Consider the following 54150-nt stretch of genomic DNA (forward strand, 5'->3'; position numbering starts at 1 on the left):
CCCTCGCAGGTGTCGCTCGCGGGACCGCCGGATAGAATCGTTGTGCAGCGCAGCACAAGTGCGCGTTTCCCTCTCGCCGACCGATGGTTTCCCCCTCCGCCAAAGAAGTTTTCATCCAGGGCATCACCCAAGATGGCCGGACATTTCGCCCGAGCGACTGGGCGGAGCGACTGGCGGGCGTGATGTGTTCGTTCCGCCCGGGCGGGCCCCAGCCCGGGAGTCATCTGAACTACTCGCCCTGGTGCGTGCCGACGGTCATCAATGGCATCAAGTGCGTGGTGGTCAGCAGCGAACTGCGCGAGGCCGAGGTGATGGCCTGGGACTTCGTGATGAATTTCGCCAGGGACAACGGGCTGCAAGTGGTGGAGGCTTGCCTGGTGCCGGATGCCAAAACCGGTCGCCCATGAAGAACCGCCCGAAGGCGGCCGGACATGAAAAAACCGCCCGAAGGCGGTTTTGTCACTTTGCTGCAGCGCACCCCGATCAAACGGCGGACTGGCTGAAAACCGGTCCGGGCTTAATGCCTGATGACGTCAGGCGGCGGCCTTTTCAGGGGCGAGGGCCAGGGTCTTGACCTTGGCCGCGAGGCGGCTCTTGTCGCGAGCGGCCTTGTTCTTGTGGAAGATGCCCTTGTCGGCGACGGTGTCGACGATGCTCTGGGCCTTCGCGAAGAGTTCTGCCGCCTTGGTCTTGTCGCCGGCGAGCACCGCCTTTTCGACATTCTTCACGGCGGTACGGTATTTGGAGCGCAGCGAGGTGTTCGCGGCGTTGAGCTTGACGTCCTGGCGGACGCGTTTACGGCCCGACGCGAGGCGCGGGTTCTTTTTCTTGGGCTTGGCGGATGCCATGGATGTGTTCCTTAGGTGTCTGAGGATGATGCAGCAAAGCCCTCCATTATAGGCGAGGAGCCCGAGGCCGTCCTGCAGGCCCGGAAGAGCACGCGCGGCCACATACACTTCCGCCCGTGTCCCTGTTCAAATCCGCCTCCACCGTCTCCCTGCTGACGCTCGCCTCCCGGGTCACGGGGCTCGTCCGCGACGTGCTCATGACCTCGGTGTTCGGCGTCAGCGCGATGACCGACGCCTTCTACGTCGCCTTTCGCATCCCCAACCTGTTCCGGCGCGTGTTCGGCGAAGGCGCCTTCAGCCAGGCTTTCGTGCCGGTGCTGGCCGCCAGCAAGACGGAGCGCGGCGAAGAGGGCGCCAAGGAACTGGTGGATCACGTGGCGACGCTCCTGACCTGGACTTTGGTCGTCGTCTGCGCGGCCGGGGTGATTGCGGCGCCGCTGATGGTCTGGGCCATGGCCAGCGGCCTCAAACAGAATCCGCAGGGCTTCGATGCCGCGGTCGTCATGACGCGGTGGATGTTTCCCTACATCGGTTTCATGTCGCTGGTCGCGCTGGCCGGCGGCATTCTCAACACCTGGCGCAAGTTCGTGGTGCCGGCGGCGTCGCCGGTGTTGCTGAACGTGGCGCTGATCCTGTCGATCGTGCTCGGCGCGCCGTGGTTCCGGCGGCTCGGTATCGAGCCGATCTATGCCCAGTGCGTGGGCGTGATGGTGGGCGGGGTGCTGCAACTGGCGCTGCAGATACCGGCCCTGCGCGGGCTCGGCATGATGCCGCGCATCGGTGCCAGCATGACGGCGATCCGTGCGGCCTGGGCCGATCCGACGACGCGCAAGATCACCAAGCTGATGCTGCCGGCGCTGGTCGGCGTCAGCGTGGCGCAGATCTCGCTGCTCATCAACACACAGATCGCGTCTCATCTGGCGACCGGCAGTGTCAGCTGGGTCACCAACGCCGATCGCCTGATGGAATTCCCGACCGCCATGCTGGGCGTGGCGCTGGGCGTGGTGCTGATGCCGCAGCTCGCAGGCGCGCGTGCCGCCAAGGATGACGTGCGCTATTCGTCTATGCTCGACTGGGGCCTGCGCCTCGTGGTACTGCTCTCGGTGCCCTGCGCGTTGGCCCTGCTTGTTTTCTCCAAGCCTCTGGTCGCTGTGCTGTTCCACAACGGCGCCTTCAACGAGTTGCACGTGCAGCGAACCAGCATGGCGCTCATGGGCTACGGGGTCGGCCTGGTCGGCCTGGTGGCGATCAAGGTGCTGGCGCCGGGCTACTACGCCAAGCACGACACGCGCACGCCGATGCTGATCGCCGTGGTGGTGCTGGTGCTCACGCAACTGCTCAACATCGTCCTCGTGCCGGTGCTGCAGCATGCGGCGCTGACACTGACGATCGGCATCGGGGCGCTGATCAACGCGAGCTGGCTGCTGGTCGGCCTGATCCGGCGCGGCAACTACCAGCCCGAGCCGGGCTGGGGCAAGTTCGTGCTGCAGGTGATGGCCGGCGCCCTGGTGCTGGGTGCGCTGCTGGTCTGGGGCGCCCAGCACTTCGACTGGATCGGTTTGCAGGCCGAGCGCCTGCGCCGCATCGGCCTGCTGGCGGCGCTGATCGTGGGTGCCGCGCTCCTCTATTTCGCGGTGCTTGCGCTCGTCGGTGTCAAGTTGCGCAGTTTTGTGCGCCGTTGAAACGCGACGCATGCAGCCGCCTTGACGCTCTCCGCGCGCTCCTCTACAAAGACACATGACGTTCAGCTTCTCGGCGCCCACTGCTCTGGAGTACTTCGACTCGCTTGTCAAGAGCGACGATCACTTTCCCCTGCTCGAAGCGGCCGCCAGCCTGGCGCAGGACGAATATCCCGAACTCGACGTGCAACAGGTGCTGGGCGACGTCGACCAGCTGCTCGCGCGGCTCAGGCGCCGCCTGCCCGCCGACGCGGCGCCGCTGCAGCGCCTGCGGGCGCTCAACCAGTTCTTCTTTCATGACCTGAGCTTCGGCGGCAACGTCAACGACTACTACGATCCCGACAACAGCTACCTCAATGCCGTGCTGCGCACGCGCCGCGGCATCCCGATCTCGCTGGCCGTGCTGTGGATGGAGCTTGCGCAGGGCCTGGGCCTGCAGGCGCGGGGCGTGGGTTTTCCGGGCCACTTCATGCTCAAGGTCACGCTGCCGAAGGGACAGGTGGTGATCGACCCCTTCACCGGCAAGTCGCTCTCGCGCGAAGAGCTCAGCGAGCGGCTCGAGCCCTACAAGCGCAGCAACGGCCTGGTCGGCGACTTCGACGTGCCGCTGGGCCTGTACCTGCAGCCGGCCTCGCCGCGCGAAATCATCGGCCGGATGCTGCGCAACCTGAAAGAAATCCATCGCGCGCAGGAAGACTGGCAGCGTGCGATCGCAGTGCAGGACCGGCTGGTGGCGCTGTTTCCCGAAGCCTGGGGCGAGTACCGCGACCGCGGCCTGGCGCATGCGGAGCAGGGCAACAGTGCACTGGCGGTGCGCGACCTCGAAACCTATTTGATGCACGCCGAAGACGCGCTCGACATCGATGCGATCGCCGAGCGCGTCGCTGCGCTGCGCCGGACGGAGAACTGATGGACCAGGCCAAGGCCACGGGGGTCGACCTCGGCACGCGGCACGAGTTCCACGGCATCCAGCCGGTGCTGCCGGTGGCCGATGCGTCACGCGCCGCGCGCTACTTCTGCGACGTGCTGGGCTTCGAGCTCGACTTCATCGCCGGCGAGCCGCCGAGCTATGCGCGCGTGAAGAAAGGCGATCGCAGCTACGGCGACCCGGTCTACATCCGCCTTTGGCAATGCGGCCGGCGCGAAGCCGATCCCTGGCGCGGCGAGATCGTGATCCATGTCGGCCAGGATGTCGACGGACTGCATGCCGCCTACCTGAAGCGCGGCGTCAACGTGATCGAACCGGTGGCGTCGCAGCCCTGGGGCCTGCGGGAGTTCGCGATCCGCGAGCCCGACGGGCACGTGCTGCGCTTCTGCGGCTACCTGCCTTAGCTGCCCGTGCCGTGGCACGCATCATGCGTGACCACGGCAATGATTTCACTTGCAGGCTACACCTTTCGCCAGCGGCTTCGCGCATTCGCAGGCCGGGCGCAGCCGCTGCGGGTGCTGCTCACGTTGGGCAGCCTGGTGGCGCTGTGCGAGTTCACCGGGCATCCCGAGGCGTTGATCCCGCTGTTCCTGGGCGCCATCGCGAGCGCGCTGGCCGAAACCGATGACAGCTGGCGCGGCCGATTTCGCGCCCAGGTCGTGACGCTGGTTTGCTTTGCAGCGGCGGCGTTCGCGATCGAGGCCTTGATTGGCGAGCCCCTGCTGTTCATCACCGCTCTGGCGCTGGCGGCGTTCTGCCTGACGATGCTGGGCGCGGTCGAGGCGCGCTACAAGGCGATCGGCTTCGCGACGCTCATCCTGGCGGTGTACGCCATGCTCGGCATCGACAACCGGCCCGCGAGCGACGCCGCAGACTGGGCCGAGGCGGTGCTGCTGTTGGCCGGCGCGGCCTGGTACGGGGTGTTTTCGGTGCTCTGGTGCGCGGCCTTTCCGGCCCAGCCGGTGCAGGAGCGCCTGATCAGACTGTTCTCGGTGCTCGGCGACTACGTGCGCTTCAAGGCCTCGCTGTTCGAGCCGCTGCGCGGGATCGACATCGAGCGCAAGCGGCTCTCGCTCGCGCAGCTCAACGCCGAGGTGGTGGCCGAGCTGAATGCCGCCAAGGAAAGCATCTTCAGGCGGATCGGCGCCCGCGCACCGACCGGCCGCATCGCGCGTTATCGCGGGCTCTACCTGATCGCGCAGGACGTGCATGAGCGCGCGAGCTCGTCGCACGACGACTACAACGCGCTGGCCGACGCCTTCTTCCACAGTGACCTGCTGTACCGCTGCCAGCGCGTGCTCGGCCTGCAGGGACAGGCTTGCCAGCGCCTCGCCCGTTCGATCACCCGGCGCGAGCCCTTCGTCGCCGACGCCGGGACGGTGCAGGCGCTGGCGGAGCTGCGCAGTGCGATCGAGCAAGAGCGCGAGCGCGCGACCACGCCGGAACGACTGGCGCTGCTGGCCTCGATCGAGGCGCTTGCACGGAACCTCTTGCAGCTCGACGGGCAGCTTGCGGGTGCGAGTCAGCCGGCCGCCCAGGCGGGGCGCACCGACATGGGCTTGTTCGACCGCTCGCCGCGCTCTTGGCGCGAGGTGATGGAGCGCGTGCGGCGCCAACTCACGCCGCGCTCGGCGCTGTTCCGTCACGCGTTGCGGCTGGCGATCGCGCTTGCCGCCGGCTACGGCGTGATGCAGCTGATTCATCCGGCGCAGGGCTACTGGATCCTCCTGACCACGCTGTTCGTCTGCCAGCAGACCTACAGCGAGACCGTGGCGCGCATGGGCCAGCGCATCGCAGGCACCGCGCTCGGGGTGGTGGTCGGCTGGGCGCTGCTGCAGCTGTTTCCCCAGCCGCTGCTGCAGTCGCTGCTGGCCGTGGTGGCCGGCGTGCTGTTTTTTGCCACGCGCACCACCCGCTATCTGCTGGCCACGGCGGCCATCACGCTGCTGGTGCTGATGTGCTTCAACCAGGTGGGCGATGGCGATGGACTGATCGCGCCGCGGCTGGTCGACACGGCCATCGGCAGCGCCATTGCGGGGCTCGCCGTGCTGCTGGTGCTGCCGCACTGGCAGGCGCGGCGCATCGACGAGCTGGCCGCGACTGCGATGCGCAACCATGCCGGCTACCTGCGACAGATCGTCCAGCAGTACCGCTCGGGCGCGCGCGACGACCTGGCCTACCGGCTCGCGCGGCGCAACGCCCACAACGCCGACGCGGCGCTCTCGACTGCGGTGGCCGACATGTTCCGCGAGCCCGGCTACGTGCGGCCGCGCGCAGGCGTGGCGTTGCGATTCCTGATCCGGTCGCACACGCTGTTGAGCTATCTCTCGGCGCTCGGCGCGCACCGCGTTGCGCTGCCCGATGCGGAACGTGCAGCGGTGCTGCGGGAAGCGGCCGAAGATGCAGCGGCGGCGCTTGATGCCTTGGCCGCCGGGCTGGAGAGGGGGGAGCCCGATGCGGCGGGCGCAGGCCCGGAGTCCTCCGTCCGTGCGGCGCTCGCGACGGCGATCGACCCCAGCGACGGGGCAGACCAGGCCGCCCGCCTCGTTCGCACGGAGCTCACGCTGATCTGGCTGCAGATCGACGCGTTGCGCGACCATGCGCGCGAATGGCTGCAGCCTGAGGGCAAGGTGCCGGCAGAAGCGTCAAGGGCGGCCGAAACCCCGCAGGATGAGTGCACGCCGCTATCGTCTTGATAGCAGATGTGCTTCCGACGGCGAGCCCACCAGACCGAACTGGCGCCAGGCCCGGCGCAGTTGCGTGTCGGAGCCGAAGCCCGAGAGTTCGGCCGCGCGCGTGACGTTGGCGCCCGACTGCAGCGCGAGCTGCGCCGTCGCGAGTCGCAGGCGGCGCAGATAGGCCAGCGGCGCCACGCCCGCGTGCTCCACGAACAGGCGCGTGAGATGGCGCGCCGAGGTGTGGGCCACGTCGGCCATGCGCGGCACGCTCCAATCTGCCTGCGGCTCCTCGCTCACCGCATCCTGCACGCGATGCAGCGCGGGATGCAGATGGTTGCGGTAGGCCAGGAAGGGCGAGAGCTCGGGATCGTGCGGGCCGCGCCGCAGCGCCACCACCATGGTCTGCGCGACCTGCGCCGCGAGCGCTTCGCCGCAGCTTTCGGCGATCCGGTGCAGCGTCAGGTCGATGCCGGTCGTCACGCCGGCGCTGCTGTAGAGCGGCGGGTCGATCACGAACACGCGGTTGGCAACCACCTCGCAGCGCGGCTCCACCTGGCGCAATTCGTCCAGATGGTGATGGTGGGTGGTGGCGCGCCGGCCCGCGAGCGCACCCGCGTGGGCCGCGAGCAGGGCACCGGCGCAGATCGTGACGAGCTCGAGCCGGCCGCGCTCGAAGCGCAGGCCGCGCAACCACTGCAGCAAGGCCTGCGCCTGCGGGCCCGCCGTCGAGATCGTGTTGCCCGGCAGTCCCACGAGCACGATCCACGCCGGGCCGTCCCACTGCGCCGGCAGCGGCGACAGGCCGGCGAGGGTCACGCCGACCGAGCCGATCGCCGCCGGGTCCGGAGAGGCGAATTCGATCTTGAAGCGCTCCGGCTGGCCGCTGGCGCGCAATTGCTGGTTGGCGATGCGCAAGGCCTCGGCCGGGCCGGCCCAGTCCAGCACGAGGCTGTGGGGCAACAGCACGAAGACAACCCGGATCGAGGGCAAGCTCATCGTGCGCGCGGCCTCAGGCCACGGCCAGGGCGCCCGCGCGCTCCAGCGCCTGTTCGACGCTGCAGATCTTGGCAAAACGGCCTTCGAGCACGGTCGCCGTGCGTGCCTTGATGTCGGCTGCGGACAGCGGACGGCCGTCGGGCTGGGTCATGTCGAAAGTCAGCGTGGCATCGAGCACGTAGTCGACCGACCAGCCCAGGTCGGAGGCGTGGCGCGTCGTGGTCTCGCAGCATTGTTCGGTGCGGATGCCGCTCACGATCAGCCGGCCTATGCCTTTCTCGGTGAGCCAGACGTCGAGCCCGCTGTTGACCAGGGCGCTGTGGCGGTGCTTGGTGAAGGTCGCGGCGGCATCGAAGCCGGCCAGTTCCGTGAGCGGCCGCACATGGCCCGATTCGACCGCGAAGGGGTTGCCTGCGCTGGCCGGGCCGTCGACGTGGAAGATGCGAACGATCGGGATGCCGGCCGCCGTGCAGCCTTCGATCAACGCGTTCTGCGCCGCGACGTAGGGGACATAGTCGCGTTGCGCGAAGTAAGGGCGATGGCGAAACGATTCCTGGGCATCGATCACTATCAGACAGCTTTTCATGGCGGCAATCTCCTGGAGACGGGTGGATGATGCGCCTTATTCTTCTCCGCTGCCGACATTCCGTCCGCGCTGCGCCGGACAAGAATCGATCAAATCAGGACATGCGACTCAGACGAGCCGGGCGGCCTGCAATTCCTTCTTGAGGTAGGCATAGAACAGCGGCGCCGCCACCAGCCCCGCCGGGCCGAACACCGCCTCGGCCGCGAACATCACGGCCAGCAGTTCCCACACGCCCATCTGCGTGCGGGCGCCCACCACCTTGGCATTGATGAAGTACTCGGCCTTGTGGATCAGGATCAGGAAGGCCAGGCAGGCCAGCGCGGTGATCGGCGATACCGACAGACCGACCACGGTGATCACCGCGTTGCACAGCAGGTTGCCCACGATCGGCACCAGGCCGGCGACGAAGGTCAGCGTGATCAAGGCCGGCGTGTACGGCAGGCGCAGGTCCCATGTCGGCAGCACGAACAGGAGGAAGAGGGCGGTCAGGAAGGTGTTGAAGGCCGCGATCCAGAACTGCGCGGCCACGATCTGGCCGAAGGCCTCGCCGAAAAGAGTGATGCGCTGCCTCAACTGCTCGGCCAGCGGGCGCCGCGTGGGCGGATGGGCGGCAACGGCAGCCAGCGCGCCGACGATCAGGCCGACGTAGGCGAAGAGCAGCCCGCCCAGCCAGGCGCGGCCGGTCAGCGCGAGCGCGCCGGCCTGCGCGCGCAGGTAGCCGGCGACGACGCGCTGCACCTCCGCCGCGCCTTCCGGCAGGTAGGCGCCGATGTCGGGCGGCAGCTTGAGGCGCAGCTCCAGCACCGTGCGCGCGATGTAGTCGAGCAGTTCCTGGTACTGCTCCGGCGCGTTGAGGACAAAGTCGCGCGCCTCGGAGAAAGCCACGCTCAGCAGGCCGATCGGCGCCAGCATCACCAGCGTGGCGGCGATGACGCGCGACCACGAGGGAACGGCGGATGCCAGGCCCTGCGGCCGCAGGGGCACGAAGCGTCGCAGGCCGGCATCCAGCACGCGAGCGATCCAGCGCGTGCCCAGAAAACCGATGCACACGCACAGCAGGCCGGGCAGCAGGCCCTGCCACATGATCAGCAGCAATGCGCCCGCGATCAGCAGGTAGCTCGCCGTCAGCAGCGCGCGCGATGACGGCGTGGAGGGAATATCGCTCACGCGGTGCAGGCCGCTCAGGCCACGACCACGGCCGCGCCGGTACCACGCTCGGCAATGACGCCGATCTCGTGCACCGTCTCGCCCGCGGCGCGCAGCGTCGCCGCGCAGGCGGAGGCCTCGGCCGCATCGATCACGACCACCATGCCGATGCCGTTGTTGAAGGTGCGGTTCATCTCGATGTCGTCGATGCCGGCCACCTTCTGCAGCCAGGCGAAGAGCTCGGTCTGCGGCCAGCTGCCTTTCCTGAGGTGGGCCGCCGTGCCATCGGGCAGCACGCGCGGGATGTTCTCGAGCAGGCCGCCGCCGGTGATATGGGCCAGCGCTTTGATGCCCTGTGCTGAGCCTGTCGAAGCGGGATGCTTGGCCAGTGCCGCCAGCACCGGCTTCACGTACAGCCGCGTCGGCGCCATCACGGCTTCGCGGAAGGGCTGGCCGTCGAGCGTTGCGGGCAGATCGGTGCCTGCGCGCTCGATCACCTTGCGCACCAGGCTGAAGCCGTTGGAGTGCACGCCTGCCGACGCCAGGCCCAGCACCACGTCGCCGGGTTTCACGTTCTGGCCGGTGAGGATCAACGATTTCTCGACCGCCCCGACCGCGAAGCCTGCGAGATCGTATTCGCCGGCCGGGTACATGCCGGGCATCTCGGCGGTCTCGCCGCCGATCAGCGCACAGCCGCTCAGTTCGCATCCGCGGGCGATGCCGCCCACCACGGCGGCCGCGGTGTCGACGTCGAGCTTGCCGCAGGCGAAGTAGTCGAGGAAGAAGAGCGGCTCGGCACCCTGGACGAGCACGTCATTGACGCTCATGGCCACCAGGTCGATGCCGACGGTGTCGTGCATGTTCCATTCGAAGGCGAGCTTGAGCTTGGTGCCCACGCCGTCGGTGCCGCTCACCAGCACCGGCTCCTTGTAGCGCTTGGGCACTTCGAACAGCGCGCCGAAACCGCCGATGCCGGCCAGCACGCCCTCGCGCATCGTCTTTTTGGCCAGCGGCTTGATGCGGTCGACCAGCGCGTCGCCGGCATCGATGTCGACGCCGGCATCCTTGTAACTGAGCGGGGTGGGCGGGGTGGAGTTCATGGGCTGGCCGGACGAAGGAAGGGAGGGGGCGAAAGGAAGGAGGACAATGACGCCGGCAACCGAAGCAGTCGGGCCGATAGAATTCGCCACGATTTTAAGGGCCGCCATGCCCTGTCCCATGAACCCTTCTTTCGCGTCATCCGCGCCACCCCAGCCGCTCTCGGCGGCCATGGCATGAAGCAGCTCGCGCTCGACATCGGCATTGCGACCGGTCCGACGCTCGCGGGCTTCTTCGCCGGGCCGAACGAGCCGGCGCTGCGGCACCTGGCGCTGTGGGTCGGCGACGCGCGCTCGACCACGCTGCATTCTCCGGTGCCGACCTACCTGTGGGGCGAGGGCGGCTGCGGCAAGACGCATCTGCTCGAAGCCGTGCGCGGCGCCTTGCGCGAGCAGGGTGCGAGCGTGGGCTGGCTGCATCCGGGGCTGCTGGACCCGCCCGAGTTCGACGAACGCTGGGGTGCCGTGCTGTTCGACGACGTGCATCTCTACACCGCGGTCCAGCAGCACGCCGCCTTCAACTGGTTCGTCAATGCGCAGAGCCTGCAGCGGGGCGTGGTGGCGGCGGGCACCGTGCCGCCGGCCGATCTGCCGCTGCGCGAGGACCTCCGCACGCGCCTGGGTTGGGGCCATGTGTTCCACTTGCAGGTGCTCGGCGAGTCGGAGCGGCGCGCCGTGCTGCGCCAGGCCGCGGACAGCCGCGGCGTGATGCTGTCGGACGAAGTGCTCGACTACATGCTGCATCGTTTCAGCCGCGATCTCGGCAGCCTGATGGAACTGCTCGCGCAGCTCGACGGCTATGCCTTGCAGACCCAGCGCGCGATCACGATCCCGCTGATCCGGTCGATGCTCGAAAATGAATGAGGGCGCCAGAGGCGCCGAAGCTTTCCAATGATCAAGAAATTCATCGACAAACTCCTCGGCAAATCCGGCGATGCCGCACAGGGCGGCAAGGCCCGTTTCGGCAAGCGCCAGGAGGTGCCCGCCTCGGTGCACGGCATCGACCCGGCGCTGGTCGACGAGCGCGCCAAGAACGTCGTCACCACGCTGCAGGATGCCGGCTATGAGGCCTACGTCGTCGGCGGCGCGGTGCGCGACCTGCTGCTCGGCCTGCGCCCCAAGGACTTCGACGTCGCGACCAACGCGACGCCCGAGCAGGTGAAAAGCCTGTTTCGCCGCGCCTTCATCATCGGCCGGCGCTTTCGCATCGTGCACGTGGTGTACGGCCGCGGGCGCGAGCACGAGGTGATCGAGGTCTCGACCTTTCGTGCCTACATGGACAGCAACGGTGCCGAGCAGGTGGCTGGCAACGAACGCACCAGCAAGGGCGAGCTCGCGGGCATGAAGCACGCGGTCGATGCCAGCGGCCGCGTGCTGCGCGACAACGTCTGGGGCCCGCAGGAAGAAGACGCCGCGCGGCGCGACTTCACGGTCAATGCGATGTACTACGACCCGGCGAGCGAGATCGTGGTCGACTATCACAACGGCATCAAGGACTCGAAGAAGCTCACGCTGCGCATGATCGGCGACCCGATCACGCGCTACCGCGAAGACCCGGTGCGCATCATTCGCGCGATCCGCTTCTCGGCCAAGCTGGCTGCGCTCGGCTTCAAGCTCGAGCCCAAGACGGCAGCGCCGCTGGTCGAATCCAGCAAGCTCCTGGCCGACGTGCCGCAAAGCCGCCTGTTCGACGAGATGCTCAAGCTGCTGCAGACCGGCCATGCCGTCGCCACCGTCGCGCAGTTGCGCAAGCTCGAGCTGACGACCGGCATCTACCCCTTGCTCGACGTCGTGGTCGAGCGTGCCGATCTGCCCTTCGTGAAGGCTGCCCTGCAGGACACCGACCGCCGCGTCGGCGAAGGCAAGCCGGTGGCGCCGAGCTTCCTCTTGGCCTGCGTGCTGTGGGCCGATGTGCGCGACGGCTGGGCCCAGCGCGTCGAGGGCCGCCACGGCCAGCGCGCGCAAGCCGCGTTCCCGGCGCTGCAGGATGCGATCGACGACGTGTTCAATGCGCGCATCGGCGACGTCTCGGGCCGCGGCAAGCTGGCGGCCGACATGCGCGAAATCTGGATGATGCAGCCGCGCTTCGACAAGCGCACGGGCGCCACGCCCTACAGCCTGGTCGAGCAGGCGCGCTTTCGTGCGGCCTTCGACTTCATGCGCTTGCGCGCCGACGTCGGCGAGGTCAGCGAAGCGATCGCCGAGTGGTGGCAGGAGTTCAGCACGGCCGACGAGGTGCGCCGCCAAGACCTCTTGGACCAGGTGCGCGACGAGCAGCACAAGAGACCCCGCCAGCGCGTGCCTGCCGCGCGTGCGCCGGCGGCCGCCGCCGACGAGGCGCAGCTTCCGCCCGACGGTGAAGTCGCTGCCGCCGCGCCGCGCAAGCGCCGCCGCAGGCGCAAGCCGCGCAGCGGCGGCGAAGCCGGCAGCAGCGTCGCGGCCGAATGACGGCGAGCCGGGCCTACGTCGCAATCGGCGCCAACCTGGGCGACGCGCGCGCGACGGTGAGGCAGGCGATGGACGATCTGGCGGCGCTGCCCGGCACGCGCGTCGGGGCGCGCTCTTCGCTCTATCGCAGCGCGCCTGTCGATGCCCTGGGGCCCGATTTCATCAATGCGGTGGTCGAACTCGAGACCGAACTCGATCCGACGGCGCTGCTGGCCGAGCTCCAGCGCCTCGAGAGCGGCGCGGGCCGCGAGCGTCCCTACCGCAATGCGCCGCGCACCCTTGATCTCGATCTGCTGCGCCATGGCGAGGTGGTGATGGACACGGCGGTGCTGACGCTGCCGCATCCGCGCATGGGCGAGCGCGCCTTCGTGCTCGTGCCGCTGGCGGAGATCGCGCCGGAGCAGGTTACGCCGGCCCAGCTCGCCCAGGTGGCCGACCAGCGCATCGAGCGCCTCTGACCCTCGTCTGCGCGCCCGACCAGTACACTTGCGCGGTTTTTTCACGATGGCGTCACATGAGTGTGGTGGCCGAGATCCAGGAGAGCGCCATGTTCGGCAAGCTGCTGCCCCGCGAGGGGAATTTTTTCGAGATGTTCAATCAGCACGCCGACCGCATCGTCGAAGCCGCGCGCGCCTTCGAGCAACTCGTCGCCAACTACAACGACCTGCATCTGCGCGAGCAGTACAACCGCGATGTCGACAATGCCGAGCGCGCTGCCGACCGCGTGACGCATGACGTCAACCGGTTGATCCACAAGACCTTCATCACGCCGATCGACCGCGAGCAGATCCACAAGCTGATCAACACGATGGACGACGTGGCCGACCTGATCCAGGACTCGGCCGAGACCATGGCGCTCTACGACGTGCGCCACATGACGGAGGAGATCACGCGCCTGACCACGCTCAGCGTGAAGTGCTGCGAGCGAGTGAAGGACGCGGTCAAGTTCCTCGGCAAGATCACCGACCCGGCCACCGCCGAGGCCACGCTCAAGACCTGCGAGGAAATCGACCGGCTCGAGTCCGACGCCGACCGCGTGATGCGCAGCGCGATGAGCAAGCTGTTCCGCGAAGAGCCGGACGTGCGCGAGGTCATCAAGCTCAAGGCCATCTACGAGCTGCTGGAGACGATCACCGACAAGTGTGAAGACGTCGCCAACGTGATCGAGGGCATCGTCCTCGAGAACTCCTGAGCGCGGGCTCCGAATGACAACGGTGCAGGTCGCCCTCTGGGTGGTGGTGGTGCTGGTCGCGCTGGCCATCGCATTCGACTTCATGAACGGCTTTCACGATGCGGCGAATTCGATCGCCACGGTCGTATCGACCGGTGTGCTCAAGCCCGGCCACGCCGTGGTGTTCGCGGCCTTCTTCAACCTGGTCGCGATCTTCGTCTTCCACCTGAGCGTGGCGGCGACCGTCGGCAAGGGCATCGTGCAGCCGGGCATCGTCGATGTGCACGTGGTGTTCGGCGCCCTCGTCGGCGCCATCAGCTGGAACTTCCTCACCTGGTACTACGGCATTCCCAGCAGCTCATCGCACGCGTTGATCGGCGGCATCGTGGGCGCGGTGATTGCCAAGGCCGGCTCGGGCGCCTTGATCGCCGCCGGGATCTGGAAGACCGTGGCCTTCATCTTCGTTTCGCCGCTCCTGGGTTTTCTGCTCGGCTCGCTGATGATGATCGTGGTCGCGTGGGCGTTCCGGCGTTCGACGCCGTCGCGCGTGGACCGGTGGTTCCGCACGCTGCAGCTGGTTTCGGCCGGCGCCTACAGCCTGGGCCACGGCGGCAACGATGCGCAGAAAACCATCGGCATCATCTGGATGCTGTTGATCGCGACCGGCTATTCGGCTGGCAACGCGGAGGCGCCGCCGGCCTGGACCGTCGGCAGCTGCTATGCGGCGATTGCGCTCGGCACCATGTTCGGCGGCTGGCGCATCGTCAAGACCATGGGCCAGAAGATCACCAAGCTCAAACCGGTCGGCGGCTTCTGCGCCGAGACGGGCGGGGCGCTGACCCTGTTCCTCGCCACGGCGCTGGGCATTCCGGTCTCGACCACGCACACCATCACGGGTGCGATCGTCGGCGTGGGTTCGGCACAGCGCGCGAGCGCCGTGCGCTGGGGCGTGGCCGGCAACATTGTGTGGGCCTGGATCTTCACGATCCCGGCCTCGGCCTTCGTGGCCGCGATCGCCTACTGGATCGGCCTCCAGGTGTTTTAGCTCGCCCCCAGGCTGCGCGCACTTCGTGTCGCTTCGCCAACCCCCTACCGGGGGCGGGCCGGCCGCTTCGGGCGGCCGGGCGCGGCGGCCCTCTGAAATGGCAGGCCTCGCCCCTGTCCGCTCGGGCTGAGCTTGTCGAAGCCTTGCGCAGCGGCGATTACTGAGAAATCTTCCGGCCTTCTTCGATCTGGTGCTCGAAGAAGCGCTGGAAGCTGAAGGCGATGCTGGCCATGAGGATCGTGCTGCCGAAGAACAGGGCCAGCACGACAGCGCCGATGGTGAGCCAGTTGGTGCGCCCGGCGGGAGCCTCGGGCGCGGCGCCGGCGTTGTAGCGGGCGTTCCATTTCTCCGGCGTCATCAGGCCATAGACGATAGCGGTGAGCGCGCAGCCCGCAATCGTGAAGCCGAGCAGCGGGAGCAGCAGCCAGCTCCAGCCGTCGTCCACGCCATAGAGGCGCAGGCGTTCGATGCCGTACAGGCCGAGCGCCGTCGGGATCGGCAGCAGCCAGCCCAGCGTGCTGCCGAAGCCGCGCAGATAGAAGCAGTGCAGCCCCAGAGGCCCGCCGAGGAAGGCGAGCCAGGCGGCCACGGTCTTGTTCTTCATTCGGGGCTCGTCGAGCTGCCTTCGCCCAGCACCTTTTCCATCAAGACCACGTCGCGCCACTGGCCGAACTTCCAGCCGCAGTCCTTGAGCACGCCCACATGGGCGAAGCCCTGGCCGCGGTGCACGCCGATCGATCCGGCGTTGGCCGAGTCACCGATCACCGCGATCAGCTTTCGCACGCCGACGGATTCGGCGGCCTGCGTCAGCGCGGCCAGCAGTCGTGCACCCAGGCCCTGGCCCCGCGCGGCGTCGGCCAGGTAGATGGAATCCTCGGCCGAAAAGCGGTAGGCGGGACGGGGCTTGAACCAGCTGCAGTACGCAAAGCCGAGCAGTTCGCCGTCCTGCTCGGCCACCAGATAGGGCAGGTTCTTCGACAGCACGTCGGCGCGTCGGGCAGCCATGTCGGCGGATGAGGGCGGCTCGGTCTCGAAGGTGCCTGTGCCGTGCAGCACGTGATGGGCATAAATGGCGGTGATTGCCGCGATGTCCTCGTCGCGGCTGGGGCGGATGGTGGTCATTCTGAGACGCCTGGCAATGCCAAGGGTGTTGAAAAAAGTCGCTCGGGCTATAATCGTGGGCTTTTCAGCGTGTCGCTGGCCGGGTGGCCATGTCGCGTGTCTCGACGCTGGAAGAACACCGTGGGCGAACCTATTCGGGTTTGCTGCACCACCCGAAGGATAAATCATGGTCGTCATTCGACTCTCCCGCGGCGGCGCCAAAGGCCGTCCGTTTTTCAACATCGTCGTGTCGGACAAGCGCGTTCGCCGCGATGGCCGTTTCATCGAGCGCCTGGGTTTCTATAACCCGACCGCCAAGGAAAACGAAGAAAGCATCCGCATCGCGCAGGATCGCCTGGCCTACTGGAAGAGCGTCGGCGCGCAAGCCTCGCCCACGGTCCATCGCCTGATCAAGCAAGCCGCCGCAGCGGCTCCGAAGGCCGCTGCTTAAGCGGCCGGCAAGGCGATGCTGCCCACACTCGAAGCCGCCGAACTGCCGGCGGACGCGATCGAGGTGGCGCGCATCGCCGACGCCTGGGGCATCAAGGGCTGGTTCAAGGTCCTGCCCCACAGCGCCCAGCCCGAGGCGCTTTTTTCATCCAAGCGCTGGTTTCTGCAGGCGCCCGGCGCAAAGACCGCCGGCGCTTTCCGGCTCGCGATCCGCGAAGCCAAGGAACACTCCGACTGCATCGTCGCCTCGTCCGAGGACGTGCCTGACCGCAACGCGGCCGAAGCCTTGCGCGGTGCGCGTGTGTTCGTGCCGCGTTCGAGCTTTCCGACCGCCGGCGACGACGAGTACTACTGGGTCGATCTGATCGGGCTTGCCGTCGTGAACCGCGAAGGCGTCGCGCTCGGCACGGTGCGCGAACTTCTCGCCAGCGGGCCGCAGACCACGCTGGTGCTGGACGCCCAGGAGGGCGGCAAGCCGATCGAGCGCATGGTTCCCTTCGTCTCGGCCTTCGTCGACAAAGTGGATCTGCCGGGCCGGCTGATCACGGTCGACTGGCAGCCTGATTACTGAGCCGCCCGGCTCCGGCGCCGCCATGCGCTTCGACGTCATCACCCTCTTTCCCGAGCTGTTCGCGCCCTTTCTCGCGAGCGGCGTGACGCGCCGTGCCTACGAGTCGAAGCAGGTCGAGGTCGTGCTGTGGAACCCGCGCGATTTCGCCGACGGCAACTACCGGCGCGTCGACGACCGGCCTTTCGGCGGCGGCCCAGGCATGGTCATGATGGCCGAGCCGTTGTCGGCCTGCCTCGATGCGGCGCTGGCGGCCCGGGGCGCTGCGGCGCCGGTGCTTCTCTTCTCGCCGATCGGCGAGACCTTGAGGCACGCGGTGGTGGAGCAATGGTCCGCCACCGAAGGCGCAGTGCTGGTGTGCGGGCGCTATGAAGGCATCGACCAGCGCTTCATCGATGCGAGGGTCACGCACCAGCTGAGCATCGGCGATTTCGTGCTTTCGGGCGGCGAGATTCCCGCCATGGCCTTGCTCGACGCCGTCGCGCGGCTCCAGCCCGGCGTGCTGGGCGATGAGGACAGCCATGTGCAGGACAGCTTCAATCCGGCGCTCGACGGCCTGCTCGACTGCCCCCATTACACCCGGCCGGAGCAATGGAAGGGCGAGGGCGTGCCTCCCGTCCTGCTCTCGGGGCATCACGTGCAGATCGAGCGCTGGCGACGCGATCAGCGGCTCGCGATCACCCTGCAAAAACGGCCGGAGCTGATCGAGGCGGCACGCGCAGCCGGACGGCTCAGCCCGACGGACGAGAAAGTGCTCCAAAAAAAGCTATAATTTTGGGTTCCCCGATCCTCTGCCGGCCGCGTCGCCTTGGCCTTCAAGGCCTCAAGACGCCTTTTGTGTAGCGCGAGCACGATCGAATCCAGGAAACAAATGAACCTCATCCAGACCCTCGAGCAGGAAGAAATCGCCCGGCTCGGCAAGAAGATCCCCGATTTCATGCCCGGTGACACGGTCATCGTCAGCGTGAACGTCGTCGAAGGCAACCGCAAGCGCGTGCAGGCCTACGAAGGCGTCGTGATCGCCAAGCGCAATCGCGGCCTCAACAGCGGCTTCACGGTGCGCAAGATCTCCAGCGGCGAAGGCGTGGAACGTACGTTCCAGACCTACAGCCCGTTGATCGCCGGCATCGAAGTCAAGCGTCGCGGCGATGTGCGCCGCGCCAAGCTCTACTATCTGCGCGAACGCAGCGGCCGTTCGGCACGCATCAAGGAAAAGCTGCCGGGCAAGTCGTCGGCAGCGGCTGCTCAATAAAGAGCGCCTCCCGTCGTGCAAAAAGCCGCCGATCAAGGCGGCTTTTTGCATTTGTGCTTCGATGCATCCAGCGTTCGTGATTTTTGTTGTTGTGCCGCGTGTCACGCTGGCTCAGTTTTTGCGTTTTACTCAGCAAGTCCTTTCTTGACCACACCACCACCGTCTACCATGCGCGCTGCTTCCGTCGAATCCGTCAACGCCGTCCTGCCGTCGGCGCTGCGGTCCTTCGACCCGCGCCAGGTGCCGGTGGTCGGTATCGACGTCGGGTTGCCCGCGGTGGCGCCCTCCCGCTTCGATGCGCGCGCCTTGCGCGCACGCTTCGCCACGCCGCCGGCCTGGGTGCCCGAGTTGCGGCGCGAGCCGCGGCTGACGGATCGCGTACCCGCCCAGGCGGCGGTGCTGGTGCCGATCGTGATGAGGGACGAACCCACGGTGCTGCTGACCGAGCGGACGACGCATCTGTCGACCCACTCGGGCCAGGTCGCCTTTCCGGGCGGCCGGGTCGACCCCGAAGACGCCAATATTGCAGCGGCCGCCCTGCGCGAAGCGTGGGAAGAGGTCGGCTTGTCGGCGGCGTACATCGAGGTGCTGGGCTGCCTGCCGACCTACACCACCGTCACGTCCTTCATCGTGACGCCGGTGGTCGCGCTCGTGCGCCCGGACTTCGAGCTGAACATCAATCCTTATGAGGTGGCGGCGGCTTTCGAAGTGCCGCTCGCTTACCTGATGAATCCGGCGAACCACCGGCGGCACGCGCTCGTCGGCGAAGACCTCAAGTCGCGCGAGTGGTTTTCGATGCCCTACCAGGACGGTCCTGACGAGCGTTACGTATGGGGTGCGACGGCGGGCATGCTGCGCAACCTCTACCGCTTCCTCTCGGCCTGAACCACGCCGCGTCCCGTCCGGGTGCCATGGAGGCACTCGCTATCATCGACGGATGAGCTTCTTTGCGATCCTGTGCGCGTTGCTGATCGAGCAGGTGCGGCCGCTTGCGTACCACAACCCCGTGTACGGCAGCGTGCTCGCATGGACGCGTTGGACCAGCCGCAATTTCGACGCCGGCAAGCCGCACCATGGCTGGGTGGCCTGGGGGCTTGCGGTGCTCGTGCCGACGGTGCTCGCATTGGGCGTGCACTGGCTGCTGGTGCTCACGCTCGGGCTGCCCTTCGCGGTGCTGTGGAGCGTCGCGGTGCTCTACGTCACGCTGGGCTTTCGGCAGTTCAGCCACCATTTCACCGGCATCCGCGATGCGCTCGACGAGGGCGACGAAGCGCTCGCGCGCTCGCTGCTCGCGCATTGGCAGCGCGTCGATGCGGCCGACCTACCGCGCAGCGAGATCGTGCGGCACGTGATCGAGCACTCGGTGATCGCGGCGCATCGGCACGTGTTCGGTGTGCTCGCCTGGTTCTCCATCCTCGCCGCCGCCGGATTGGGGCCTGCCGGCGCGGTGTTCTATCGGATGAGCGAATTCGTCTCGCGCTATTGGGCGCACAAGAACGGCGCTTCGATCCAGCCGTCCAGCACGTGGGTCCAGCATGCGGCCGATCGGGCCTGGGGCCTGATCGACTGGCTGCCGGCGCGCATCACGGCGCTCGGTTTCGCGGTGGTCGGCAGTTTCGAAGAAGCGATCGACTGCTGGCGCAACGACGCCCGGCGCTTTCCCAACGAGAACGACGGCGTGATCCTGGCCGCGACCTCGGGTGCCGTCAACGTGCGGCTCGGTGGCGGCACCCTGAGTCCGGTCCCGCTGACCGATCCGTTGTCGAGCGCGCAGGCGGGCGATCCGCTCGCCGGCGGGCGTGGCCCCGACAGCGGCAGCACCCCGGGGCGCGAACCTGAACCAGCGCACCTGCGCAGCGTCGTCGGCCTGGTCTGGCGTTCGGTCGTGATGTGGATGGTGCTGCTCGCGCTGCTCACGCTGGCGCGCCTGCTGGGCTGAGCCGGGTGTGTCGGCCTTGAGCACCGCTCCAAGCTTCTGGAGTCCGCGCATTGCGGCGCTGGAGCCCTATGTGCCGGGCGAGCAGCCGCGCGTCGCGAATCTGGTCAAGCTCAATACCAACGAGAACCCCTATCCGCCCTCGCCGCGAGTGCTCGATGCCATTCAGGAGGCGGCAGAGAAGGGACTCGAACGCTACCCCGATCCCGAATCGATCGCGCTGCGCGAAGCGATCGCTGTGCGCCACGGCCTGCACAGCGCGCAGGTGTTTGCGGGCAATGGCTCCGACGAAGTGCTGGCCCACGCCTTCTTCGCCTTTTTCCAGCAAGCCGAGCCTTTGCTGATTCCGGACGTCACCTACAGCTTCTACCGCGTCTACGCGCAGCTCTATGCGATCGCATGCGAGCTGCAGCCGGTGGACGAGGGACTTCGCATCGATGCCGATGCGCTGGCGGCGCGTGCCGCGGCCGGCTGCGGCGGCATCGTGATCGCGAATCCCAATGCGCCGACCGGTATCGGGATGCCGCTCGCATGCATCGAGCGCCTGCTCCAGGCCTGCCCGCAGCGCGTGGTGCTGGTGGACGAGGCCTATGTGGATTTCGGCGGCGAAAGCGCGCTGCCCCTGATCGCGCGCTATCCGAACCTGCTGGTCGTGCAGACGCTGTCGAAATCGCGTTCGCTCGCCGGCTTGCGCGTGGGCTTTGCCTGCGGGCAGGCCCAGCTGATCGATGCGCTGCAACGGGTCAAGAACAGCTTCAACTCCTATCCGCTCGACCGCTTGGCGACGGCGGGCGCCATTGCCGCGCTCGCTGACGAGGCCTGGTTCTCGAAGACGCGCGACGCCGTCGTCGACACCCGCGAGGGACTGACGCTGCAGTTGGAGGATCTGGGCTTCGAGGTGTTGCCCTCGCAGGCCAACTTCGTATTCGTGCGCCATCCCGCGCACGATGCCGCCGCACTGGCGGCGGCGCTGCGGGCGCGCGCGGTGCTGGTGCGGCACTTCGGACAGCCGCGCATCGCGCAGTACCTGCGCATCAGCATTGGCACGCGGGAGCAGTGCAGTGCGCTGGTCGATGCGCTGGCGCAGGTCCTCGATTGAATCGCCTCAGGCGCGGCCCGTCACTTCCTTGAGCAGGCCGATGTACTGATCGACGAAGCGCGCGGGCATGAAGGCTTGCGCGCGTTCGCGGGCCTTTGCCGTCTGCGCGGCCCGGAGGACCGGATCGCCCAGCACCCGCTGCATCTGCGCGGCCAGCGCTTCATCGTCGCCGTTCGGGAAGACGAGACCGGCATCGCCGACGCACTCCGAAAGTCCGCCCTTGGCCGAGACGATGAGGCTCTTGCCTGCTGCCAGGAGCTCGACCGCGACCCCGCCCATCGGCTCGTACCACGCCGACGGGATCACCCCGATCATGCCCTTCGAGACCCATTCGACGAGCGCAGGGCCCGATTGCGAGCCGGCGAAGACGACGGAAGCCGAGAGGCCGGATGCGGCCACCAGCCGCTCGATCTCCGGCCGTGCGCTCCCATCCCCGATGAGCAGCAGCCGCGGCGCTTCCCGGCTGCGTTGGACGACCTTCGCGAAGGCGCGGATCAAGGTGTCGACGCCCTTCTCCTGCACGATCCTTCCCATGTAGAAGAACTCGTACTCGGGCTCGCCGTGGTCCGCTGCCTGGAAGCGCTCGATCGGAAAGGGGTTGTAGATCTGCACCTGCCGCGGCAGCGGCAGCGTCTTGTTCATCCACTGGGTGATGGCGACATTCCGGGTAACGGCGAACTTGGCGATACCGCGCCGCAGCAGCAGTTTCACGCCATCCTTCAAGCCGCGTACGTAGCCGCTTCTGCGCGCATGAAAGAGAAAAGACGCCACGGGCTCGAGCGGCGCCGGGGCGTTGTCGACCCAGCCGGCGCCGTCGATGCACGAGGCCTGGTAGCCCACATGCACCCAGACGAAGGGCTTGCGATAGGCCAGAACCCAGGGCTGAAGCGCCAGGCTCGCGCCATTGAAGAGGACCACGTCCGCCCAGCGCAGAAGCTCGCGCACGCGCGCGCTAGCCGGTTGGCGGATCACCTCGAAGGGGAACTGCGCGCCGTCCCCCTCGGGCGTCTGGGTCACCACCTTGCAGTCGATGCCTTTCGCCACGAAGCCCTCGACGAGTGCGCGCGATACGGTCTCGACGCCGCCCACCGACGGATGGAACACATGGGAATACAGCAGCACCTTCATTTGTAGCGGGATTGGCTCAGTTCGGCGAACAGCTCGCCATAGATCCGATAGCGCGAGGGGCTGATCGCACCCGGATGGCCGGGCGACTCCACCTGCGCGATCACACCGCAGCCCGGCTCGTGCAGATGCGTGCAGTTGTAGAACTTGCATGCCGCGGCGTGTTCGGCGATGTCGGGCATCAGGTGCGCGAGTTGCATCGCTTCGATGTGATTCAGTCCGAATTCCTGGAAGCCCGGCGAATCGATCAGCGCCGTGGTCCGCGCGTCGTCCACCCAGTACCAGGTGGTGCTGGTCGTGGTGTGCTTGCCCGAATTGAGCGCCTGCGAAATCTCTGCCGTCGAGGCCAGCGCGGCCGGCACCAGCAGGTTGGTGAGCGTGCTCTTGCCGGCGCCCGACGGACCGAGCACCAGGGTGGTCTTGCCCGCCAGCAGCTTCATCAAGGTTGCGCGATCGGCCTCCGGCGAGGCCTTGAGCGACAGCGGCAGCACGCCATGATGCATCCGGCGGTAGGGCGCCAGCCTGGCCCAGGCCCGTTCGAAGGGGGCGACGACATCGCTCTTGTTGAGCGCGATGATCGGCGCGATGCGTTCGGCCGCGGCCGCGATCAGCGCACGCGCCAACTGGGTTTCGGAGAACTCGGGCTCGGCCGCGATCAGGATGAGTACCTGGTCGAGATTGGCCGCGAAGGACTTGGTGCGAATCTCGTCCTGCCGGTAGAACAGGTTCTTCCTCTGCTGTACCTGCTCGATGGTGCCCTCGTCCTCGCTGGCCTGCCAGCGTACCCGGTCGCCCACCACGGCCTGGCTCTTCTTGCCGCGCGGATGGCAAATCAGTCGTTCGCCCTCGGGTGTTTCGACGAGGCAGTGGCGGCCATGGCTGGCAATGACGAGTCCGTCGCGCAATGCGGCACCCTCGGCGCCGCTGCGTTGCTTAGCCAAGGGCGCGTTCCATCGGGCTCAGGCCGTTGCCAGCAGGGCATCCGCCTGCGTCGCGCACTCGAAATCCGTGGCCGAGATGCCGCCCACGTCGTGCGTGTTGAAGCGTACGACGCAGCGGTTGTAGTGCACCGAAAGGTCGGGGTGGTGGTCTTGCGTGTGCGCAATGAAGGCCAGTGCGTTCACGAAGGCGATGGTCTCGAAGTAGTTCGCGAAGCTGAAAGTCTTCTCGATCGCGACATTGGCGCCGTCGCCGGTCAGCTTCCAGCCGTCGAGCCGCGCCAGGCCGGCGACGATCTCGGTGGCGCTCAGTGCGCGGCGTGCGTGCTGCTTCCAGTCCTTGGGTTTGAACATGCTGCTCATGGTCGGCTTTCTCAGGTTCAACCCGCGACCATGCGCGCAAGGCGCTCGGATGCGGGCGGGTGCGAGTAGTAGAACTTGACGAACACCGGGTCGGGTGTCAGCGTCGAGGCGTTGTCCTGGTAGAGCTTGAGCAGCGCCGCCGAGAGGTCGGCGCCGCTGGTTTGCGCGATCGCATAGGCGTCGGCCTCGAACTCGTGCTTGCGGGAAATGCGCACCGGCAGCGGCGCGACGAAGAAGCCGAAGACCGGCACCGCGAGCATGAAGAGCAGGATGGCGAGTGCATCGTTGGGCGCTGCCATGTTGGGCTGTACGCCGAGGCCGACATAGAACCACGAATGGACCGACAGCCAGCCCAGCAGCGCGAAGCCGGCCAGGCTCAGCGCGAACATCGCGGCCATGCGCTTCACGACGTGCCGGTGCTTGAAGTGGCCCAGTTCGTGCGCGAGCACGGCCTCCACTTCGCCGGCGCTGAGCTGGCGCAGCAGCGTGTCGTAGAAGACGACGCGCTTGCTGGCGCCGAAGCCGGTGAAATAGGCGTTGGCATGCGCGCTGCGCTTGCTGCCGTCCATCACGAACAGGCCCTTGGCGGCAAAGCCGCAGCGCTTCATCAGGGCGTTGACGCGCGCCTTGAGCGTAGCGTCGTCCAGCGGCTGGAACTTGTTGAAGAGCGGCGCAATGAAGGTCGGATAGACCAGCATCAGCAGCAGATTGAATGCCATCCAGGCGCCCCAGGCCCACAGCCACCACAGGTTGCCGGCCGCGCCCATGAGCCAGAGCATCAACGCCGCGATGGGCAGGCCGATGAGCGCGCCCAGCAGCAGCGACTTGGCGCCGTCGAGGAGCCACAGCCGCCAGGTCATCTTGTTGAAGCCGAAGCGTTCCTCGAGCCTGAAGGTCTGCCAGAGCGTGAATGGGAGGTCGAGCAGGCCGCTGATCAGCGCGAAGGCAGAGAGCAGCGCGAGCTGCTGCAGCATGCCGCCGCCCATCCAGTCCATCAGCAATTTGTTGAGGAGGTCGAGCCCGCCCAGCAGGGTCCAGCCCAAAAGCAGCGCCGTGCCCCATGCCATTTCGAGCAGGCCGAATCGGGTCTTGGCCACCGTGTAGTCGGCGGCCTTCTGGTGCGCTGCGAGCGCGATGGCCTGCGCGAAGGCCGCAGGCACTGCATCGCGATGGCGCGCCACATGACGCACCTGCCGCGTGGCGAGCCAGAGTTTGACGACGAGGCCTGCAGCCAGCGCGAGGGCGAACGCAAAAGTGAAGAGGAGGGCGGCGGACATGGCGAGGCGAGTTTAGCCCGCACGCCAGCCGCTCGCGCACAGGGTCATCGACGACAATCACCCGATGTCAGAATCCACCGCCCCGACCGCGCCCGTGCCCGCCACCACCCTCAAGAAGAGCGACCAGAACCTCGTCTGGCTGGACTGCGAGATGAGCGGCCTCGACCCCGAAAAAGAGCGCCTGCTCGAGATCGCCGTCGTCGTGACCGGCCCCGATCTGGTGCCGCGCATCGACGGCCCCGTGCTCGTCATCCACCAGAGCGACGAGGTGCTCGACGGCATGGATTCCTGGAACAAGGGAACGCATGGCCGCAGCGGGCTGATCGACAAGGTCAAGGCCTCCACGTTGGACGAGGCCGCGGCCGAGCAGCAACTGCTCGAGTTCGTCGCGCGCTACATCCCGAAGAACGGCTCGCCGATGTGCGGCAACACCATCGGCCAGGACCGGCGCTTCCTGGTCAAGTACATGCCGAAGCTGGAAGCCTATTTCCATTACCGCAACCTCGACGTCAGCACGCTCAAGGAACTGGCCAAGCGCTGGAAGCCGGCCGCCTACAACGCCTTCAAGAAGCAGCAGGCGCATACCGCGCTGGCCGATGTCCACGAGTCGATCGAGGAACTCGCGCACTACCGCGATACCTTCTTGCGCATTGCGGATTAGGTAAAAACCCGAAGCTATGCGATAATTGTCGGCTTCGCTGCCGGGGACCCTTCAGGCAGCGTTTTCTTGCATCTCCCTATCTTGCACACCGCGCCCCGTTGAATGGGCCGCAGCAAAGACGAAAGTCCTTGCTGAATGTCGTTGGATGGTTGATGTTTTTCACCACCCAACGGAGCGCCGCCCACGGCAGCGCTCGCGTATGAGATTTCTGAATGACCGACGCTTTTGAAGCGCAGGGCGACTTTGCGCCTGTGCAATCCGATGAAACGACTTCCTTCGAGGCGCTCGACGCCGTCGAAGCCACCGAGCCGAAGCTGCCCAACGGCTTCATCAAGCTCGGCCTCGCGCCCGAGCTGATCGCCGCGGTCGAAGACCTGGGCTTCACCCAGCCGACCACCGTGCAGGAACAAGTGATTCCGCGCGCCATGACCGCCAGCGGCCAGGCCGACGGCGCCACGCGCTTCGTCGACCTGATGGTGTCGAGCCAGACCGGTAGCGGCAAGACCGCTGCCTTCCTGCTGCCCGTGCTGCACACCCTGCTGCAGCGCCAGGCCGAAGCCGAGGCTGCGGCCAAGGCCGAATTCCAGCGCCTGGCCGCCGAAGCCGCCGCGCGCGGCGAAGCTCTGCCGAAGAAGCCCAAGCGCAAGGACCCGACCAACGCGCGCCATTTCAAGGCGGCCACGCCCGGCGCTCTGATCCTGTGCCCCACGCGCGAACTCGCCCAACAGGTGGCGCATGACGCGATCGACCTGGTCCGCCATTGCCGCGGCCTGCGCATCGCCAACGTGGTGGGCGGCATGCCCTACCAGTTGCAGATCGCCCGGCTGCAGAACGCAGACCTCGTGGTCGCCACGCCCGGCCGTCTGCTCGACCTGCAGCGCTCGATGCAGATCAAGCTCGACCAGGTCAAGTTCCTGGTCGTCGACGAGGCCGATCGCATGCTCGACCTCGGCTTTGCGGACGACCTCGCCGAAGTCAACCAGCTGACCATCGAGCGCCAGCAGACCATGATGTTCAGCGCCACCTTCGCGCCGCGCATCCAGCAGCTGGCGCAGCGCGTGATGCGCGAGCCGCAGCGCGTGACCATCGACAGCCCGCAGGAGAAGCACGCCAACATCAAGCAGGTGCTGTTCTGGGCCGACCACTCCCAGCACAAGCGCAAGCTGCTCGACCACTGGCTGCGCGACACCACCATCAACCAAGCCATCGTCTTCGCGAGCACGCAGGTCGAATGCGACGGCCTCGCCAACGACCTGCAGCAGGACGGCTTCAGTGCCGTGGCGCTGCACGGCGCGCTGAGCCAAGGCCTGCGCAATCGCCGGCTGATGGCGCTGCGCCAGGGCCAGGTGCAGATCCTCGTGGCCACCGACGTGGCCGCCCGCGGCATCGACGTGCCGACCATCACGCACGTCTTCAACTTCGGCCTGCCGATGAAGGCCGAGGACTACACCCACCGCATCGGCCGCACCGGCCGGGCAGGGCGCGACGGCCTGGCCGTGACCTTCGCCGAGTTCCGCGATCGCCGCAAGATCTTCGACATCGAGTCGTACAGCCGCCAGCAGTTCAAGGCCGAGGTGGTCCCCGGTCTCGAGCCGCAGCAGCGCTCGCCGCAGTCGCGCCCGGGAGGCGACTTCGGTGGCCGTGGCCGCGACAGCCGTGACAACCACTCGCGCGATCGCAAGTTCGGCGGCGGCGGCGGTCATCGTGGCGGCCCCGCAGGCGGCTATGCGGGCGCCAGCGGTTTCAATGATCGCGGTCCTGCACGCGGCCCGGGTGCACCGGCACCGCGTGGCTTCCAGCACAAGGGCAATGCGGGCTTCGGCGGCGGTCGCGACGACGCTGCCGGCTATGGCCGCAAGCCCGGCTGGGGCGATAGCGCACCCCGCGGCGGCGCAGCCGGCGCAGGCCGCGGCGATGGTTTCGCACCGCGCGGCAACAACGGCGGCGGCAAGGTGTTCGTGCCTCGCGACGCCCAACGGCGCGCCTTCAAGCCCACGCGCTGAGCGCCTGCTGCGCACATGACAAAGCCCGCCTTCGGCGGGCTTTTCCTTTGGGGCGCGATCAGGCCAGCGGCACGCTCGCTTCCTTGAGCACGCGCAGCACGAAGTGCGACTGGCTGTGGCGGATGCCCGGAATCTTGTAGAGCTTCTCGCGCAGCAGCCGCTCGTAGTCGCGCGTGTCGCGCACCGCGATGCGGATGTAGTAGTCGTAGTCGCCTGAGACCAGGTAGGCCTCCTGGACTTCGGGAATGGTGGCGAGCACGCGGCCGAACTCGTAGAGCGTCTCGTCGCTGTGGCTTTCCAGCGTGAGTTGCACGATCACGGAGTCGTGGTAGCCGAGCTTGGCGGCATCGAGGTCGACCGTGTAGCGCTTGATCACTTCCTGCGCTTCGAGCTTCTTGATGCGGCTCCAGCAGCTCGTCGGCGACAGCCCGACCTCGGCGCCGATTTCCTGCAGCGTCTTGCGCGAGTCGTGCAGAAGCGCACGCAGGATCGCCATATCGAATCTGTCGAATGATTCTTCGTTTGTTTTCTTGTTTTGGCGATTGATCTTCATGAAATCAGCAGAATTGCTTGAAAGAATGAAGCAAATTCTGCATCGAAACCGGAAGAATCGGTGCATGCACGCCACCATCGCCTCCGCCGTCCCGACTGTCTCGCTGCGCAACGGCGCCGAAGCCCTGCTCGACACCCTGATCGAATGCGGCATCGACACCATCTTCGGCTATCCCGGCGGCGCCGCGCTGCCGCTCTACGACGCACTGCACGGCGAGCCTCGGCTGCGGCATGTGCTGGTGCGGCACGAGCAGGCGGCGGTCCATGCGGCCGAAGGCTACGCGCGCAGCACCGGCCGCGTGGGCGTGGTGCTCGTGACCTCGGGGCCGGGTGTCGGCAACACCATCACCGGCCTGCTCGATGCGATCAGCGACTCGGTGCCCGTGCTGTGCATCAGCGGCCAGGTTGCAACCGGCGTGATCGGCACCAACGCGTTTCAGGAAAGCGATGCACTCGGCATGTCGCGGCCGGTGACGAAGTGGAATCACCAGACCCGCATCGCCGACGAGATCCCGGCCGTGGTGCGGCGCGCGCTGCGCATCGCCGCCTCCGGGCGCCCGGGGCCGGTGCTGCTCGACGTGCCGAAGGATGTTCAGCTCGCGCCGCTGACCGGCCAGCCGGCCTCGACGCCGCGGCGGCCCGGCCCCGATGCACGACCGCCGCCGCACGCCAGCCTGCAGCGCGCGGCGGATCTTCTCTCGACCGCCCGCCGGCCCGTCCTCTACGGTGGCGGTGGGCTCGTCAACGCCGGTCCCGGCGCATGCGAAGCCTTCACGCGCCTCGTGCATCGCCTCGACGCACCCTGCACGCTGACCTTGATGGGACTCGGCGCCTTCCCGGCCTCCGACCCGCGCTTTCTCGGCATGCTGGGCATGCACGGCACGCTGGAGGCCAACCTTGCGATGCACGAGGCCGATCTCGTGGTCTGCGTCGGCGCGCGTTTCGATGACCGAGTGACCGGCAAGCTCGACGAGTTCTGTCCGCATGCGCGCAAGATTCACATCGACATCGATCCCAGCAGCATTAACAAGGTGGTGCGGGTTGACGCTCCATTGGTCGGCGATTGCGGCGTGGTGCTGGATGCACTGCTTGCGTTGCCCGCGCTCGACGGCCTCGCGCCGGAGCGGCTCGCGCCCTGGTGGCAGCGCATCGAGCGTTGGCGCGCGCAACGCTGCCTGGACTTCGCTGCGCGCAGCGACGCCATCCTGCCGCAGCAGCTGATGCGCTCGCTGCAGCAGGCCATCGAAGGCCGCGACGCCATCGTCTCCACCGATGTCGGCCAGCACCAGATGTGGGCCGCACAGTACCTGCGCTTCGAGCGCCCGCGCTGCTGGCTGACATCGGGCGGGGCCGGCACCATGGGCTATGGCCTGCCGGCGGCCATCGGCGCGCAGATCGCGCACCCCGAGGAGCTCGTCGTCTGCGTGAGCGGCGACGCCTCGGTACTCATGAATATCCAGGAGCTTTCCACGGCCATGCAGCACCGAACGCCCGTGAAGCTCGTGTTGTGCAACAACGGCTACATGGGCATGGTGCGCCAGTGGCAGGAACTGAACCACGGCAACCGGCTGAGCCACAGCTGGAACGAGGCGCTGCCCGATTTCGTGGCGCTGGCCAGGGCTTTCGGCTGGGGTGCGCGGCGCGTGTCGGACCCCGCCGAACTGCAGGCCGCGCTGGCCGAGTGCATAGGGTACGAGGGCCCCTTCTTCCTCGACGCACAAGTGGCCCCGCAGGAGAACTGCTTTCCGATGATGCCGGCCGGCCAGGGCCACCATCGCGTGATGCTCACCAAGGACCGGTGGTACGTGGAAGACTGACTGCGCGGGCCGGAAAACCGTCACGGGTGACAATGGCGGCTGGCCGCGCGATCGGATCGCGCACCAGCATCAATACTCGGAAAGAACCCCAAGGACCGACATGAGCACAGCAAGCTACACCGACACCCGACTGCTGATCGAGAATGAATGGTGCGACGCCGCGAGCGGCAAGACCCTGGACGTGATCAACCCTGCCACGGGCAAGCCCATCGGCAAGGTCGCCCACGCCGGCATTCCCGACCTGGACCGGGCACTGGCCGCCGCGCAGCGCGGCTTCGAAGCCTGGCGCAAGATCCCGGCCAACGAACGCGCAGCGACGATGCGCAAGGCCGCAGGCCTGGTGCGCGAACGCGCCGCCGACATCGCCCGCCTGCTCACGCAGGAGCAGGGCAAGCCCTTCGTCGAAGCGCGTGGCGAGGTACTCGCCGGCGCCGACATCATCGAATGGTTCGCCGACGAAGGCCGGCGCGTCTATGGCCGCATCGTGCCCTCGCGCAACCTCGCGGCGCAGCAGCTGGTGATCAAGGAGCCGCTCGGCCCCGTGGCCGCGTTCACGCCGTGGAACTTCCCGATCAACCAGATCGTGCGCAAGCTCGGCGCCGCGCTCGCGAGCGGTTGCTCCTTCCTCGTCAAGGCGCCGGAAGAAACGCCGGCCTCTCCGGCGGCCCTGCTGCAGGCCTTCGTGGATGCGGGCGTGCCCGCGGGCACGGTCGGCCTGGTGTTCGGCGATCCGGCCGAGATCTCGAGCTACCTGATTCCGCACCCCATCATCCGCAAGGTCACTTTCACCGGCTCGACGCCGGTGGGCAAGCAGCTCGCGGCCCTGGCCGGCGCGCACATGAAGCGCGCCACCATGGAGCTGGGCGGTCACGCGCCGGTGATCGTGGCCGAGGACGCCGACGTCGCGCTGGCCGTGAAGGCCTCGGGCGGTGCCAAGTTCCGCAACGCGGGCCAGGTGTGCATCTCGCCAACGCGCTTCCTCGTGCACAACAGCATCAAGCAAGCCTTCGCCGAAGCGATGGTGAAGCATGCCGAGAGCCTCAAGCTCGGCGACGGCCTGGCCGAAGGTACAACCCTCGGCCCGCTCGCGAACGCGCGCCGGCTCACTGCGATGGCGAAGGTGCTCGACGACGCGCGCGCCACGGGCGCCAAGGTCGCCACCGGCGGCGAACGCGTGGGCTCCTCCGGCAACTTCTTCGCGCCCACCGTGCTGACGGACGTCTCGCTCGAAGCCGACGTGTTCAACAACGAACCTTTCGGCCCGATCGCCGCCATCCGCGGCTTCGACACGCTCGAAGAAGCGATCGCCGAAGCCAACCGCCTGCCTTTCGGCCTTGCGGGCTACGCGTTCACGAAGTCGATCAAGAACGCGCACCTGCTGTCGCAGCAGATGGAAGTCGGCATGCTGTGGATCAACCAGCCGGCCGCGCCCACGCCGGAGATGCCCTTCGGCGGCATCAAGGACTCGGGCTACGGCTCCGAGGGTGGTCCGGAGGCGATGGAGGCGTACTTGAACACCAAGGCCGTGTCGATCATGGCGGTGTAGCCATTCTCAGGCGCCGGCGGATTCCGCGAGCTGCTGGAGCCGGGGTCCGCCCTGGCGCTCGAGCATCCAGCCCGGATATTCGGCCGGCAGCGCGCTGACCTTGTCGAGCGCGGCGAGTTCCTCGCCGCTCAAGGCGATGGCGGTCGCCGCGATGTTGTCGTCGAGCTGCTCTGCGCGCTTGGCGCCGATGATCACGCTCGTCACCGCCGCCTGGTGCAGCAGCCAGGCCAGGGCGATCTGCGCCACGGAAACGTCCTTCGCCTGCGCGATGCCACGCATCACGTCGATGCAGTCGTAGGCGCGCTCGACGTTCACCGGCGGAAAGTCGAAGGTGGTGCGTCGGCTGCCTGCCTCCGCCTTGACGTCGCGGCCGTACTTGCCGCTCAGCAGGCCGCCGGCGAGCGGGCTCCAGACCATCAGCCCGACGCTTTCGCTCTTGAGCAGCGGAACCAGTTCGCGCTCGAGATCGCGGCCGGCGATCGTGTAGTACGCCTGCAGCGATTCGAAGCGCGCCAGCCCCAGCCGTTCGGAGATGCCGAGTGCCTTCATGATCTGCCAGGCGGCCCAGTTCGACACGCCGACATAGCGCACGTGGCCGTGCTGAACGAGGTTGTCGAGTGCGCGCACGGTCTCCTCGATCGGCGTTGCCGGATCGAAGCCATGGATCTGGTACAGGTCGATGTGGTCCAGCTGCAGGCGCTTCAGGCTCGCCTTCACACCGTCCATGATGTGATGGCGCGACATGCCGCGCGAATTGATGCTTTTCGTGCCGGCCTCGCCGAACACCTTGGTGGCGACAACCACGTTCTCGCGCGGCACCTGCAGGTTTCGCAGCGCCTGCCCGGTGATGATTTCCGAGCGGCCGTCGGAGTAGACGTCGGCCGTGTCGATGAAGTTGATCCCGGCATCGAGCGAGCGGCCGATCAGGCGCTCGGCCTCGGCCTGCTGCAGGTCGCCGATCTGCCCCCAGATGCCGCCTCCGCCGCCGAAAGTCATCGTGCCGAGACAGAGCTCGGAAATGAACAAGCCGGTACGGCCGAATCTTCTGTAGCGCATATGAGGAACTCCTTGGGTTGCGTGCTGCGAGCGTGCAGTTTTGCGAGTGTCCTTCCGGCAGGAAGGTTCGCGATAGCCCAATCCTGTTTCTCTCTTGCCCGATCCTGCTGGTGCAGGCATGAAAAAAGCCCGCCATCGATCTGATGGCGGGCTTTTACATGGTTTGGTGGGCCCTGAGTGACTCGAACACTCGACCTACGGATTAAGAGTCCGCTGCTCTACCAACTGAGCTAAGAGCCCCTGATTGACATTGCTGTCATTCAGGCAATCCCACGATTATAGCCATATCGCGAGGCGGCCTCGCTCAAGCGCGCTCGAAAATGCACGCGATGCCCTGGCCGCCGCCGATGCACATCGTCACCAATGCGTAGCGGCCCTGGATGCGTTCGAGCTCGTACAGCGCCTTCACGGTGATCAGTGCGCCGGTGGCGCCGATCGGGTGGCCAAGCGAGATGCCCGAGCCGTTCGGGTTCACCTTGGCGGCATCCAGCCCGAGATCCTTGCTCACCGCGCAGGCCTGCGCCGCGAAGGCTTCGTTGGCCTCGACCACATCCATGTCCGATGCCTTGAGGCCCGCTTTCTCCAGTGCCTTGCGCGAGGCCGGCACCGGGCCGATGCCCATGTAGGCCGGGTCGACGCCGGCGAAGGCATAGGCCACGACGCGCGCCATCGGCTTGAGGCCGCGGCGCGCCGCCTCTTCTTTCTCCATCAGCACCACCGCCGCTGCCGCGTCGTTGATGCCCGAGGCATTGCCGGCGGTCACCGTGCCGCTTTCCTTCAGGAAGGCGGGCTTGAGCTTCGCCATGTCCTCGATCGTGGCGTCGAAGCGCACGTGCTCGTCGGTATCGAACAGCGTCGTGCCTTTGCGGCTCTCCAGCGGCACCGGGACGATCTGCGTCTTGAAGTAGCCGTTCTCGATGGCCTTCTGCGCGCGCTGGTGGCTGGCGAGCGCGGTCTGGTCCTGCGTTTCGCGGCTGATGCCCCACTTCTTCGCGACGTTCTCCGCCGTCACGCCCATGTGGATGTTCTCGAACGGGTCGTGCAGCGCGCCGATCATCATGTCGACCAGCTTGGCATCGCCCATGCGCACGCCCCAGCGCGCGGTGAGCGAAGAGAGCGGGGCGCGGCTCATGCTTTCCGCGCCGCCACCGACGGCCACCTTGGCGTCGCCGAGCTGGATGCTTTGCGCCGCGCTCACGATCGCCTGCAGGCCCGATCCGCACAGCCGGTTCACGGTGAGGGCAGGGGTCTCCTGGGCGCAGCCGCCCTCGATGGCGGCCACGCGCGCCATGTACATGTCGCGCGGCTCAGTGTTGACCACGTGGCCGAACACCACGTGCTCCACGTCCTTGCCGTCGACCTTGGCGCGCGCGAGCGCCTCCCTGGTCACCAGCGCCGCCAGCCGCGTGGGCGGCACATCCTTGAGGCTTCCGCCGAAAGTACCGATTGCGGTGCGTACACCGCTCACGACAACCACTTCTTTCATGACGATTCTCCGGTGCAAAAAGGAAGGGTCAATGATGCCAGCCGAGCGCTTCCCGTACTGACGCCGGCGTTACCATGCCTGCCCGAACAAGGAGCCGCCAAATGATCGAAGCCAACACCATCCGCCACATCGTGGTGACCGGCGCCGCCGGCGCGCTCGGCCGCGCCGTCGTGCAGCATTTTCTCGACCAGGGCGCCCGCGTGGCGCTGCTCGACCACCGCATGGAGCATCTGACCGACGCGTTTCCGGGGCTCGACAACTCGCAACACCTGTTGCTGCAGGCTGACGTGACTTCGGCGTCGGCCATGGCCGACGCCGCGACGCAGATCCTCGCGGCCTTCAAGCGGGTCGACGCGCTGGTCCACATCGCCGGCGGCTTCGAGATGGGCGAGCCGGTGCATGCGCTGAGCCGCGCGGCCTGGGACCGGATGATGAACCTGAACGCTTGGTCCTTCGTGGCCGTCTCGCAGGCGCTGGTGCCCTCGATGATCGAGCGCAAGGCCGGCAGCGTGATCGCCGTCAGCGCCAAGACCGCGGCGCGCGGCGCGGCCGGGATGGCGGCCTACATCGCGTCGAAGAGTGCGCTGCAACGCTTGGTCGAGGCGGCGGCGGCCGAGCTGGCGCCGCACGGTATCCAGGTCAACAGCATCGCGCCCAGCGTGCTCGACACGCCGGCCAATCGCCAGGCCATGCCCGACGCCAAGCCCGACAACTGGGTGTCGACCGCGGTGGCCGCGCAGACCATCGGCTTCCTGGCCTCGCCGGCGGCCGCCGCGCTGCACGGCCAGCACCTGACATTGGACGCCTGAAAACAAAAAGGCCCCGGCGATGCGCCGAGGCCTTCGAGAGATGTTGGTGGAGAGGAGGAGGATCGAACTCCCGACCTCCGCATTGCGAACGCGGCGCTCTCCCAGCTGAGCTACCCCCCCAACGCAAGGCGAATTTTAACCAGAACCGATGCCCCAACGCACAAGGAGCACGAATCGCATGGCCTTCGACGACCCCGCCTGGCTGGAGGGCATGTACAACAACCTGGCGCGGGTGAAGGACCATCCCGCGTACCTCGAGCGCTGGGCCCGCGATTCCGCCGCCGCGCGCGACGCCTTGCCCGGCCGGCTCGACTTGTCCTATGGCCAGGGGCCCAACGAAATGCTCGACGTTTTTCCCGCTCCGGTGCCCGATGCGCCCGTGCTGGTGTTCATCCACGGCGGCTACTGGCGCGCGCTCGACAAGAGCGACCATTCCTTCGTCGCGCCCGCGTTCAACGACCGCGGCGTGTGCGTGGTCGTGCCGAACTATGCGCTGTGCCCCGGGCCGGCCAATCGGCCCGTGACCGTGCCGGATATCCTGCTGCAGATGGTGCGCGCGCTCGAATGGACCTGGCGCCACATCGCGGCCTACGGCGGCGACCCTGAGCGCATCACCGTCGCCGGCCATTCGGCAGGCGGCCACATGGCGGCGGCGCTGCTGGCCTGCGACTGGAAGGCGGTCGCGCCCGACCTGCCGGCGCAGCTGGTGCGCAACGCGCTCTCGATCTCGGGCCTCTACGACCTGCGGCCGCTGCAGCGCACGCCCTTCCTGGAACACGTGCTGCGCTTGAGCGATGCGGATGCGCTGCGCGCCAGCCCCGTGCTGTGGCCGGCACCCACGCGCGGCCAGCTCTATGCGGTCGCGGGCGGCGACGAGAGCGAGGAGTTCATCCGCCACAACGCGGCGATTCGCGCGGCCTGGGGCCGCAACACGGTGCCCGTTTGCGAGGTGCTGCCAGGCCTGCACCACTTCAGCATCGTCGATGCCTTCGCCGATCCGGCGCACAGGCTGCACCGGCATGCGGCGCAGCTGCTCGAGGCCTGATCGCAGGCCCCGAAGGGCGGCCTACATCAGCAGGTGTTCGCCCGCGTTGTCGCCGCCGAGCATGACGTAGTTGACCTTGCGGATGTCCATGAGCTTGCGCCCGCCCGCATAGCTGATGGAGCTCTGGATGTCCTGCTCCATTTCGACCAGCGTGTCGGCCAGCTTGCCCTTGATCGGCTCGAGGATGCGCTTGCCCTCGACGTGCTTGTACTCGCCCTTGTTGAAGTCGCTGGCCGAGCCGTAGTACTCCTTGAAGAGCACGCCGTCGACTTCCACCGTCTGGCCCGGCGAGTCCTCGTGGCCGGCGAAGAGCGAGCCGATCATCACCATCGAGGCGCCGAAGCGGATGCTCTTGGCGATGTCGCCATGGTCGCGGATGCCCCCGTCGGCAATGATCGGCTTGGTGGCGACGCGTGCGCACCACTTGAGCGCCGACAGTTGCCAGCCGCCGGTGCCGAAACCGGTCTTGAGCTTGGTGATGCACACCTTGCCCGGACCGACGCCGACCTTGGTTGCATCCGCACCCCAGTTCTCTAGGTCGATCACGGCCTCGGGCGTGCCGACGTTGCCTGCGATCACGAAGGCCTTCGGCAGCTTCTTCTTGAGGTACGCGATCATGTTCTTCACGCTGTCGGCATGGCCGTGCGCGATGTCGATCGTGATGTATTCGGGTGTGAGGCCGGCGGCGGCCAGCTGGTCCACCGTCTGGTAGTCCGGCTTCTTGACGCCCAGCGAGATGGATGCGAACACGCCCTTGGCATGCATGTCCTTCACGAACTGCAGGTTGTCGAGGTCGAAGCGGTGCATCACGTAGAAGTAGCCGTTCTGCGCCAGCCAGGTGCAGATGGTCTCGTCGACCACCGTCTTCATGTTGGCGGGCACCGTCGGGATGCGGAAGCTGCGGCCGCCGAGGGTGACGCTGGCGTCGCATTCGGATCTGCTCTCGACCACGCATTTGCGGGGCAGCAAGAGGATGTTGTCGTAGTCGAAAATCTGCATAAAACCAAGCTCCTATGAAATGACTGCCCCCCGGCTCGCCACTTCGTGTGCTTCGCCACCCCCCGAGGGGGAGGCTCGGCCGCCTTGGGGCGGCCCTGCGGCGTCCGGGAATTGAGCGCTTGGTCCGGCCGGCTTTCGCAAACGAAAAACCGGGCGCAAGAAACTTGGGCCCGGTAACTGATTTTACGCGCCCGATCGGAAACGCGTGCTCAGGCACTTCGTATAACCCGCATACGCCGTGCTTTCTACAATCGACGGATGTTCACCGACCTCGCGGCCACCGCAGATTCGCCCCTGCTGCACAACCTCAACGCCGAGCAGCGGGCCGCGGTCGCCTTGCCGGCCGGCAACGCGCTGATCCTCGCCGGCGCCGGCTCGGGCAAGACGCGGGTGCTCACCACCCGCATCGCCTGGCTGCTGCAGACCGGCCAGGTGTCGCCCGGCGGCATCCTGGCCGTGACCTTCACCAACAAGGCGGCGAAGGAAATGATGACGCGGCTGACCGCGATGCTGCCGGTCAACGTGCGCGGCATGTGGATCGGCACCTTCCACGGCCTTTGCAACCGATTCCTGCGCGCGCACTGGAAGCTCGCCGACCTGCCGTCCACCTTCCAGATCCTCGACACGCAGGACCAGCTCTCGGCCATCAAGCGGCTGATGAAGCAGTACAACGTCGACGACGAGCGCTTCCCGGCCAAGCAGACCCAGTGGTTCATCGCCGGCGCCAAGGAAGACGGCCTGCGCCCGCGCGATGTGGAGATCCGCAGCGAGGACGACCGCAAGAAGGTCGAGCTCTACCAGCTCTACGAAGAGCAGTGCCAGCGCGAAGGCGTGGTCGATTTCGGCGAGCTCATGCTGCGCAGCTACGAACTGCTGCGCGACAACGACCCGGTGCGCGAGCACTACCAGCGGCGCTTCCGCCACATCCTGATCGACGAATTCCAGGACACCAATCGTCTGCAGTACGCATGGATCAAGATGCTTTCGGGCAGCACCGTCGAAGGCCGTTTCGTGCCCGGCGACAACAGCGTGATCGCGGTCGGCGACGACGACCAGAGCATCTACGCCTTCCGCGGCGCGCGGGTGGGCAACATGGCCGATTTCGTGCGCGAGTTCGACGTCTCGCAGCAGATCAAGCTCGAACAGAACTACCGCAGCTTCAGCAACATCCTCGATTCGGCCAACGAGCTGATCAGCCACAACAAGAAGCGGCTGGGCAAGAACCTGCGCACCGACCAAGGCCCGGGCGAGCCGGTGCGCGTCTACGAATCGACCAGCGACTTCGCCGAGGCGCAATGGATGGTCGAGGAGATGCGCCAGCTGGTGCGCGACGGCATCGAACGCAAGGAAATGGCGGTGCTCTACCGCAGCAATGCGCAAAGCCGGGTGATCGAAACGGCGCTCTTCAACTCGGCCGTGCCGTACCGCGTCTACGGCGGCCTGCGCTTCTTCGAACGCGCCGAGATCAAGCATGCGCTGGCCTACCTGCGCCTGCTTGAGAACAAGGACGACGACACCAGTTTCCTGCGCATCGTCAACTTCCCGCCGCGCGGCATCGGCGCGCGCAGCATCGAGCAGCTGCAGGACGCGGCCCGCGCGGCCGGCCGCTCGCTGCACGACGCGGTCAACGCGGTGGGCGGCAAGGCCGGCTCCAACCTGTCGGCTTTCGTCGCCAGGATCGACGTGCTGCGCGAGCAGACGCAAGGCATGTCGTTGCGCGAGATCATCGAGCTGGTGCTCGACCACAGCGGCCTGATCGAGCACTACAAGGCCGACCGCGAAGGCGCCGACCGCATCGAAAACCTGGAAGAACTGGTCAATGCGGCCGAGAGCTTCGTCACGCAGGAAGGCTTCGGCCGCGACGCGGTGGCGATGCCGGTCGACGAGCTGCGACAGTCGCCGGCCAGCCAGGGCCTCGACCCGAACCGCCCCGTCATCGACGAGCCGCTGGCGCCGGATGCCGAAACCGGCGAAACCATGAGCCCGCTGGCGGCTTTCCTGACCCATGCCGCGCTGGAGTCGGGCGACAATCAGGCGCAAGCCGGCCAGGATGCGGTGCAGCTGATGACCGTGCATGCGGCCAAGGGCCTCGAATTCGACTGCGTGTTCATCACCGGCATGGAAGAGGGCCTGTTCCCGCACGAGAACTCGATGAGCGACTACGAGAGCCTCGAAGAGGAGCGCCGGCTGATGTACGTGGCCATCACCCGCGCGCGCCGGCGCCTGTATCTCAGCCATTCGCAGACGCGCATGCTGCACGGCCAGACGCGCTACAACGTGAAGAGCCGCTTCTTCGACGAGCTGCCCGAAGGCGCACTCAAGTGGCTGACGCCCAAGAACCAGGGCTTTGCACCCTCGGCCTTCGGCTACGGCGGCGGTTACGCGACCACGCGCGGCGGGGCCGGCGGATACGGCAAGGACACATTCGCCAGCCCGCCGGTGCCGCCGCAGAAGAGCGCGCCTTCGCACGGCCTGCGCTCCGGAATGCAGGTGTTCCACAACAAGTTCGGCGAAGGCACGGTGCTGGCACTGGAAGGCAGCGGCGACGATGCGCGTGCGCAGATCAACTTTCCCCGCCACGGGGTCAAGTGGCTGGCGCTGTCGGTCGCCAAGTTGACGCCCGTATAAAGACTGCTAATCAGCCCGGAAGCTGTCCCGGAAGGTGAACCAGGTCGAGCTCAGCGACATCGCCGCCAGAACCAGCGCGCTGCCGATCATCAGCGCGCCGCCGATGGCCGAGGCGCCGTCGCCCATGCCGATCGCGCCGACGCCCACCAGCACCGTGGCCACGAGGCCGATGCCGATGCCCGCAGCGAGGAACACGCCGAACCACGACAGGCAGAACATCGCATAGGCGCCGAAGTTGCGAAACAGCGCGACCAGGCTGAAGAACAGACTCTTCACCGGCTCGACCTGGTGCCAATGCACGAGTGCCGGCGCGTGCCACATCGCGAGCGACAGTGGCAGATTGAGGACCATGACGAACAGGCGCGCGGTCTGGAAGTCACTGCTTGCGATCACCTCGGGCGTAAGCGTTTCGTCCAGCAGGTAGGCGCGCGCCAGCTGGCCGCCGTCGATCAGGGCCGAAACCCCCACGGCGGCGACGAAATAGACCGCCGAAATGATGCCCAGCACGACCATTCGCCGCCATTCGGCACGCACGGCGCCCACTGCGGCGATGAACATGGCCGGGGCGGCCGGCTTCTGGGTGTCGTTGGCATACGCGACCGAGGTGGCGACCATCAGTCCGAGCGTCATGAAGGGCAGCAGGATCGGTGCCAGCACGCTGCCGAGGAAGGGCAGTTGCGAAGCGATCGAGATCGCCGCCATGAACAGGAAGAACAGCGAGATGAAGGCGAGCGGCTGCCGCCAGAAGGTCTTGAGTCCGAGGCGGACCCATTCGGCGCCGGTGCGCGCCGGCACGAGATTCAGTTTCATGGGATTAGGGCCCGTACACAGGCCCCTCAGGCGGCCAGCGGCTCGGCAGTCGGACGCGTGCCTTCGAAAGAGGAGAACAGTGCCGCCGGCGCACGGACGCGTTCGCGCAGCACACGCTCGAAATGGGTCGGGTCATGGGCCTTGAGCATGCTCGCTTCCCGTGGCAGGTGGAAGTCCCACAGCCGCGAAATCCAGAAGCGCAGCGCCGCGGCGCGCAGCATGGCGGGCAGCAGTGCGCGCTCGGCTCCGGTCAGCGGCCGCACGCTGCCGTAGGCAGCCAGCAGGGCGTCGGCATGGGCCGCATCGTGGCGGCCGCTCTGCAGGTCGATGGCCCAGTCGTTCAGGCACACGGCGAGGTCGAACAGCCAGCTGTCGGTGCCGGCGAAATAGAAGTCGAACACGCCGGTCAGGCGCGGCGTCTCGCTTTCGGTGTCGAACATCGCGTTGTCGCGGAACAGGTCGGCATGCACCGGCCCGCGCGGCAGGGCCGCGTAGGCCGAGGATTGGGCGACGTGGTTCTGGTACGCGAGCTCGCTTTGCAGCAACGCGGCTTGCGGAGCGTCAAGGTAGGGCAGGACCACCGGCTCGGTGTCGTTCCACCAGGGCAGCCCGCGCAGGTTGGGCTGCATGCGCGGAAAGTCGCGACCCGCAAAATGCATGCGCGCCAGCAGGCGGCCCAGCTCGGCGCAATGCGCGGCCGTCGGTGCCAGCTCGCTCTTTCCCTGCAGCCGCTGCACCAGAGCCGCCGGCTTGCCGGCCACTTTGTGCAGGAACTCGCAGGGCGCATTGGCGGGGATGGAAAGCGCATGGCCGTCGGGCGGCGCCACGGCCGGGTCGGCCACCGGCTCCGGCACCGGAATGCCGCGCGCCGCCAGATGCTTCATCAGGCAGAGGTAGTAAGGCAGTTGTTCGGCGCCCAGGCGCTCGAACAGCGTCAGGACGAACTCGCCCGACGCGGTGCTCGCGAAGTAATTGGTGTTCTCGATGCCGCCCTCGATGCCTCTGAGCGAGGCGAGCGGGCCCAGGCCGAGGCGCTGCACCAGCGCATCGGCTTCGTCGAACCCGACTTCAGTGAAGACCGCCACCGCCCGGGCTCAGAACTTGAGCACGTTCCAGACCCGCGGGCCGTTGCCGCCGGTGCCGGTTTCGGACTGGCCCTGGCGGTCGCGCCCGCCGTAGTTCGGCAACACCTCGTAGGAGGGCACGTTGGCCTTCGGCGTCACCGTGATGCTCTGGGTCTGTCCGCCGTAGCGCACTTCGTCGACCGCGGCGCCGCTGTCTTCGACGTGGATGTGCTCGATCTTCTGGTTCTGGCGCGGCGATGCTGCCTGTTCCTGGCCCTGCGGGGCGCCGGGCGGCGGCGCGCTTTGGGCGTGAACGGCGGCCAGCGGTGCGGCGCAGGCCAGGGCGGCCGTCAGGGCGCCGCGAACGAGCAGAAGGGTTGGGGAGGACATGATGAGGATTGTAGGCGCCGGCCTCGCGGCAGGTGTCAGCCGGCGGCGATCTTCGCCGTCGTGCGGAAGCCCGAGCGCGGCACGGCAAAATGCTCCGATGACCGACAAGAAAACGTTGCTGCTCGTCGATGGTTCGAGCTACCTCTACCGCGCCTTCCACGCGATGCCCGATCTGCGCGCCGTGCCGGGCGATGCCGGCAGCCCGGCCACGGGCGCCATCCGCGGAATGATCAACATGATGCAGGCGCTGCGCCGCGAGGTGCGGGCCGACTACGCAGCGTGCGTGTTCGACGCGCCGGGAAAGACCTTTCGCGACGACTGGTATCCGCAATACAAGGCGAACCGCTCGCCGATGCCCGACGACCTGCGCAGTCAGGTCGAGCCGATCCACCAGGTGGTCAAGCTGCTCGGCTGGCCGGTGCTGTGCGTGCCCGACATCGAGGCCGACGACGTGATCGGCACCCTGGCCCGCACCGCGGCCAACCAGGGCATCGAGGTGATCGTCTCCAGCGGCGACAAGGACCTGAGCCAGCTGGTCGACGAGCACGTCACCATCATCGACACCATGAACGGCAAGAAGCGCGACGTGGCGGGCGTGACGGCCGAATTCGGCGTGCCGCCGACCCTGATGATCGACTACCAGACCCTGGTGGGCGACAGCGTCGACAACGTGCCCGGCGTGGAGAAGGTCGGCCCGAAGACTGCCGCCAAATGGCTGCTCGAATACGGCTCGCTCGATGCGCTGATCGCCCGCGCCGGCGAGGTGAAGGGCCAGGCCGGCGAGAACCTGCGCAAGGCGCTCGACTGGCTTCCGCAAGGCAAGCGCCTCGTGACCATCCGTACCGACTGCGAGCTCGATGGCCACGTGAGCGGCCTGCCTTCGCTGGCCGGCATCGCCATCGGCCCCCAGCAGATCGACGAGCTGAAGGGCTTCTACGAGAAGTACGGTTTCAAGAGCCTGGTGCGGACGCTGGAAGCGCACGAGGTCTCGCCCGAGCTGATCGAGGAGAACAAGAAGAAAAAAGGCCCCGAAGGCGGCACCGGCCTGTTCGACGAACCGGGCTTCGAGGCCGCGGCGAAGGCCACCAACCTGGCCTACGACACGGTCATGAACTGGGAGGCCTTCGACGCCTGGCTCGCGAAGCTCCAGGCGGCCGAGTTGGTCGCGATCGACACTGAAACCAACTCGCTCGACGAGATGCGCGCCGAGATCGTCGGCATCAGCTTCAGCGTGAAGCCCGGCGAGGCGGCCTATATTCCGGTGGCCCACAACTACCCCGATGCGCCGGCCCAGCTGCCGCGCGACGAGGTGCTCGCGAAGCTCAAGCTCTGGCTCGAGGACGGCACGAAGAAGAAGCTCGGGCAGCACGTCAAGTACGACCGCCACGTGTTCGCCAACCACGGCATCGAGGTGCAGGGCTACGCGCACGACACCATGCTGCAGAGCTACGTGCTCGAAGTGCACAAGCCGCACGGCCTGGCCAGCCTGGCCGAGCGGCACCTGGGCCGCACTGGCATCGACTACGAAGACCTCTGCGGCAAGGGCGCGCACCAGATCCCGTTCAGCCAGGTTTCGATCGAGAAGGCCGCCGAGTACTCGTGCGAAGACTCCGACCAGACGCTGGACGTGCACCTCGCGCTGTGGCCCAAGCTCGAGGCCGACGAGAAGCTGCGCTACATCTACGAGCTGGAGATGGCGTCCAGCGAAGCGCTCTACCGCGTCGAGCGCAACGGCGTGCTGATCGACGCACCCACGCTGGCCGCCCAGAGCAACGAGCTCGGCAAGCGGATCATGGCGCTGGAGCAGGAGGCCTACGAGCTTGCGGGCCAGCCCTTCAACCTCGGTTCGCCCAAGCAGATCGGCGAGGTCTTCTTCACCAAGCTGGGTCTGCCGGTGGTCAAGAAGACGCCGAGCGGCGCACCGAGCACCGACGAAGAGGTGCTCGAAAAACTGGCCGAAGACTTCCCGCTGCCGGCCAAGATCCTGGAGCACCGCGGCCTCTCGAAGCTCAAGGGCACCTACACCGACAAGCTCGGGCAACTGGCGAACCCGCGCTCGGGCCGCGTCCACACGCACTATGCGCAGGCGGTCGCGGTGACCGGGCGGCTGTCGAGCAACGACCCCAACCTGCAGAACATCCCGATCCGCACCGCCGAGGGCCGCCGCGTGCGCGAGGCCTTCGTGGCGCCTGCCGGCAGCGTGATCGCGAGCTCCGACTATTCGCAGATCGAGCTGCGCATCATGGCTCACATCAGTGGCGACGAGTCGCTCTTGCGCGCCTTCACCGAAGGCATCGACGTGCACCGCGCGACCGCGGCCGAAGTCTTCGGCGTGGCGGTGGAGCAGGTTTCGAGCGAGCAGCGCCGCTATGCGAAGGTCATCAACTTCGGGCTGATCTACGGCATGAGCAGCTTCGGCCTCGCGCGCAATCTGGGCATCGAGACCAAGGCCGCGGCCTCCTACATCGACCGCTATTTCGCGCGTTATCCCGGCGTGAAGATCTACATGGACGAGACCAAGGCGCTGGCCAAGCAGAAGGGCTATGTCGAGACTGTGTTCGGCCGCCGCCTTTATCTGCCCGAGATCAATTCGCCCAACGGCCCGCGGCGCGGCGGGGCGGAGCGCGCGGCGATCAACGCGCCGATGCAGGGCACCGCGGCCGACCTGATCAAGCTCAGCATGGTGAAGGTGCAGGAGGTGCTCGATGCCGAAAAGCGCCGCACGAAGATGATCATGCAGGTGCACGACGAACTGGTGTTCGAAGTGCCCGAAGACGAAGTCGAGTGGGTCCGCACCGAGATCCCGCGACTCATGGCCGGCGTGGCGGAGCTCAAGGTCCCGTTGCTGGCCGAAATCGGCTTTGGTCCCAACTGGGACAAGGCGCATTGACGAACGACAACCCAAGGAAAGAAGAATGAAACTCCCGCGTCATCTGCATGCCTTCGTCATCGGCACCGTCTGTGCCGCTTGGTTCGGTGTCGCCTCGGCCGCACCCGACGAGCGCATCGCCGCGCTGGCGGCCAAGGAAAAACCCGCTCTGCTCGAAACGCTGAAGCAGCTGGTCGCGATCGAGTCCGGCAGCCGCGACCTCGAAGGCCTGGACAAGATCGCCAACCTGATCGCCGATAAGTTCAAGGCGCTCGGCGGCCAGGTCGAGCTGATCGACCCGACGGCCGATGCCTACCGCATGGAAGACACGCCCGAGAAGATCGGCAAGGTCGTGCGCGCCACCTGGAAAGGCACCGGCAGCAAGAAGATCATGCTGATCGCGCACATGGACACGGTCTACCAGATCGGCATGCTCGCCAAGCAGCCCTTCCGCATCGAAGGCGACAAGGCCTACGGCCTCGGCATTGCCGACGACAAGCAGGGCGTGGCAGTCATCACGCACACCGTCGCCCTGCTCAAGGCGCTGGACTTCAAGGAGTACGGCACGCTCACCGTGCTGATCAACGGCGACGAGGAGATCAGCTCGCCCGGTTCGCGCAACCTCATCACCCGATTGGGCGGCGAGCACGACGTGGTGATGTCCTACGAAGGCGCCTCCGTCAAGGAAGACAAGCTCTCGCTCGCCACCGCGGGCATCGCCTCGGTCTCGCTCAACGTCACGGGCAAGGCCTCGCACGCGGGCTCGGCGCCCGAGCTCGGCGTGAACGCGCTCTACGAGCTCTCGCACCAGATCCTGCAGATGCGTGACCTGTCCGACCCGGCCACCGGCCTCAAGATGAATTGGACCATCTCCAAGTCGGGCAGCAACCGCAACGTGATCCCGGCCGCGGCCAGCGCCGGCGCCGACGTGCGCGTGCTGAAGGTCGGCGACTACGACCGCATCGAAAAGCAGGTGCAGGAGCGCGTGAAGAAGCAGCTCATTCCCGAAGCCAAGGTCGAGATGAAGTTCGAGCGCCGCCGTCCCCCGCTGGAGGCCACCGACGCCTCGCGTGCGCTGGCCAGCCATGCGCAGCAGGTCTACAAGGAGTTCGGCCGCGAGCTGGGCGCCGACGACAAGGTGGCCGGCGGCGGCACCGATGCCGCCTTCGCCGCGCTGAAGACGAAGGCGCCGGTGGTCGAGCGCTTCGGCCTGCAGGGCTTCGGCGCGCACTCGGCCGATGCCGAATACGTGCTGATCGATTCGATCGAGCCGCGGCTCTACCTCGCGGCACGCATGATCATGGACATCTCGCGCGGCAAGGTCGACCACTAACGGCCGGCTATTTGCGTCCCGCGATGCGCCTGCGCCATATCGAAGTCTTCAACGCCATCATGCTCACCGGCAGCGTGAGCGCGGCGGCGCGGCTCATCAACATCACGCAGCCGGCGGTCAGCCGCACACTGCAGCATGCCGAGATCCAGCTCGGCTTCTCGCTCTTCCAGCGCGCCAAGGGGCGGCTCACGCCGACCACCGAGGCGCTGGCGCTCTATCCGCACATCGAGCGCCTGTTCGCGCAGCTCGACGAGGTACAGCGGCTGGCCGCCAACCTGCGCAGCGCCAGCGACGTGGGCGAGCTGCGCATCCTCACCGTGCTCGCGCTCAGCTACGAGGTGCTGCCGCGCGCGCTCAAGAGCTTCCGCCAGAAGCACCCGGGCATCGCCGTCACGGTGGAGTCGCTGCATTCGCCGCAGATCATGTCGGCCCTGCTGCTGCAGGAGGCCGACGTGGGCTTCGCCTTCAGTCCCGCGGTCCATCCCTCGCTCACGCAGGAGACGCTGGCGGACAGCCGCATGGTGTGCATCGCGCCCAAGGGCATGCTGCCGCGCGCGCTGGTGCGCAACGGCTCGGCGGCGCTGCACGACCTGGTGAACCTGCCGGTGGTTGGCCTGGACAGCCGCGATCCCGTCGGGACCAGCCTGAGCCAGGCCTGCCGGCAGGCCGGCGTGGGCTTCCAGCAGGCGGTGGTCACGGTGCAGACCTACCACGCGGCGTTGGCGATGGCGCACCACGGGCTCGGGGTCGCGCTGGTCGACGGCTGCACGGCGAACTCGGCCGATCGCACCAAGGTCGACGTGCTGACGCTGGAGCCGCACATCCCGGTGCCGATTCGCGCGCTGCGCTTTGCCGGCAAGCCCGACTCGGTGGCGGTTCGCGGCATCACGCGCTGCATGCGCGAGGCGATCGAAGGAATGGCTTAGACGGCTTAGACGAGGCTTTGCGCGACGCGCTGCGCCGAACCGAAAGCCAGCGTGAAGCCCAGCGCCCCGTGCCCGGTGTTGAACAGCATGTTGGACGGGGCGCCCGCCAGGCGGCCGATGATCGGCACGCCGGTCGGCGTGGCCGGGCGCATGCCGGTCCAGGGATGCAGTACCTCGAAGCGGCTCGCCTGCGGGAACACGGCGCGCGTCGCCTCGGCCAGCGTCTCGATGCGCGTGGCGGGGATGCTCGCATCGTGCCCCACGAGCTCGGCCATGCCAGCCACCCGCAAGCGCGACCCGATGCGCGCGAACACCACCTTGCGTGCGCTGTCGGTCACGCTCACCTGCGGCGCGGCGCCGGGCGCCGGATCGACGTCGACCGTGATGCTGTAGCCCTTGAGCGGATAGACCGGCAGGTAGGCGCCCAACTGGAGTCCAAGCCGGTGCGATGCCGCGCCAAGTGCCATGACGAAGGCATCGGCTTCCACGTCGCCGGCGCCGGTCTGCACCGCGGTCACGCGGTCGTTGCGGACATCGAAGCCGCGCACTTCGCAATCGAGCACGAAGCCCACGCCGCGCGCGCGCAGCGCGCGCTCGAGTGCGATGCAGACCTTGAGGCAGTCCGCGGCGCACTCGCTCGGCGTGTGGATGGCGCCGGCCATCCGGGCGCGGTAGCCGGCCAGCGCGGGCTCGATCGCGATGCACTCCTCGGGCGTGACGAGGCGCTGTTCGCTGCCCATCGCCTGCTGCAGTTCGAGTTGCCGGCGCGCGCCTTCGAGCGCGCCGGCGCTCGCGTAGAGCACCAGCTTGCCGGTGGCGGAGAAGTCGCAGTCGGGCGCCACATCGGCCAGCATCTGCTCGAAGGCGCAGCGGCTCTCCGCGGCGAGCGCGAGCAGGCGCATCGTCGTGTCGCGCGAGGTCCGGGCGTTGCAGGCCGCCAGGAAGGCCAGGCCCCAGCGCCACTGCAGCGGGTCGAGCTGCGGCCGCAGCTTGAGCGGGGAGGAGGGCGAGAGCAGGAGCTTGGGCAGCTGCTTCCAGATCGAGGGATCGGCCAGCGGCTGCACATACGAATAGCTCAGCTGGGCGCCGTTGCCGCCGCTCGCACCGGCGCCCGGCGCGGCGCGATCGATCACGCTCACCTCGAAGCCCTGCCGGTTCAATTGCCAGGCCGTGGCCAGGCCCACGATGCCGGCACCCAGCACGCACACATGCATGACGCTCCTTCCTGTCGCTGCTTGTTGTTGGATGCGAGCGACTCTAGGGCCGCATCGTTCGAGCGTGAAATGCCAAAACCGCCGCGGGCCATAGCCAAAGCTCATGCCCTCCGGTGGCTGCCCATAACTTTTGGTCATGGCCATGGGCGCAAAAGGAATTGTGACCGGCGCATGAATCGTTCCTACACTCCGCAACACATTCCATATCCACCGAAAGGGCTCGCATGAAACTTTCCGCATTGATGGCCGCCGTTCTGCTCACCGTTGCCGCGACGGGCGCGCAAGCCGCCGACACCCTGGCCAAGATCGCCGAGTCCGGCAAGATCACGCTGGCCTACCGCGAGTCTTCGGTGCCCTTCAGCTATCTCGACGGCCCGAACAAGCCGATCGGCTTCTCGGTCGAGCTGTCCAACACGGTGGTCGAGGCGGTGAAGAAGAAGCTCAACAAGCCGAACCTGCAGGTGGCGCTGATGCCGGTGACCTCGCAGAACCGGATCCCGCTGATCCAGAACGGCACCATCGACCTGGAGTGCGGCTCGACCACCAACAACAGCGCGCGCGGCAAGGACGTGTCCTTCGCCATCAACCACTTCTACACCGGCACGCGCCTGCTGACGAAGAAGTCGTCCAAGATCAAGAACTACGCCGACCTCGCGAAGAAGACGGTGGCCAGCACCACCGGCACCACCAACGCGCTGGTCATGCGCAAGTACAACACCGAGAAGAATCTCGACATGGACATCGTGCTCGGCAAGGACCATGCCGACGCTTTCCTGCTGGTCGAGAGCGACCGCGCGGTGGCTTTCGCGATGGACGACATCCTGCTCTTCGGCCTGATCGCCAACGCGAAGAACCCGGCCGAATTCGAAGTGGTCGGCGATGCGCTGCAGGTCGAGCCCTACGCCTGCATGCTGCCCAAGGACGACGCGGCCTTCAAGAAGGTGGTGGACGACACCATCGTCGGCCTCATGAAGAGCGGCGAGTTCGAGAAGATGTACAACAAGTGGTTCCTGTCGCCGATCGCGCCGAAGAACGCGCCGCTCAACCTGCCGATGAGCCCGCAGCTGCGCGACAACATCAAAACTCCGAGCGACAAGCCAGCGACCTGACGGGTTGAGGCGCGCCTCCGGCGGAGCACGGAACCTCGCGGCGCATTCTCCGCTCTGATCGCCTACATTGCGGCGTGCGCTTCGCAGCTGCGCCTTCTTTGTCCGTCGATCAACTGGAGTAATACGACATGCCTCAATTCGATACGGGTTCCGAGCTGAAAGCCGAATTCGATTCGCTTCGCCCCGGCGAAAGCACGGAACAGGGCGCCACGCGCCGCACCGCGCTGAAAGCTGCGATCGGCGTCGGCTACGCGGCCGCCACGCTGCCCATCGCTGCGCAGACCGCGATCAAGACTCCGGCCGACGGCCTCAAGGCCGGCCCCATCAAGTACAACGTCAACGGCTTCGACGTACCGGGCTATGCGGCTGCACCGGCCGGCAAGACCGGTCTGCCGGTGGTGCTCGTGATCCAGGAGATCTTCGGCGTGCACGAGTACATCGCCGGCACCTGCCGGCGCTTCGCCAAGGCCGGCTACCTGGCGATCGCGCCCGAGCTTTATGCGCGGCAGGGCGACCCGAGGACCTACACCGACATTCCGAAGTTGCAGGCCGAGGTGGTCAGCAAGGTGCCCGATGCCCAGGTCATGGCCGACCTCGACGGCGCGCTGAAATACGCGGCCGCCAACGGCGGCGACGTGGACGAGGCCGCGATCACCGGCTTCTGCTGGGGCGGTCGCATCGTCTGGCTCTATGCAGCCACCGGCAAGGTCAAGGCCGGCGTGGCCTGGTACGGCCGCCTGGTCGGCCAGCCCAGCGAACTCACGCCCAGGCATCCGATCGACATCGCCGCCACCCTCAAGGCGCCGGTGCTCGGCCTCTATGGCGGCAAGGACCAGGGCATCCCCCTTGACACGGTTGATAAGATGAAAGCGGCTCTGGCAACCGGCACTCCGGCGGCCAAGGCCTCCCAGTTCGTCGTGTACCCCGAAGCGGGCCATGCCTTCCATGCCGACTACCGGCCGAGCTACGTTGCCGGCCCTGCCGAAGACGGCTGGAAGCGCACCCTGGCCTGGTTCCAAGCCAACGGTGTCGCCTAGAGAGCGGCATTCGCCAGCTGCTTTCCACCGAAAGCCGTCCGATGGGCGGCTTTTATTTTTTATGAAGCAGTCATGAACCTGTTAGCCATCATCGCCGCGACCCTGGTCGCCGGCATCGGAAGTGTCTGGATCGCCGCGCTGCTGCTGCGCGTGGGCGTGAAGAGCGGCGGCGGCGGCGTGAATCCGCAGCATCTGCTGAGCCTGGCCGCCGGCGCGCTGCTGGCCACCGCTTTCATGCATCTCCTGCCCGAGGCTTTCGAGAGCCGCATCGAGCCCGGCCTGCTGTTCGGCGTGCTGCTGTTCGGCCTGGTCTTCTTCTTCCTGCTCGACAAGGCCGAGCTGTGGCACCACGGCCACGAGCATCACCACGATGGCGAGGCCCGCGAAGCGCACGGGCATGACCACCACGATCGGCACGACCATGCGCACGCCCATTCGGATCCTCATGGCCACACTTCCAAGGGTGGCGGCTGGGCCGTGCTCACCGGCGACAGCGTGCACTGCTTCGGTGACGGCATCCTGATCGCGTCGGCCTTCATCGCCGACCTGCGCCTGGGCCTGGTGGCGGCGCTCGCGGTGCTGGCGCACGAGGTGCCGCACCACATCGGCGATTTGGTCGTGCTGCGCCAGAGTTCGCCCAATCCGCGCGCCGCGCTGATCAAGGTCTCGCTCGCCGGCACCATGACCGCGCTGGGCGGGCTGGCCGGCTGGTGGCTGGTCGATCGGCTGCACGGCTGGCTGCCGTACTTCCTGGTGCTGGCCTCCAGCAGCTTCGTCTACGTCGCGCTGGCCGACCTGATCCCGCAACTGCAGAAGCGCCTGGCCGCGCGCCAGACCGCCTTGCAGATCGCCTGGCTCGCGGTCGGCATCCTGCTGGTCATGGGGGTGAGCCGGCTGGCCCACGGCGACCACGAACACACCGATCCGGCGCACGCGCACGAAGAGCACGGCCACAAGCACTGAAGGCGCAGATGGGGCGCTCTCCGACACGCCGGCCTGCGCCGTAGGTCCACACTCGGGGCTGTTCAACGCGACCGAGGAGGCTCACACTTGGGGGCTGCCCAACGCGATCCATCAGTCAAGGAGCCGATCATGACCAGCGCCGATCCCCCGCTGCGTTCCGCTGTTACAAGCGACAACCCGACGGACGACGAACTCGACGACGAGCTGCCCGAAGACGAGGCCGAGGCCGAGGAAGAAGAAGAGGCCGAAGCTGCTGACGAGTTGTCGGAGGAGACCGGCATCGATCTGACCGACGCCAGCGAACTCGATGCCGACAACGTGCCGGCCGACGAGGAGTTCGACCGCGTGATGCAAGCGCCGGATTGAAACTCCAGGTCGAGGTCGGCGCATGGACGGTGAATTGGCCGAGCTGTTCGCCTTCCACATACCGGTGTGGGAGATCATGCTGCGCGGCAGCGCGATCTACTGGTTCCTGCTGCTGCTGTTCCGCTTCATCCTGCGGCGCGATGCCGGATCGCTGGGCATCGCCGATCTGCTGTTCGTCGTGCTCATCGCCGACGCATCGAGCAACGCGATGCAGGGCGAATACCGCTCGATCGCCGAGGGCTTCGTGCTGCTCGCCACGCTGGCGGCCTGGAACTACATGCTCGACTGGGCCAGCTTCCGCAGCAAAGCGATCAAGCGCCTGATGGAGCCGCCGCCCGAACCGCTGGTCCGCGACGGCAAGATGGTCTGGAAGGCGCTCAAGCGCAACCTGATCACCGAGGACGAACTGAAGTCCAAGCTGCGCGAGAAGGGGATCGAAGCGATGGACGCCATCCGGCTCGCCTACCTCGAAAGCGACGGCCAGATCAGCGTGCTCGAGCGCGCCGGGCCTCAGAGCGGCGCTGGCAAGCAGCACGACCAGCCTGCGCCGCGGCGTCCGGGCGCAGGCTGAGCCGCGCGCGGGCTTTCAGTCTTCGAGCGTGAAGCCCACCTTCAGCGTCACCTGCCAGTGCGCCACCTTGCCGTCCTGCACATGGCCGCGGGTCTCGGTGACCTCGAACCACTGGATGTTGCGCACCGACTCGCTGGCCTTCGAGATCGCGCGCAGCACGGCGTCGTCGCTGCTCGTGGGCGAGGAGCCGGTGAGTTCGAGGAGTTTGTAGACGTGGTTGGACATGGAGCGCTCCTTGACGATGGAACAGGGGCGATGCCGCGGATGGCACCGGCCTGTCCATCATAGGCTTCAGGCCATCGCTTCCTGGTGCTGCATCAGCTCCTCCTTGCGCGCCGCGAGCTGCTCCTTCAGCGCGACCAGATCCATCTTGGACTTGCGCGCCTTGTCGAAGATCTGTTCGCGCTCTTCCTTCACATGGTGATCGATGTATTCGCCGAGCACGATCACCTTGGCATCGAACAGCGCCTCCTCGGGGCCCATGGATTCGATCTGCGCGATCAGTTCCTTGGCCGTCGAATGCTCCACGGTGGCTTCGTCGAGCAGCGGATCGTCGTGGATGGCGGCGCGCGCCGCCGGATAGAAGATCTCTTCCTCGATCTGCGCATGCACGCTCAGCTCGCGGCAGATCTGGTCGGCCAAGGCCTCGCGCTGATCGGCGGGCGCCTTGGCTTCGGCCAGCTTGCTGAATTCCTGGAACAGCTTTTTCACGGCGATGTGGTCCGCGTCCAGCAGATCGACGGCGTCGTTCTTCTTTGGAGGTGCTTTGCTCATGATGCTGATTCCTTTGGTGGGATGTCGTGGGTGGATTTCGTGGGCGGCGCAGCCGCGTGCCTGCGCCAGGGGCCACACTAGAAATCGCACCGTGCCGACCCTGTGAGGGTCTGCATGACATGCGCGTAGGACGAACGCGATCCCCGCGCGACAGCGCTGGCAGCTACTTGGCGCCGCCCGTGTACTTGGTCACGCTCTCGGCCGTGACGTGATAGCCGCTCACGCCCATCATCGAGTCGTTGCGCAGGGTCTGCAGCTTGCCGGTGACCCACACCGTGTCCATGGCGCGGAACTTCGCACCCTGGCGCGGGCGCACGTGCAGGATCTGATTGGCCGGCGGCGGCGGCGTGTGGATGCAGGCGCCGAAGTAGGGCACCAGCAGGAACTCGGTGACCTCACCCTTGTTCTCCTCGAGCGGCACGATGAAGCCCGGGATCTTCACCTCGACGCCGTTCATCGCCGGATTGGTCGGCGCGTTGTTCGAGACCTCCTGCATCTTCAGCAGCAGGTCGTTGGCGCGCGGATCGCCGTCTTCGAGCTTGCTCAGGTCCATGCCCTTGAATTCCTTCATCGGGTCCCAGTCCTTGGGCACCAGCTCTTCCCACGAGATGAGCCGGGGCTGGCCCGCCGCGGGCTTGGCGGCAGCGGCCTTGCCGCCGATCGGATTGGTCGGCGAGGTCGCCTGCGGCGCGGGGTCGGCCGCGAAGGCCGCGGTTGCAGCGGCGGTGCACAGGGCCATGAGCAGGGGGCGCAGCATCGTCTTCTTCATCTTCAAATCCTCGGTGAGAGTCCATCGGCCAGCGAGAGTCTGTAGGCGCGCACGCCCGGCAGCAGGCTGGCCAGCCAGCCGGCTGCGAGCAGGCTGGCGAGCAGTATCCATTCGTTCAGTGTAGGTTCGCTCAGGCGAAGCGCCAGGCCGAACTGGGCCTGCAGCCATGGCGCGAGCAGGGCGATGCCGAGCACCGCCAAGACCACGCCGATCGCCACGCCCAGCAGCGTGACCAGTGCGCCTTCGAGCGCCAGCAGCGCCAGCACGTGGCGCAGGCTGGCACCTACCGCGCGCAGCACCGCGAGCTCGCGGCGGCGTTCGTTGAGGCCGGCCATCACCACCGACACCAGGCCGGCGAGGCTGACCAGCGCGACCAGCGCCGACATCAGCAGGAGTGCGTTCTCGCCGATGCCGACCACGCTCCAGAGCTCGTCGAGCGCCACGCCCGGCAGGATGGCCATCAGCGCTTCGGCGGGGTAGGTCGAGACCCAGCGCTGCACGCCGAACACCGCCGCGCGGTTCTTGAGGCCGACCAGCACCGCGGTCACGTTCTTGGGCGTGAGATCGAACTTGCGCACCTGCTCGGCCGGAATCCGAACGCCCGGCAGCGGCGCGCCGCCGG

Annotated in this window: 55 protein-coding genes and 2 tRNA genes (1 of these 57 only partly in view); 32 read left to right on the forward strand and 25 right to left on the reverse strand. The window is 67.2% G+C overall.

The window, feature by feature from the left end; translation table 11 throughout:
- Positions 1–83 precede the first annotated feature (83 nt).
- Complete coding sequence (locus ACSQ86_RS07620; RefSeq protein ID WP_093106458.1) at positions 84–407, forward strand: DUF3579 domain-containing protein; 324 nt, start codon at positions 84–86, stop codon at positions 405–407.
- 126 nt (positions 408–533) lie between these two features.
- On the opposite strand, the gene rpsT is transcribed toward ACSQ86_RS07620, so the two are convergent.
- On the reverse strand, positions 534–848 hold the full coding sequence (gene rpsT, locus ACSQ86_RS07625) for a 30S ribosomal protein S20 (protein WP_093106455.1): 315 nt from the start codon (positions 846–848) through the stop codon (positions 534–536).
- A gap of 116 nt (positions 849–964) precedes the next feature.
- Between rpsT and murJ the strand changes: the two genes are divergently transcribed.
- The 4 genes from murJ to yccS are packed head-to-tail and all read left to right on the forward strand — an operon-like array spanning position 965 to position 6151.
- Positions 965–2530: a murein biosynthesis integral membrane protein MurJ gene (murJ, locus tag ACSQ86_RS07630; RefSeq protein ID WP_436303187.1), complete on the forward strand. Its 1566-nt coding sequence runs from the start codon at positions 965–967 to the stop codon at positions 2528–2530.
- Between the two features lie 55 nt (positions 2531–2585).
- Positions 2586–3437 (forward strand): SirB1 family protein, encoded by an 852-nt coding sequence (locus ACSQ86_RS07635; RefSeq protein WP_093106450.1) that lies wholly within the window; start codon positions 2586–2588, stop codon positions 3435–3437.
- Complete coding sequence (locus ACSQ86_RS07640; RefSeq protein WP_093106447.1) at positions 3437–3859, forward strand: bleomycin resistance protein; 423 nt, start codon at positions 3437–3439, stop codon at positions 3857–3859. The genes ACSQ86_RS07635 and ACSQ86_RS07640 overlap by 1 nt, the downstream gene beginning before the upstream one ends.
- A gap of 39 nt (positions 3860–3898) precedes the next feature.
- On the forward strand, positions 3899–6151 hold the full coding sequence (yccS, locus tag ACSQ86_RS07645) for a YccS family putative transporter (protein WP_436303188.1): 2253 nt from the start codon (positions 3899–3901) through the stop codon (positions 6149–6151).
- Here yccS and ACSQ86_RS07650 read toward each other — a convergent pair.
- The 4 genes from ACSQ86_RS07650 to purM all read right to left on the reverse strand — a co-directional run bounded on the left by ACSQ86_RS07650 (position 6140) and on the right by purM (position 9961).
- The gene (locus ACSQ86_RS07650; protein ID WP_436303189.1) at positions 6140–7129 is read right to left on the reverse strand and encodes a GlxA family transcriptional regulator; all 990 of its coding nucleotides are present in this window, start codon (positions 7127–7129) and stop codon (positions 6140–6142) included. The two genes, yccS and ACSQ86_RS07650, sit on opposite strands and share 12 nt — an antisense overlap.
- A 13-nt stretch (positions 7130–7142) precedes the next feature.
- Positions 7143–7715 (reverse strand): isochorismatase family protein, encoded by a 573-nt coding sequence (locus tag ACSQ86_RS07655; protein WP_436303190.1) that lies wholly within the window; start codon positions 7713–7715, stop codon positions 7143–7145.
- Positions 7716–7823: 108 nt separating this feature from the next.
- The gene (locus tag ACSQ86_RS07660) at positions 7824–8798 is read right to left on the reverse strand and encodes an AI-2E family transporter (protein WP_436310262.1); all 975 of its coding nucleotides are present in this window, start codon (positions 8796–8798) and stop codon (positions 7824–7826) included.
- A gap of 98 nt (positions 8799–8896) precedes the next feature.
- The gene (gene purM, locus ACSQ86_RS07665) at positions 8897–9961 is read right to left on the reverse strand and encodes a phosphoribosylformylglycinamidine cyclo-ligase (RefSeq protein WP_093106437.1); all 1065 of its coding nucleotides are present in this window, start codon (positions 9959–9961) and stop codon (positions 8897–8899) included.
- Positions 9962–10135: 174 nt separating this feature from the next.
- On the opposite strand from purM, the gene hda reads away from it, so the two are divergent.
- From hda to ACSQ86_RS07690, 5 genes are all read left to right on the forward strand, one after another.
- A complete protein-coding gene (hda, locus tag ACSQ86_RS07670; RefSeq protein WP_093106434.1) occupies positions 10136–10822 on the forward strand; it encodes a DnaA regulatory inactivator Hda in 687 nt (228 codons plus the stop codon).
- Between the two features lie 27 nt (positions 10823–10849).
- Entirely contained in the window at positions 10850–12406 is a 1557-nt protein-coding gene (gene pcnB / locus ACSQ86_RS07675) for a polynucleotide adenylyltransferase PcnB (RefSeq protein WP_093106431.1), read from the forward strand.
- On the forward strand, positions 12403–12864 hold the full coding sequence (gene folK / locus ACSQ86_RS07680; RefSeq protein WP_436292631.1) for a 2-amino-4-hydroxy-6-hydroxymethyldihydropteridine diphosphokinase: 462 nt from the start codon (positions 12403–12405) through the stop codon (positions 12862–12864). The genes pcnB and folK overlap by 4 nt, the downstream gene beginning before the upstream one ends.
- Before the next feature lie 89 nt (positions 12865–12953).
- The gene (locus ACSQ86_RS07685) at positions 12954–13598 is read left to right on the forward strand and encodes a DUF47 domain-containing protein (RefSeq protein WP_093106846.1); all 645 of its coding nucleotides are present in this window, start codon (positions 12954–12956) and stop codon (positions 13596–13598) included.
- A 13-nt stretch (positions 13599–13611) separates the two neighbouring features.
- Positions 13612–14622: an anion permease gene (locus ACSQ86_RS07690; RefSeq protein WP_436303192.1), complete on the forward strand. Its 1011-nt coding sequence runs from the start codon at positions 13612–13614 to the stop codon at positions 14620–14622.
- 157 nt (positions 14623–14779) lie between these two features.
- Here ACSQ86_RS07690 and ACSQ86_RS07695 read toward each other — a convergent pair whose 3' ends face one another.
- Both ACSQ86_RS07695 and ACSQ86_RS07700 read right to left on the reverse strand, forming a co-directional pair.
- Positions 14780–15226 (reverse strand): hypothetical protein, encoded by a 447-nt coding sequence (locus tag ACSQ86_RS07695; RefSeq protein ID WP_093106423.1) that lies wholly within the window; start codon positions 15224–15226, stop codon positions 14780–14782.
- Positions 15223–15744, reverse strand: coding sequence for a GNAT family N-acetyltransferase (locus tag ACSQ86_RS07700; RefSeq protein ID WP_093106421.1), 522 nt, complete (start codon positions 15742–15744; stop codon positions 15223–15225). Before ACSQ86_RS07700 ends, ACSQ86_RS07695 begins: the two co-directional genes overlap by 4 nt.
- A gap of 166 nt (positions 15745–15910) precedes the next feature.
- Between ACSQ86_RS07700 and rpsP the strand changes: the two genes are divergently transcribed.
- The 7 genes from rpsP to hisC all read left to right on the forward strand — a co-directional run bounded on the left by rpsP (position 15911) and on the right by hisC (position 21028).
- A complete protein-coding gene (gene rpsP, locus ACSQ86_RS07705; RefSeq protein WP_093106418.1) occupies positions 15911–16174 on the forward strand; it encodes a 30S ribosomal protein S16 in 264 nt (87 codons plus the stop codon).
- 15 nt (positions 16175–16189) lie between these two features.
- On the forward strand, positions 16190–16744 hold the full coding sequence (gene rimM / locus ACSQ86_RS07710; protein ID WP_436308683.1) for a ribosome maturation factor RimM: 555 nt from the start codon (positions 16190–16192) through the stop codon (positions 16742–16744).
- 22 nt (positions 16745–16766) lie between these two features.
- Positions 16767–17513 carry a tRNA (guanosine(37)-N1)-methyltransferase TrmD gene (gene trmD, locus ACSQ86_RS07715; RefSeq protein ID WP_436303193.1) on the forward strand — a complete coding sequence of 249 codons (747 nt, stop codon included), beginning with the start codon at positions 16767–16769 and terminating at the stop codon, positions 17511–17513.
- A 99-nt stretch (positions 17514–17612) separates the two neighbouring features.
- Complete coding sequence (gene rplS / locus ACSQ86_RS07720) at positions 17613–17993, forward strand: 50S ribosomal protein L19 (RefSeq protein ID WP_093106411.1); 381 nt, start codon at positions 17613–17615, stop codon at positions 17991–17993.
- A gap of 168 nt (positions 17994–18161) precedes the next feature.
- The gene (locus ACSQ86_RS07725) at positions 18162–18878 is read left to right on the forward strand and encodes a CoA pyrophosphatase (RefSeq protein WP_436303194.1); all 717 of its coding nucleotides are present in this window, start codon (positions 18162–18164) and stop codon (positions 18876–18878) included.
- 52 nt (positions 18879–18930) lie between these two features.
- Complete coding sequence (locus ACSQ86_RS07730; RefSeq protein ID WP_436303195.1) at positions 18931–19932, forward strand: CobD/CbiB family protein; 1002 nt, start codon at positions 18931–18933, stop codon at positions 19930–19932.
- Positions 19933–19948: 16 nt separating this feature from the next.
- Entirely contained in the window at positions 19949–21028 is a 1080-nt protein-coding gene (gene hisC / locus ACSQ86_RS07735) for a histidinol-phosphate transaminase (protein WP_436303196.1), read from the forward strand.
- Positions 21029–21034: 6 nt separating this feature from the next.
- Here hisC and ACSQ86_RS07740 read toward each other — a convergent pair whose 3' ends face one another.
- From ACSQ86_RS07740 to ACSQ86_RS07755, 4 genes are read right to left on the reverse strand one after another with little or no spacing between them, the layout of a single operon-like run.
- Complete coding sequence (locus ACSQ86_RS07740; protein ID WP_436303197.1) at positions 21035–22156, reverse strand: glycosyltransferase family 4 protein; 1122 nt, start codon at positions 22154–22156, stop codon at positions 21035–21037.
- A complete protein-coding gene (gene rsgA / locus ACSQ86_RS07745) occupies positions 22153–23094 on the reverse strand; it encodes a ribosome small subunit-dependent GTPase A (protein WP_436292636.1) in 942 nt (313 codons plus the stop codon). Before rsgA ends, ACSQ86_RS07740 begins: the two co-directional genes overlap by 4 nt.
- 18 nt (positions 23095–23112) lie before the next feature.
- The gene (locus ACSQ86_RS07750; RefSeq protein WP_436303198.1) at positions 23113–23454 is read right to left on the reverse strand and encodes a 4a-hydroxytetrahydrobiopterin dehydratase; all 342 of its coding nucleotides are present in this window, start codon (positions 23452–23454) and stop codon (positions 23113–23115) included.
- A gap of 17 nt (positions 23455–23471) precedes the next feature.
- Positions 23472–24731: a M48 family metallopeptidase gene (locus tag ACSQ86_RS07755; RefSeq protein ID WP_436292637.1), complete on the reverse strand. Its 1260-nt coding sequence runs from the start codon at positions 24729–24731 to the stop codon at positions 23472–23474.
- 64 nt (positions 24732–24795) lie between these two features.
- Here ACSQ86_RS07755 and orn point away from each other — a divergent pair, with 64 nt between their 5' ends.
- Together orn and ACSQ86_RS07765 are read left to right on the forward strand one after the other, a co-directional pair.
- Positions 24796–25392: an oligoribonuclease gene (orn, locus tag ACSQ86_RS07760; RefSeq protein WP_093106390.1), complete on the forward strand. Its 597-nt coding sequence runs from the start codon at positions 24796–24798 to the stop codon at positions 25390–25392.
- Positions 25393–25604: 212 nt separating this feature from the next.
- Entirely contained in the window at positions 25605–27395 is a 1791-nt protein-coding gene (locus tag ACSQ86_RS07765) for a DEAD/DEAH box helicase (RefSeq protein WP_093106387.1), read from the forward strand.
- A gap of 58 nt (positions 27396–27453) precedes the next feature.
- Here ACSQ86_RS07765 and ACSQ86_RS07770 read toward each other — a convergent pair whose 3' ends face one another.
- Entirely contained in the window at positions 27454–27948 is a 495-nt protein-coding gene (locus ACSQ86_RS07770; RefSeq protein ID WP_212733656.1) for an Lrp/AsnC family transcriptional regulator, read from the reverse strand.
- Positions 27949–28012: 64 nt separating this feature from the next.
- Here ACSQ86_RS07770 and ilvB point away from each other — a divergent pair, with 64 nt between their 5' ends.
- Positions 28013–29764, forward strand: a complete 1752-nt coding sequence (gene ilvB / locus ACSQ86_RS07775) for a biosynthetic-type acetolactate synthase large subunit (RefSeq protein ID WP_436303200.1) — start codon at positions 28013–28015, stop codon at positions 29762–29764.
- A 100-nt stretch (positions 29765–29864) separates the two neighbouring features.
- On the forward strand, positions 29865–31310 hold the full coding sequence (locus tag ACSQ86_RS07780) for an NAD-dependent succinate-semialdehyde dehydrogenase (protein ID WP_093106382.1): 1446 nt from the start codon (positions 29865–29867) through the stop codon (positions 31308–31310).
- A gap of 6 nt (positions 31311–31316) precedes the next feature.
- On the opposite strand, the gene ACSQ86_RS07785 is transcribed toward ACSQ86_RS07780, so the two are convergent.
- The 3 genes from ACSQ86_RS07785 to bktB form a co-directional block, all read right to left on the reverse strand.
- Entirely contained in the window at positions 31317–32366 is a 1050-nt protein-coding gene (locus tag ACSQ86_RS07785; protein ID WP_436292641.1) for an aldo/keto reductase, read from the reverse strand.
- Positions 32367–32530: 164 nt separating this feature from the next.
- Positions 32531–32606: transfer RNA gene (locus ACSQ86_RS07790), tRNA-Lys, on the reverse strand.
- Positions 32607–32670: 64 nt separating this feature from the next.
- Positions 32671–33852 (reverse strand): beta-ketothiolase BktB, encoded by a 1182-nt coding sequence (bktB, locus tag ACSQ86_RS07795; protein WP_436303203.1) that lies wholly within the window; start codon positions 33850–33852, stop codon positions 32671–32673.
- Between the two features lie 101 nt (positions 33853–33953).
- On the opposite strand from bktB, the gene ACSQ86_RS07800 reads away from it, so the two are divergent.
- A complete protein-coding gene (locus ACSQ86_RS07800) occupies positions 33954–34661 on the forward strand; it encodes an SDR family NAD(P)-dependent oxidoreductase (protein WP_436303204.1) in 708 nt (235 codons plus the stop codon).
- 44 nt (positions 34662–34705) lie between these two features.
- On the opposite strand, the gene ACSQ86_RS07805 is transcribed toward ACSQ86_RS07800, so the two are convergent.
- Positions 34706–34781: transfer RNA gene (locus tag ACSQ86_RS07805), tRNA-Ala, on the reverse strand.
- A gap of 58 nt (positions 34782–34839) precedes the next feature.
- On the opposite strand from ACSQ86_RS07805, the gene ACSQ86_RS07810 reads away from it, so the two are divergent.
- Entirely contained in the window at positions 34840–35706 is an 867-nt protein-coding gene (locus tag ACSQ86_RS07810; RefSeq protein WP_436303206.1) for an alpha/beta hydrolase, read from the forward strand.
- 21 nt (positions 35707–35727) lie between these two features.
- Here ACSQ86_RS07810 and ACSQ86_RS07815 read toward each other — a convergent pair whose 3' ends face one another.
- Entirely contained in the window at positions 35728–36705 is a 978-nt protein-coding gene (locus tag ACSQ86_RS07815) for a GMP reductase (RefSeq protein ID WP_093106371.1), read from the reverse strand.
- A gap of 258 nt (positions 36706–36963) precedes the next feature.
- Between ACSQ86_RS07815 and ACSQ86_RS07820 the strand changes: the two genes are divergently transcribed.
- On the forward strand, positions 36964–39333 hold the full coding sequence (locus tag ACSQ86_RS07820; protein WP_436308684.1) for a UvrD-helicase domain-containing protein: 2370 nt from the start codon (positions 36964–36966) through the stop codon (positions 39331–39333).
- 6 nt (positions 39334–39339) lie between these two features.
- On the opposite strand, the gene ACSQ86_RS07825 is transcribed toward ACSQ86_RS07820, so the two are convergent.
- Genes ACSQ86_RS07825 through ACSQ86_RS07835 form a run of 3 tightly spaced genes read right to left on the reverse strand, consistent with a single transcriptional unit; the run spans position 39340 to position 41597 of the window.
- Complete coding sequence (locus ACSQ86_RS07825; protein WP_093106366.1) at positions 39340–40143, reverse strand: BPSS1780 family membrane protein; 804 nt, start codon at positions 40141–40143, stop codon at positions 39340–39342.
- A gap of 26 nt (positions 40144–40169) precedes the next feature.
- Positions 40170–41228 carry a homoserine kinase gene (locus ACSQ86_RS07830; RefSeq protein WP_436308685.1) on the reverse strand — a complete coding sequence of 353 codons (1059 nt, stop codon included), beginning with the start codon at positions 41226–41228 and terminating at the stop codon, positions 40170–40172.
- 9 nt (positions 41229–41237) lie between these two features.
- The gene (locus ACSQ86_RS07835; protein WP_093106361.1) at positions 41238–41597 is read right to left on the reverse strand and encodes a hypothetical protein; all 360 of its coding nucleotides are present in this window, start codon (positions 41595–41597) and stop codon (positions 41238–41240) included.
- Between the two features lie 97 nt (positions 41598–41694).
- Between ACSQ86_RS07835 and polA the strand changes: the two genes are divergently transcribed.
- The 3 genes from polA to ACSQ86_RS07850 are packed head-to-tail and all read left to right on the forward strand — an operon-like array spanning position 41695 to position 46725.
- A complete protein-coding gene (gene polA, locus ACSQ86_RS07840; RefSeq protein WP_436303210.1) occupies positions 41695–44487 on the forward strand; it encodes a DNA polymerase I in 2793 nt (930 codons plus the stop codon).
- A 25-nt stretch (positions 44488–44512) separates the two neighbouring features.
- Complete coding sequence (locus ACSQ86_RS07845; RefSeq protein ID WP_436303211.1) at positions 44513–45799, forward strand: M20/M25/M40 family metallo-hydrolase; 1287 nt, start codon at positions 44513–44515, stop codon at positions 45797–45799.
- Positions 45800–45822: 23 nt separating this feature from the next.
- Entirely contained in the window at positions 45823–46725 is a 903-nt protein-coding gene (locus ACSQ86_RS07850) for a LysR family transcriptional regulator (RefSeq protein ID WP_093106353.1), read from the forward strand.
- 5 nt (positions 46726–46730) lie between these two features.
- On the opposite strand, the gene ACSQ86_RS07855 is transcribed toward ACSQ86_RS07850, so the two are convergent.
- On the reverse strand, positions 46731–47939 hold the full coding sequence (locus ACSQ86_RS07855; protein ID WP_436303212.1) for a D-amino acid dehydrogenase: 1209 nt from the start codon (positions 47937–47939) through the stop codon (positions 46731–46733).
- A 224-nt stretch (positions 47940–48163) separates the two neighbouring features.
- Here ACSQ86_RS07855 and ACSQ86_RS07860 point away from each other — a divergent pair, with 224 nt between their 5' ends.
- The 5 genes from ACSQ86_RS07860 to ACSQ86_RS07880 all read left to right on the forward strand — a co-directional run bounded on the left by ACSQ86_RS07860 (position 48164) and on the right by ACSQ86_RS07880 (position 51985).
- Complete coding sequence (locus ACSQ86_RS07860; protein ID WP_436308686.1) at positions 48164–49048, forward strand: transporter substrate-binding domain-containing protein; 885 nt, start codon at positions 48164–48166, stop codon at positions 49046–49048.
- Positions 49049–49176: 128 nt separating this feature from the next.
- The gene (locus ACSQ86_RS07865) at positions 49177–50085 is read left to right on the forward strand and encodes a dienelactone hydrolase family protein (RefSeq protein WP_436303214.1); all 909 of its coding nucleotides are present in this window, start codon (positions 49177–49179) and stop codon (positions 50083–50085) included.
- Positions 50086–50157: 72 nt separating this feature from the next.
- The gene (locus ACSQ86_RS07870) at positions 50158–51048 is read left to right on the forward strand and encodes a ZIP family metal transporter (protein ID WP_436303215.1); all 891 of its coding nucleotides are present in this window, start codon (positions 50158–50160) and stop codon (positions 51046–51048) included.
- Between the two features lie 129 nt (positions 51049–51177).
- Entirely contained in the window at positions 51178–51414 is a 237-nt protein-coding gene (locus tag ACSQ86_RS07875) for a hypothetical protein (protein ID WP_093106340.1), read from the forward strand.
- 22 nt (positions 51415–51436) lie between these two features.
- The gene (locus ACSQ86_RS07880) at positions 51437–51985 is read left to right on the forward strand and encodes a DUF421 domain-containing protein (RefSeq protein ID WP_436308687.1); all 549 of its coding nucleotides are present in this window, start codon (positions 51437–51439) and stop codon (positions 51983–51985) included.
- 15 nt (positions 51986–52000) lie between these two features.
- Here the strand turns inward: ACSQ86_RS07880 and ACSQ86_RS07885 are convergent, their stop codons facing one another.
- From ACSQ86_RS07885 to ACSQ86_RS07900, 4 genes are all read right to left on the reverse strand, one after another.
- A complete protein-coding gene (locus ACSQ86_RS07885) occupies positions 52001–52210 on the reverse strand; it encodes a dodecin (protein WP_093106336.1) in 210 nt (69 codons plus the stop codon).
- Between the two features lie 66 nt (positions 52211–52276).
- On the reverse strand, positions 52277–52759 hold the full coding sequence (locus ACSQ86_RS07890; protein ID WP_436308688.1) for a hemerythrin domain-containing protein: 483 nt from the start codon (positions 52757–52759) through the stop codon (positions 52277–52279).
- A 163-nt stretch (positions 52760–52922) separates the two neighbouring features.
- Entirely contained in the window at positions 52923–53528 is a 606-nt protein-coding gene (locus ACSQ86_RS07895; RefSeq protein WP_436292649.1) for a DUF3299 domain-containing protein, read from the reverse strand.
- A gap of 2 nt (positions 53529–53530) precedes the next feature.
- Positions 53531–54150 carry the end of an ABC transporter permease gene (locus ACSQ86_RS07900; protein WP_436308689.1) on the reverse strand. Its footprint extends 643 nt past the window's final position, so only the last 620 of its 1263 coding nucleotides appear in the window; its start codon lies off the right edge, out of view; its stop codon occupies positions 53531–53533.

It is taken from the genome of Variovorax sp. LjRoot130, from assembly GCF_964253755.1.
In the GTDB taxonomy this organism is placed as follows: domain Bacteria; phylum Pseudomonadota; class Gammaproteobacteria; order Burkholderiales; family Burkholderiaceae_C; genus Variovorax.

Excerpts from the sequence above, each read along its gene's own strand:
- ACSQ86_RS07620 (WP_093106458.1), top strand. The coding sequence starts at position 84 with ATGGTTTCCCCCTCCGCCAAAGAAGTTTTCATCCAGGGCATCACCCAA.
- rpsT (WP_093106455.1), bottom strand. The coding sequence starts at position 848 with ATGGCATCCGCCAAGCCCAAGAAAAAGAACCCGCGCCTCGCGTCGGGC.
- ACSQ86_RS07635 (WP_093106450.1), top strand. The coding sequence starts at position 2,586 with ATGACGTTCAGCTTCTCGGCGCCCACTGCTCTGGAGTACTTCGACTCG.
- ACSQ86_RS07640 (WP_093106447.1), top strand. The coding sequence starts at position 3,437 with ATGGACCAGGCCAAGGCCACGGGGGTCGACCTCGGCACGCGGCACGAG.
- yccS (WP_436303188.1), top strand. The coding sequence starts at position 3,899 with ATGATTTCACTTGCAGGCTACACCTTTCGCCAGCGGCTTCGCGCATTC.
- ACSQ86_RS07650 (WP_436303189.1), bottom strand. The coding sequence starts at position 7,129 with ATGAGCTTGCCCTCGATCCGGGTTGTCTTCGTGCTGTTGCCCCACAGC.
- ACSQ86_RS07655 (WP_436303190.1), bottom strand. The coding sequence starts at position 7,715 with ATGAAAAGCTGTCTGATAGTGATCGATGCCCAGGAATCGTTTCGCCAT.
- ACSQ86_RS07660 (WP_436310262.1), bottom strand. The coding sequence starts at position 8,798 with ATGTGGCAGGGCCTGCTGCCCGGCCTGCTGTGCGTGTGCATCGGTTTT.
- purM (WP_093106437.1), bottom strand. The coding sequence starts at position 9,961 with ATGAACTCCACCCCGCCCACCCCGCTCAGTTACAAGGATGCCGGCGTC.
- hda (WP_093106434.1), top strand. The coding sequence starts at position 10,136 with ATGAAGCAGCTCGCGCTCGACATCGGCATTGCGACCGGTCCGACGCTC.
- pcnB (WP_093106431.1), top strand. The coding sequence starts at position 10,850 with ATGATCAAGAAATTCATCGACAAACTCCTCGGCAAATCCGGCGATGCC.
- folK (WP_436292631.1), top strand. The coding sequence starts at position 12,403 with ATGACGGCGAGCCGGGCCTACGTCGCAATCGGCGCCAACCTGGGCGAC.
- ACSQ86_RS07685 (WP_093106846.1), top strand. The coding sequence starts at position 12,954 with ATGTTCGGCAAGCTGCTGCCCCGCGAGGGGAATTTTTTCGAGATGTTC.
- ACSQ86_RS07690 (WP_436303192.1), top strand. The coding sequence starts at position 13,612 with ATGACAACGGTGCAGGTCGCCCTCTGGGTGGTGGTGGTGCTGGTCGCG.
- ACSQ86_RS07695 (WP_093106423.1), bottom strand. The coding sequence starts at position 15,226 with ATGAAGAACAAGACCGTGGCCGCCTGGCTCGCCTTCCTCGGCGGGCCT.
- ACSQ86_RS07700 (WP_093106421.1), bottom strand. The coding sequence starts at position 15,744 with ATGACCACCATCCGCCCCAGCCGCGACGAGGACATCGCGGCAATCACC.
- rpsP (WP_093106418.1), top strand. The coding sequence starts at position 15,911 with ATGGTCGTCATTCGACTCTCCCGCGGCGGCGCCAAAGGCCGTCCGTTT.
- rimM (WP_436308683.1), top strand. The coding sequence starts at position 16,190 with ATGCTGCCCACACTCGAAGCCGCCGAACTGCCGGCGGACGCGATCGAG.
- trmD (WP_436303193.1), top strand. The coding sequence starts at position 16,767 with ATGCGCTTCGACGTCATCACCCTCTTTCCCGAGCTGTTCGCGCCCTTT.
- rplS (WP_093106411.1), top strand. The coding sequence starts at position 17,613 with ATGAACCTCATCCAGACCCTCGAGCAGGAAGAAATCGCCCGGCTCGGC.
- ACSQ86_RS07725 (WP_436303194.1), top strand. The coding sequence starts at position 18,162 with ATGCGCGCTGCTTCCGTCGAATCCGTCAACGCCGTCCTGCCGTCGGCG.
- ACSQ86_RS07730 (WP_436303195.1), top strand. The coding sequence starts at position 18,931 with ATGAGCTTCTTTGCGATCCTGTGCGCGTTGCTGATCGAGCAGGTGCGG.
- ACSQ86_RS07740 (WP_436303197.1), bottom strand. The coding sequence starts at position 22,156 with ATGAAGGTGCTGCTGTATTCCCATGTGTTCCATCCGTCGGTGGGCGGC.
- ACSQ86_RS07750 (WP_436303198.1), bottom strand. The coding sequence starts at position 23,454 with ATGAGCAGCATGTTCAAACCCAAGGACTGGAAGCAGCACGCACGCCGC.
- ACSQ86_RS07755 (WP_436292637.1), bottom strand. The coding sequence starts at position 24,731 with ATGTCCGCCGCCCTCCTCTTCACTTTTGCGTTCGCCCTCGCGCTGGCT.
- orn (WP_093106390.1), top strand. The coding sequence starts at position 24,796 with ATGTCAGAATCCACCGCCCCGACCGCGCCCGTGCCCGCCACCACCCTC.
- ACSQ86_RS07765 (WP_093106387.1), top strand. The coding sequence starts at position 25,605 with ATGACCGACGCTTTTGAAGCGCAGGGCGACTTTGCGCCTGTGCAATCC.
- ACSQ86_RS07770 (WP_212733656.1), bottom strand. The coding sequence starts at position 27,948 with ATGAAGATCAATCGCCAAAACAAGAAAACAAACGAAGAATCATTCGAC.
- ilvB (WP_436303200.1), top strand. The coding sequence starts at position 28,013 with ATGCACGCCACCATCGCCTCCGCCGTCCCGACTGTCTCGCTGCGCAAC.
- ACSQ86_RS07780 (WP_093106382.1), top strand. The coding sequence starts at position 29,865 with ATGAGCACAGCAAGCTACACCGACACCCGACTGCTGATCGAGAATGAA.
- ACSQ86_RS07785 (WP_436292641.1), bottom strand. The coding sequence starts at position 32,366 with ATGCGCTACAGAAGATTCGGCCGTACCGGCTTGTTCATTTCCGAGCTC.
- bktB (WP_436303203.1), bottom strand. The coding sequence starts at position 33,852 with ATGAAAGAAGTGGTTGTCGTGAGCGGTGTACGCACCGCAATCGGTACT.
- ACSQ86_RS07800 (WP_436303204.1), top strand. The coding sequence starts at position 33,954 with ATGATCGAAGCCAACACCATCCGCCACATCGTGGTGACCGGCGCCGCC.
- ACSQ86_RS07810 (WP_436303206.1), top strand. The coding sequence starts at position 34,840 with ATGGCCTTCGACGACCCCGCCTGGCTGGAGGGCATGTACAACAACCTG.
- ACSQ86_RS07815 (WP_093106371.1), bottom strand. The coding sequence starts at position 36,705 with ATGCAGATTTTCGACTACGACAACATCCTCTTGCTGCCCCGCAAATGC.
- ACSQ86_RS07820 (WP_436308684.1), top strand. The coding sequence starts at position 36,964 with ATGTTCACCGACCTCGCGGCCACCGCAGATTCGCCCCTGCTGCACAAC.
- ACSQ86_RS07825 (WP_093106366.1), bottom strand. The coding sequence starts at position 40,143 with ATGAAACTGAATCTCGTGCCGGCGCGCACCGGCGCCGAATGGGTCCGC.
- ACSQ86_RS07835 (WP_093106361.1), bottom strand. The coding sequence starts at position 41,597 with ATGTCCTCCCCAACCCTTCTGCTCGTTCGCGGCGCCCTGACGGCCGCC.
- polA (WP_436303210.1), top strand. The coding sequence starts at position 41,695 with ATGACCGACAAGAAAACGTTGCTGCTCGTCGATGGTTCGAGCTACCTC.
- ACSQ86_RS07845 (WP_436303211.1), top strand. The coding sequence starts at position 44,513 with ATGAAACTCCCGCGTCATCTGCATGCCTTCGTCATCGGCACCGTCTGT.
- ACSQ86_RS07850 (WP_093106353.1), top strand. The coding sequence starts at position 45,823 with ATGCGCCTGCGCCATATCGAAGTCTTCAACGCCATCATGCTCACCGGC.
- ACSQ86_RS07855 (WP_436303212.1), bottom strand. The coding sequence starts at position 47,939 with ATGCATGTGTGCGTGCTGGGTGCCGGCATCGTGGGCCTGGCCACGGCC.
- ACSQ86_RS07860 (WP_436308686.1), top strand. The coding sequence starts at position 48,164 with ATGAAACTTTCCGCATTGATGGCCGCCGTTCTGCTCACCGTTGCCGCG.
- ACSQ86_RS07865 (WP_436303214.1), top strand. The coding sequence starts at position 49,177 with ATGCCTCAATTCGATACGGGTTCCGAGCTGAAAGCCGAATTCGATTCG.
- ACSQ86_RS07870 (WP_436303215.1), top strand. The coding sequence starts at position 50,158 with ATGAACCTGTTAGCCATCATCGCCGCGACCCTGGTCGCCGGCATCGGA.
- ACSQ86_RS07875 (WP_093106340.1), top strand. The coding sequence starts at position 51,178 with ATGACCAGCGCCGATCCCCCGCTGCGTTCCGCTGTTACAAGCGACAAC.
- ACSQ86_RS07880 (WP_436308687.1), top strand. The coding sequence starts at position 51,437 with ATGGACGGTGAATTGGCCGAGCTGTTCGCCTTCCACATACCGGTGTGG.
- ACSQ86_RS07885 (WP_093106336.1), bottom strand. The coding sequence starts at position 52,210 with ATGTCCAACCACGTCTACAAACTCCTCGAACTCACCGGCTCCTCGCCC.
- ACSQ86_RS07890 (WP_436308688.1), bottom strand. The coding sequence starts at position 52,759 with ATGAGCAAAGCACCTCCAAAGAAGAACGACGCCGTCGATCTGCTGGAC.
- ACSQ86_RS07895 (WP_436292649.1), bottom strand. The coding sequence starts at position 53,528 with ATGAAGAAGACGATGCTGCGCCCCCTGCTCATGGCCCTGTGCACCGCC.